The 57183-nt window shown below is 68.4% G+C and carries 54 protein-coding genes (1 of these 54 only partly in view); 9 read left to right on the forward strand and 45 right to left on the reverse strand.

The window, feature by feature from the left end; all coding sequences use genetic code 11:
- Positions 1-450: 450 nt before the first annotated feature.
- Complete coding sequence (tyrS, locus tag E3T25_RS14575) at positions 451-1752, reverse strand: tyrosine--tRNA ligase (RefSeq protein WP_241980909.1); 1302 nt, start codon at positions 1750-1752, stop codon at positions 451-453.
- A gap of 146 nt (positions 1753-1898) precedes the next feature.
- Between tyrS and E3T25_RS14580 the strand changes: the two genes are divergently transcribed.
- Positions 1899-2561, forward strand: coding sequence for a winged helix-turn-helix transcriptional regulator (locus tag E3T25_RS14580; RefSeq protein ID WP_134375090.1), 663 nt, complete (start codon positions 1899-1901; stop codon positions 2559-2561).
- Positions 2558-3253 carry a hypothetical protein gene (locus E3T25_RS14585; RefSeq protein WP_134375092.1) on the forward strand — a complete coding sequence of 232 codons (696 nt, stop codon included), beginning with the start codon at positions 2558-2560 and terminating at the stop codon, positions 3251-3253. Before E3T25_RS14580 ends, E3T25_RS14585 begins: the two co-directional genes overlap by 4 nt.
- A gap of 268 nt (positions 3254-3521) precedes the next feature.
- Here the strand turns inward: E3T25_RS14585 and E3T25_RS14590 are convergent, their stop codons facing one another.
- The 18 genes from E3T25_RS14590 to infC form a co-directional block, all read right to left on the reverse strand.
- Complete coding sequence (locus E3T25_RS14590) at positions 3522-4133, reverse strand: DNA-3-methyladenine glycosylase (RefSeq protein WP_134375094.1); 612 nt, start codon at positions 4131-4133, stop codon at positions 3522-3524.
- Positions 4130-5572, reverse strand: coding sequence for an argininosuccinate lyase (gene argH, locus E3T25_RS14595; protein ID WP_104101261.1), 1443 nt, complete (start codon positions 5570-5572; stop codon positions 4130-4132). Before argH ends, E3T25_RS14590 begins: the two co-directional genes overlap by 4 nt.
- A 7-nt stretch (positions 5573-5579) precedes the next feature.
- On the reverse strand, positions 5580-6779 hold the full coding sequence (locus tag E3T25_RS14600; RefSeq protein ID WP_134375096.1) for an argininosuccinate synthase: 1200 nt from the start codon (positions 6777-6779) through the stop codon (positions 5580-5582).
- A 62-nt stretch (positions 6780-6841) separates the two neighbouring features.
- A complete protein-coding gene (gene argF / locus E3T25_RS14605) occupies positions 6842-7771 on the reverse strand; it encodes an ornithine carbamoyltransferase (RefSeq protein WP_104101257.1) in 930 nt (309 codons plus the stop codon).
- Positions 7772-7809: 38 nt separating this feature from the next.
- The gene (locus E3T25_RS14610; RefSeq protein ID WP_134375098.1) at positions 7810-9003 is read right to left on the reverse strand and encodes an acetylornithine transaminase; all 1194 of its coding nucleotides are present in this window, start codon (positions 9001-9003) and stop codon (positions 7810-7812) included.
- 32 nt (positions 9004-9035) lie between these two features.
- Positions 9036-9971, reverse strand: a complete 936-nt coding sequence (gene argB, locus E3T25_RS14615; protein WP_134342193.1) for an acetylglutamate kinase — start codon at positions 9969-9971, stop codon at positions 9036-9038.
- Positions 9968-11140 carry a bifunctional glutamate N-acetyltransferase/amino-acid acetyltransferase ArgJ gene (gene argJ, locus E3T25_RS14620; protein ID WP_134375100.1) on the reverse strand — a complete coding sequence of 391 codons (1173 nt, stop codon included), beginning with the start codon at positions 11138-11140 and terminating at the stop codon, positions 9968-9970. Before argJ ends, argB begins: the two co-directional genes overlap by 4 nt.
- Positions 11137-12180, reverse strand: a complete 1044-nt coding sequence (gene argC / locus E3T25_RS14625; protein ID WP_134342194.1) for an N-acetyl-gamma-glutamyl-phosphate reductase — start codon at positions 12178-12180, stop codon at positions 11137-11139. The genes argJ and argC overlap by 4 nt, the downstream gene beginning before the upstream one ends.
- Positions 12181-12303: 123 nt before the next feature.
- Entirely contained in the window at positions 12304-14838 is a 2535-nt protein-coding gene (gene pheT, locus E3T25_RS14630) for a phenylalanine--tRNA ligase subunit beta (protein ID WP_134375102.1), read from the reverse strand.
- Positions 14838-15878: a phenylalanine--tRNA ligase subunit alpha gene (gene pheS / locus E3T25_RS14635; RefSeq protein WP_134375104.1), complete on the reverse strand. Its 1041-nt coding sequence runs from the start codon at positions 15876-15878 to the stop codon at positions 14838-14840. Before pheS ends, pheT begins: the two co-directional genes overlap by 1 nt.
- A gap of 20 nt (positions 15879-15898) precedes the next feature.
- A complete protein-coding gene (locus E3T25_RS14640; RefSeq protein WP_104101242.1) occupies positions 15899-16822 on the reverse strand; it encodes an amino acid ABC transporter permease in 924 nt (307 codons plus the stop codon).
- Entirely contained in the window at positions 16819-17466 is a 648-nt protein-coding gene (locus E3T25_RS14645) for an amino acid ABC transporter permease (protein ID WP_104170093.1), read from the reverse strand. The genes E3T25_RS14640 and E3T25_RS14645 overlap by 4 nt, the downstream gene beginning before the upstream one ends.
- Before the next feature lie 135 nt (positions 17467-17601).
- The gene (locus tag E3T25_RS14650; protein ID WP_104101238.1) at positions 17602-18471 is read right to left on the reverse strand and encodes a glutamate ABC transporter substrate-binding protein; all 870 of its coding nucleotides are present in this window, start codon (positions 18469-18471) and stop codon (positions 17602-17604) included.
- A 37-nt stretch (positions 18472-18508) separates the two neighbouring features.
- Positions 18509-19297, reverse strand: a complete 789-nt coding sequence (locus tag E3T25_RS14655; RefSeq protein ID WP_104101236.1) for an amino acid ABC transporter ATP-binding protein — start codon at positions 19295-19297, stop codon at positions 18509-18511.
- 67 nt (positions 19298-19364) lie between these two features.
- Positions 19365-20165 (reverse strand): TrmH family RNA methyltransferase, encoded by an 801-nt coding sequence (locus E3T25_RS14660; RefSeq protein ID WP_104101233.1) that lies wholly within the window; start codon positions 20163-20165, stop codon positions 19365-19367.
- Between the two features lie 152 nt (positions 20166-20317).
- Positions 20318-20704 (reverse strand): 50S ribosomal protein L20, encoded by a 387-nt coding sequence (rplT, locus tag E3T25_RS14665; RefSeq protein ID WP_104101231.1) that lies wholly within the window; start codon positions 20702-20704, stop codon positions 20318-20320.
- A 27-nt stretch (positions 20705-20731) separates the two neighbouring features.
- The gene (rpmI, locus tag E3T25_RS14670; RefSeq protein ID WP_104101228.1) at positions 20732-20926 is read right to left on the reverse strand and encodes a 50S ribosomal protein L35; all 195 of its coding nucleotides are present in this window, start codon (positions 20924-20926) and stop codon (positions 20732-20734) included.
- Positions 20919-21545 (reverse strand): translation initiation factor IF-3, encoded by a 627-nt coding sequence (gene infC / locus E3T25_RS14675; protein WP_104101226.1) that lies wholly within the window; start codon positions 21543-21545, stop codon positions 20919-20921. Before infC ends, rpmI begins: the two co-directional genes overlap by 8 nt.
- A 286-nt stretch (positions 21546-21831) precedes the next feature.
- On the opposite strand from infC, the gene E3T25_RS14680 reads away from it, so the two are divergent.
- Positions 21832-22179 carry a DUF1844 domain-containing protein gene (locus tag E3T25_RS14680; RefSeq protein WP_104101224.1) on the forward strand — a complete coding sequence of 116 codons (348 nt, stop codon included), beginning with the start codon at positions 21832-21834 and terminating at the stop codon, positions 22177-22179.
- 134 nt (positions 22180-22313) lie between these two features.
- Here E3T25_RS14680 and E3T25_RS14685 read toward each other — a convergent pair whose 3' ends face one another.
- The 8 genes from E3T25_RS14685 to E3T25_RS14720 form a co-directional block, all read right to left on the reverse strand.
- A complete protein-coding gene (locus E3T25_RS14685; protein ID WP_104101222.1) occupies positions 22314-23093 on the reverse strand; it encodes a DNA-formamidopyrimidine glycosylase family protein in 780 nt (259 codons plus the stop codon).
- Positions 23086-27849, reverse strand: a complete 4764-nt coding sequence (locus E3T25_RS14690) for an ATP-dependent helicase (RefSeq protein WP_134375106.1) — start codon at positions 27847-27849, stop codon at positions 23086-23088. Before E3T25_RS14690 ends, E3T25_RS14685 begins: the two co-directional genes overlap by 8 nt.
- A gap of 210 nt (positions 27850-28059) precedes the next feature.
- Positions 28060-28860, reverse strand: a complete 801-nt coding sequence (locus E3T25_RS14695) for an SseB family protein (protein ID WP_104101218.1) — start codon at positions 28858-28860, stop codon at positions 28060-28062.
- On the reverse strand, positions 28844-29590 hold the full coding sequence (gene priA / locus E3T25_RS14700) for a bifunctional 1-(5-phosphoribosyl)-5-((5-phosphoribosylamino)methylideneamino)imidazole-4-carboxamide isomerase/phosphoribosylanthranilate isomerase PriA (protein ID WP_134342198.1): 747 nt from the start codon (positions 29588-29590) through the stop codon (positions 28844-28846). Before priA ends, E3T25_RS14695 begins: the two co-directional genes overlap by 17 nt.
- A 57-nt stretch (positions 29591-29647) precedes the next feature.
- Positions 29648-30280: an imidazole glycerol phosphate synthase subunit HisH gene (gene hisH / locus E3T25_RS14705; protein WP_134375108.1), complete on the reverse strand. Its 633-nt coding sequence runs from the start codon at positions 30278-30280 to the stop codon at positions 29648-29650.
- Positions 30277-30900 carry an imidazoleglycerol-phosphate dehydratase HisB gene (gene hisB, locus E3T25_RS14710; protein WP_104101207.1) on the reverse strand — a complete coding sequence of 208 codons (624 nt, stop codon included), beginning with the start codon at positions 30898-30900 and terminating at the stop codon, positions 30277-30279. Before hisB ends, hisH begins: the two co-directional genes overlap by 4 nt.
- A 26-nt stretch (positions 30901-30926) precedes the next feature.
- Positions 30927-32006: a histidinol-phosphate transaminase gene (locus E3T25_RS14715; RefSeq protein WP_104101204.1), complete on the reverse strand. Its 1080-nt coding sequence runs from the start codon at positions 32004-32006 to the stop codon at positions 30927-30929.
- A 49-nt stretch (positions 32007-32055) separates the two neighbouring features.
- A complete protein-coding gene (locus E3T25_RS14720; RefSeq protein WP_104101202.1) occupies positions 32056-32412 on the reverse strand; it encodes a LysM peptidoglycan-binding domain-containing protein in 357 nt (118 codons plus the stop codon).
- 283 nt (positions 32413-32695) lie between these two features.
- Between E3T25_RS14720 and lexA the strand changes: the two genes are divergently transcribed.
- On the forward strand, positions 32696-33400 hold the full coding sequence (lexA, locus tag E3T25_RS14725; protein WP_104101199.1) for a transcriptional repressor LexA: 705 nt from the start codon (positions 32696-32698) through the stop codon (positions 33398-33400).
- A 193-nt stretch (positions 33401-33593) separates the two neighbouring features.
- On the opposite strand, the gene metE is transcribed toward lexA, so the two are convergent.
- From metE to hflX, 3 genes are all read right to left on the reverse strand, one after another.
- Positions 33594-35936, reverse strand: a complete 2343-nt coding sequence (metE, locus tag E3T25_RS14730; protein WP_134375110.1) for a 5-methyltetrahydropteroyltriglutamate--homocysteine S-methyltransferase — start codon at positions 35934-35936, stop codon at positions 33594-33596.
- Entirely contained in the window at positions 35933-36928 is a 996-nt protein-coding gene (locus tag E3T25_RS14735) for a methylenetetrahydrofolate reductase (protein WP_104101195.1), read from the reverse strand. The genes metE and E3T25_RS14735 overlap by 4 nt, the downstream gene beginning before the upstream one ends.
- 293 nt (positions 36929-37221) lie before the next feature.
- Positions 37222-38760, reverse strand: a complete 1539-nt coding sequence (gene hflX, locus E3T25_RS14740; RefSeq protein ID WP_134375112.1) for a GTPase HflX — start codon at positions 38758-38760, stop codon at positions 37222-37224.
- 41 nt (positions 38761-38801) lie between these two features.
- Between hflX and E3T25_RS14745 the strand changes: the two genes are divergently transcribed.
- Positions 38802-39413 (forward strand): class I SAM-dependent methyltransferase, encoded by a 612-nt coding sequence (locus E3T25_RS14745; protein ID WP_104101190.1) that lies wholly within the window; start codon positions 38802-38804, stop codon positions 39411-39413.
- A gap of 33 nt (positions 39414-39446) precedes the next feature.
- Here E3T25_RS14745 and dapF read toward each other — a convergent pair whose 3' ends face one another.
- The 13 genes from dapF to thyX form a co-directional block, all read right to left on the reverse strand.
- Positions 39447-40328, reverse strand: a complete 882-nt coding sequence (dapF, locus tag E3T25_RS14750) for a diaminopimelate epimerase (RefSeq protein ID WP_104101188.1) — start codon at positions 40326-40328, stop codon at positions 39447-39449.
- A gap of 10 nt (positions 40329-40338) precedes the next feature.
- Complete coding sequence (gene miaA, locus E3T25_RS14755) at positions 40339-41328, reverse strand: tRNA (adenosine(37)-N6)-dimethylallyltransferase MiaA (RefSeq protein ID WP_241980910.1); 990 nt, start codon at positions 41326-41328, stop codon at positions 40339-40341.
- A 4-nt stretch (positions 41329-41332) separates the two neighbouring features.
- Positions 41333-43051, reverse strand: coding sequence for a tRNA (N6-isopentenyl adenosine(37)-C2)-methylthiotransferase MiaB (gene miaB / locus E3T25_RS14760; protein WP_134375114.1), 1719 nt, complete (start codon positions 43049-43051; stop codon positions 41333-41335).
- Positions 43052-43112: 61 nt separating this feature from the next.
- The gene (locus E3T25_RS14765; RefSeq protein ID WP_134375116.1) at positions 43113-43856 is read right to left on the reverse strand and encodes a regulatory protein RecX; all 744 of its coding nucleotides are present in this window, start codon (positions 43854-43856) and stop codon (positions 43113-43115) included.
- 3 nt (positions 43857-43859) lie between these two features.
- Entirely contained in the window at positions 43860-44993 is a 1134-nt protein-coding gene (recA, locus tag E3T25_RS14770) for a recombinase RecA (RefSeq protein ID WP_104170109.1), read from the reverse strand.
- Between the two features lie 259 nt (positions 44994-45252).
- Positions 45253-45474 (reverse strand): DUF3046 domain-containing protein, encoded by a 222-nt coding sequence (locus E3T25_RS14775; RefSeq protein ID WP_104101179.1) that lies wholly within the window; start codon positions 45472-45474, stop codon positions 45253-45255.
- A 9-nt stretch (positions 45475-45483) separates the two neighbouring features.
- Positions 45484-45789 carry a helix-turn-helix domain-containing protein gene (locus E3T25_RS14780; RefSeq protein WP_104101176.1) on the reverse strand — a complete coding sequence of 102 codons (306 nt, stop codon included), beginning with the start codon at positions 45787-45789 and terminating at the stop codon, positions 45484-45486.
- Between the two features lie 189 nt (positions 45790-45978).
- Positions 45979-46536, reverse strand: a complete 558-nt coding sequence (locus tag E3T25_RS14785; protein ID WP_370247996.1) for a CinA family protein — start codon at positions 46534-46536, stop codon at positions 45979-45981.
- The gene (gene pgsA / locus E3T25_RS14790; RefSeq protein WP_134342204.1) at positions 46529-47128 is read right to left on the reverse strand and encodes a CDP-diacylglycerol--glycerol-3-phosphate 3-phosphatidyltransferase; all 600 of its coding nucleotides are present in this window, start codon (positions 47126-47128) and stop codon (positions 46529-46531) included. The genes E3T25_RS14785 and pgsA overlap by 8 nt, the downstream gene beginning before the upstream one ends.
- A gap of 3 nt (positions 47129-47131) precedes the next feature.
- Positions 47132-50077, reverse strand: a complete 2946-nt coding sequence (locus E3T25_RS14795) for an FtsK/SpoIIIE family DNA translocase (RefSeq protein WP_134375118.1) — start codon at positions 50075-50077, stop codon at positions 47132-47134.
- 124 nt (positions 50078-50201) lie between these two features.
- Entirely contained in the window at positions 50202-51878 is a 1677-nt protein-coding gene (locus E3T25_RS14800; RefSeq protein WP_194087816.1) for a ribonuclease J, read from the reverse strand.
- Between the two features lie 28 nt (positions 51879-51906).
- Complete coding sequence (dapA, locus tag E3T25_RS14805; RefSeq protein ID WP_104101302.1) at positions 51907-52884, reverse strand: 4-hydroxy-tetrahydrodipicolinate synthase; 978 nt, start codon at positions 52882-52884, stop codon at positions 51907-51909.
- A gap of 51 nt (positions 52885-52935) precedes the next feature.
- Positions 52936-53673, reverse strand: a complete 738-nt coding sequence (thyX, locus tag E3T25_RS14810) for an FAD-dependent thymidylate synthase (protein WP_104101167.1) — start codon at positions 53671-53673, stop codon at positions 52936-52938.
- A 78-nt stretch (positions 53674-53751) separates the two neighbouring features.
- Between thyX and E3T25_RS14815 the strand changes: the two genes are divergently transcribed.
- From E3T25_RS14815 to E3T25_RS14830, 4 genes are all read left to right on the forward strand, one after another.
- Positions 53752-54225: a TlpA family protein disulfide reductase gene (locus E3T25_RS14815; RefSeq protein WP_134342208.1), complete on the forward strand. Its 474-nt coding sequence runs from the start codon at positions 53752-53754 to the stop codon at positions 54223-54225.
- Positions 54206-54730, forward strand: coding sequence for a DUF4395 domain-containing protein (locus E3T25_RS14820; protein WP_134375122.1), 525 nt, complete (start codon positions 54206-54208; stop codon positions 54728-54730). The genes E3T25_RS14815 and E3T25_RS14820 overlap by 20 nt, the downstream gene beginning before the upstream one ends.
- Before the next feature lie 98 nt (positions 54731-54828).
- Positions 54829-55254: an OsmC family peroxiredoxin gene (locus tag E3T25_RS14825; protein WP_134375124.1), complete on the forward strand. Its 426-nt coding sequence runs from the start codon at positions 54829-54831 to the stop codon at positions 55252-55254.
- A 16-nt stretch (positions 55255-55270) separates the two neighbouring features.
- Positions 55271-56161: a TIGR01777 family oxidoreductase gene (locus tag E3T25_RS14830; protein ID WP_104101158.1), complete on the forward strand. Its 891-nt coding sequence runs from the start codon at positions 55271-55273 to the stop codon at positions 56159-56161.
- Between the two features lie 262 nt (positions 56162-56423).
- On the opposite strand, the gene E3T25_RS14835 is transcribed toward E3T25_RS14830, so the two are convergent.
- On the reverse strand, positions 56424-56861 hold the full coding sequence (locus E3T25_RS14835) for a tetratricopeptide repeat protein (protein WP_134375126.1): 438 nt from the start codon (positions 56859-56861) through the stop codon (positions 56424-56426).
- Positions 56858-57183: the 3' end of a 4-hydroxy-tetrahydrodipicolinate reductase gene (gene dapB, locus E3T25_RS14840; RefSeq protein ID WP_134375128.1), read on the reverse strand. The gene runs 457 nt beyond the window's last position; the window shows 326 of its 783 coding nt (coding positions 458-783); its start codon lies off the right edge, out of view; its stop codon occupies positions 56858-56860. The genes E3T25_RS14835 and dapB overlap by 4 nt, the downstream gene beginning before the upstream one ends.

The following is a 57183-nucleotide window of genomic DNA, read 5'->3' on the forward strand; positions in this document are numbered from 1 at the left end:
GCCCTACGGCCGAGGTTTTTGGCATTTGACATTGTGCACGCTGTTGAGTTCTCAAGGATCGGACGCACTCGACTTCAAACCCACCAAGGGGCTGTCGCTTCGAGGCAACTTGTATAACTTAGCTGCCCGGCCACACCCTGTCAAATCACGGAAAGCAGCCGATTCCAAGTGCGCCAAAGCGACTCGAACAACCACCCACCAGACCAAACACTCAGCCGGAGAGAGTTACCATCTTAGGCCTCCCCCACACCCACCTGAAACAGGAACAAGCATGAGACGAAGCGAAAAACTGTGGTTCCACATGAGGCCGGGAAGCTCTGCGGCTTTCCGCACCTGTGGGGTACGTTTGAATACATTACGGCCGACACACCGGACCGTCAAAACCAGCAACCGCCCGGGCGTGTCACGCCCCAACGGGGCGGAANCGACCAGGCGACATCCGTCTCTGAATCAGACGACGAAAACGCCGGCCAGGGTCTTCTTCCCGCGGCGGAGCACGGCCACTCCCCCGGGAAGCACGGCACCCTCGATGGTCTGGTCATCGCTCAGCACCTTCACGTTGTTGAGATAGACCCCACCCTGGCTGATGGCACGGCGGGCTTCGCTCAGACTCATGCTGAGTCCGGTGTCGACCAGCAGCTGCACCACGGGGGCGTGCGGGGCGGTCGTCGTGTTCGGGAGTTCTCGCAGCGCGGCTTCGAGGGTGGCCTCGTCGAGATCGGACAGCTCACCCTGGCCGAAGAGGGCATGCGCGGCCTGGATGGCGGCATCCGTCGCGGCACGGCCGTGAACAAGGCTTGTCACGGACACGGCGAGCGTGCGCTGGGCGAGGCGTTTGAACGGTTCCGTCGCCACGGCACCCCCGAGCTCCTCGATGTCGGACCGGGTGAGGAAGGTGAACACCTTCAGCCGGTTGAGGACATCGGCATCGTCGGTGTTGAGCCAGAACTGGTAGAACGCGTACGGGCTGGTGAGAGTGGGGTCGAGCCAGACCGCGTTGCCCTCGCTCTTGCCGAACTTGGTGCCGTCGCTGTTCGTGATCAGCGGGGTGCCGATGGCGTGGGCGCTCTCCCCCTCCGCCTTGCGGATGAGGTCGATACCGCTGGTGAGGTTGCCCCACTGGTCGCTGCCTCCGGTCTGCAGCACGCAGCCGTACGTGCGGAAGAGCTCGAGGAAGTCCATCCCCTGCAGAACCTGGTAACTGAACTCGGTGTAGCTGATGCCGGCGTCGGAATTCAGCCGGGCGCTCACGGCATCCTTCTTGAGCATGCTGCCGACCCGGAAGTACTTGCCGATGTCGCGCAGGAAGTCGATGGCACTGAGGGGGGCGGTCCAGTCCAGGTTGTTCACCAGGGTGACGGCGTTGTCGCCCTCCGAGCTCAGAAAGCGCGAGACCTGGGCCTGGAGGTAGCCCACCCACTCGCCGACGACATCCCGAGAGTTCAGGGTGCGCTCGGCCGTGGGGCGCGGGTCACCGATCAGTCCGGTGGACCCGCCGACCAGGCCGAGGGGCTTATGTCCGGCCAGCTGCAGCCGGCGCATGAGCAGCAGCTGCACGAGGTTGCCGAGGTGCAGGCTCGGGGCGGTCGGGTCGAAGCCGCAGTAGAACGTGACCGGCGGGCCGGCGAGCAGCTCACGCAGTTCGGTGGTGTCGGTGGACACCTGTACCAGGCCTCGCCAGGAGATCTCCTCCCAGACGTCGTCGAAGGTCGGGTCGTTGGCTTGCAGGGCGAGGATGGCTGGATCTGACACGAGCCAAGGATATCAGCGCCCGACTCGCTGCCCGGGAATTCAGGACCACACCTTGATCGGCAAATATTAAGCCTATAGGCTGAATTAGTGTAGATTCATCGTGGAAGCTTCATATCAGCCCGCCAACTCCGTCGGAGGTCCCGCCCATGTTCGTCATCACGGCCGACCAGGTCGACAGCCGCAACGATCGCGATCGGGCCGGCGAGATGATCGCCGAGCTCGTGGCCGCGTACGGCCCGGCGTTCACGCTGCCGCCCGACCAGACGTCCGGCGATGAGATCCAGCTACTGCTGCCCGACGCCGGCACGGCCCTTGCCGCCGTTCTCGCGCTGCATCGCGCGGGCCATTGGAGCATCGGGCTCGGCATCGGCGAGGTGCGCACCCCTCTTCCAGAAACAACCCGGCAGGCCTCCGGCGGTGCGTTCGTCGCGGCGCGCGCGGCCGTGACGCGGGCAAAGAAGGCCGAGGCCCGGTTCAGTCTCGAGGTTGATCCGGCCGCTGGCCGTACTGCTGGCCGTACTGCTGGCCGCTCTGCTCCGCTGCTCGACGCCGACGGGGTGGAAGCACTCATCACCAATCTGCTGCTCCTTCGCCAGCGTCGCTCGCAGGAGGGCTGGGCGGCCATCGACCTGCTGGCGAGCGGGATGTCCCAGGTGGAGATCGCCGCCGAGCTCGGCATTTCCCCCGCCGCCGTCAGCCAGCGCATCCGAATCGCCCTCTGGAGGGTCGACCAGTCCGCCCAGCCCGCACTCGTTAGGCTGCTGGAGAACCTCGAGCACGCCACGACCGAAACGGACCCTGCCGCATGATCTCCTCGTCCTTCCCGATCGTTGCCTACCTCTACTGGATGTCCCTCCTGGTCGTCACCACCGGCTCGCTGGTCTTCGCCATCCTCGCGTTCCGGCGCCAGAAGCCGCAGTTCGCCGCGGTCTCCGGCGGCGCCCTCGCCGCGGCCCTGATGATCGCCGCCCTCCCCTCGCCCGGAGGCGCGACCGTGTCGGGCGTGCTCCTCGGCATGGTGGCCCTCGGTCTCGCCGTGGTCGGCGGCGGCCCGGCGGCGCTGCTTGCGCTGAGGCTGGCCACGAACAACTCCGTGCCCCAAGGCCAGCACGGCGGGATCCTGGTCGACAACGGCGGCGCTCCCGTGACACCGGAGCCGGGCCGCGCGTCCGGGGTTGATGCCGGCGCACCGGATGCACCGGATGCACCGGATGCCACCGGTGTACCCGATGGTGAGGGGACGGCCGGAACGCACGGCACTTTCGTGCACGAGGTGCTGCGCGGTGGATTGATGATCGGAATCCTGGAGCGCCTCGCCGTGGCCGGCGCGATCCTGGCGGGCTTCCCGGAGGCCATCGCGGTCGTCGTGGCGATCAAGGGCGTCGGCCGCTTCACCGAGCTGGCCACGGCCGAGGCCCGGGAGCGGTTCATCATCGGCACGCTGGCGAGCCTGATCTGGGCGTGCGCGTGCGCCGCCCTGGTGCAGATCGCCCTGACGTAGGCGCCGGTCGGCGGTCGAGCTTGCCGGGATCCGGTGACCCGAACCTGCCGCGCGACCCGGGACATCCGTGCCGATCGCGCTGACGTAACCTCGGAGATTTTCGCGACACGCCGGTCGGCCCCCGAACCGGCGTTTCCCGAAAATCTCCGCTTTTATATGACGCCGGATGCCCCAGCGCGGGTCCCGGTGATGGCGCGAGCCCGGCGACGGCCCGAGCCTGTCGACGGCCCGAGCCTGTCGGCGACGCCGGCCTGTCGACGACGCGCGCCTAGCGAGAGTCGGGCTCAGCGCCCAGCTTCGGATGTCGCCGGTACGGCGACACCGACGCGTCGCCCGGGATCCAGAATCGCCACGGATACTCCGCCCCCCCGCCGGCGCCGCCGACTCCGGTGCGGGGTCCGCTGCGGAAAGCGACCGGTTCGGGAGGCAGGGTCAGCGTGAACGGCGCCTCACCGAGGTCCGCACCGTCGTCTCCCAGCCCGATGCCGAGCGCCAGCGTGAGCCGGGCCGGGCCGCGCGCCAGGTCGCGGTCGCTGCGTGAGGTGGGGCGGCGCATCCGTGCCTCGGCGACACCGTCGACGATCTCGCCGGCGCGCAGCAGCACGGCGGACGCTTCGCCGCCCGGCGAGCAGACGATGTTCGCACAGACGTGCATGCCGTAGCTGAAGTACGCGTAGAGGTGCCCGCTCGGGCCGAACATCGACGCGTTCCGCCGGGTCTGGCCACGGAAGGCGTGCGAGCCGGGGTCGAGCCCTTGCCCGAGGTAGGCCTCCACCTCGGTGATGCGCAGCCGCACCCCGGCGCGGTCGAGCAGCGCGCCCAACAACTGTGGCGCGACCTCAACCGCCGGTCGCGCCAGAATGCCGTCGGCGAGTGTCACATGCCGAGCGCAGCCGCCAGCGCGCGCACCCGGGTGACGAGCGCCGCGCGCTGCTCCGCCACGCGCACCGGGGCGGTCCCGCCCTGGCCGTCGCGGCGGGACACCGAACCGGTGATGGTGAGTACCTCGCGCACGTCCGGCGTGAGGTGCGGCGACAGCGCGAGCAGCGCGGCGTCGTCCACCTCGTGCAGGTCGAGCCCGTTCCGCTCCGCGAACTTCACCAGCGAACCGGTGATTTCGTGCGCGTCCCGGAACGTGACCTGCTGCTTGACGAGCCACTCGGCGACGTCGGTGGCCAGGGAGAATCCCTGGGGGGCGAGCTCGGCCATCCGTTCAGTGTGGAAGGTCAGGGTCGCGATCATTCCGCTGAAGGCCGGCAGGAGCACCTCGAGCGTCTCGATCGAGTCGAAGACTGGCTCCTTGTCTTCCTGCAGGTCGCGGTTGTAGGCGAGCGGCAACCCCTTGAGAGTGGTCAGCAGACCGGTCAGGTTGCCGATCAGGCGCCCCGCCTTGCCGCGGGCCAGCTCGGCGATGTCCGGGTTCTTCTTCTGCGGCATGATCGACGACCCGGTGGAGTAGGAGTCGTCGAGGGTGACGAAACCGAACTCGCGGGTGTTCCAGAGGATGATCTCCTCGGCCAGACGGGACAGGTCGATACCGATCTGGGCGGTGATGTACGCGAACTCGGCGACCAGGTCGCGGCTCGCGGTGCCGTCGATCGAGTTCTCGACCACGGCGCTGAAGCCGAGGTCGGCCGCCACCAGGTTGGCGTCGAGGCCGAGCGTGTTGCCGGCCAGGGCACCAGACCCATAGGGCGAGTAGTCGGCGCGTGTGTTCCAGTCGGTGAACCGCTCGAGGTCGCGCACGAGCGGCCAGCAGTGCGCGAACAGGTGGTGGGCGAGCAGCACCGGCTGGGCGTGCTGCAGATGCGTGCGGCCCGGCATGATGGCCTCGTCGTTCGCTTCGGCCTGCGACGCCAGGGCGTCGATCAGGTCGATGACGTGGGCGGAGATGCCCTTCGCCTTGTCGCGCAGCAGCATCCGCACCAGGGTGGCGACCTGGTCGTTGCGGCTGCGGCCGGCGCGCAGCTTGCCGCCCAGTTCGACGCCGACGATGTCGATCAGGCCGCGTTCCAGGGCCGAATGCACATCCTCGTCGGATTCCGCGGGAAGGAAGCTCTCGTCGACCACGGCCTGCATCAGGGTGTCGAGGCCGGCGATCATGGCGACGAGTTCCGGGGCGGTCAGGTAACCGGCCGCGGCCAGGGCCCGCGCGTGGGCCTGGGAACCACGGATGTCGTAGGGAGCCAGCGGCCAGTCGAACTGGGTCGACTTGCTCAGCTTCGCCAGTTCCGGCGACGGTCCCCCGGCGAAGCGGCCACCCCAGAGGGCGCCCGCCTTGCCCGCGCGGTTCTCGTGCGTGTCCGTGTCGCCAGCCACGTCAGCCCTACTTGCCGGCGAGGTCGCGGCGGGCCGAGATCTTGCTCGGCAGCGACCACAGCTCGATGAAACCCTTGGCCATGGACTGGTCGAAAGTGTCCCCGGTGTCGTAGGTGGCGAGGTTGAAGTCGTAGAGGCTCTGCGTGGACTTGCGGCCGGTGACGACGGCGGTGCCGGCATGCATCTTCAGACGGATGTCGCCGGTCACGTGCTTCTGCGTCTCGTCGATGAACACGTCGAGTGCGCGCTTCAGGCCGGAGAACCAGAGGCCGTCGTAGACGAGTTCGGCCCACTTGGACTCGACCGTGCGCTTGTAGCGGGCCAGGTCACGTTCCACGGTCATGTTCTCGAGCTCTTCGTGCGCGGCGATCAGGGCGATGCCGGCGGGGGCCTCGTAGACCTCGCGGCTCTTGATGCCGACGAGGCGGTCCTCGACGATGTCGATCCGTCCGACGCCCTGGTTGCCGGCGAGCAGGTTCATCATTTCGATGGCCTGCAGCGGGGTGACGGCGACGCCGTCAATCGCGACGGGAACACCCTGGTCGAAGCTGATGACGACCTCGGTGGGCTCGCGAGTCACGGCCGGGTCCTGCGTGTATGTGTAGAGGTCTTCGATCGGGGCATTCCACGGGTCTTCGAGGAAGCCGGTTTCGACCGCACGGCCGTAGACGTTCTGGTCGATCGAGTAGGGGCTCTTCTTCGACTGTGCGATGGGCAGGTCGTGCAGCGCCGCGTATTCGATGGCTTTGTCCCGGGTGAGGGCGAAATCGCGCACCGGGGCGAGCGAGGTGAGGTCGGGCGCGAGGGCGGCGACGGCGGCCTCGAAGCGCACCTGGTCGTTGCCCTTGCCGGTGCAGCCGTGCGCGACGCTGTTCGCTCCGAGCTCCTTGGCCGTGGAGGCGAGGTACTTGGCGATCAGCGGGCGGCTGAGCGCGGAGACGAGCGGGTAACGCTTCTGGTAGAGCGCGTTGGCCTTGAGGGCCGGCACGACGTAGTCGCTGGCGAACTCGTCCTTCGCGTCGACGACGATGGACTCGACGGCGCCGCAGTCCAGGGCGCGCTGGCGGATGACGTCCATATCCTCGCCGCTCTGTCCCACGTCGATGGCGAGGGCCACGACCTCTTTGCCGGTTGCATCCTTCAGCCAGCCGATGCCAACCGAGGTATCGAGTCCGCCCGAATATGCCAGCACAACGCGTTCAGCCATGGTTCTCCCTAAAAATTCGATCTGATCAAGTTTACGGTCATGCTGTGACGCCCGCCGGGGCGTTAGGCGCTGTTCTGGGTGAGCAGCCAGACGAGCAGCGCCTTCTGGGCGTGCAGGCGGTTTTCGGCCTCGTCCCAGATGATGCTCTGCGCGCCGTCGATGACGTCGGCGGTCACCTCGTAACCGCGGTCAGCCGGCAGACAGTGCAGGAAGTGCGCGTCGGGCTTCGCGAGCGCCATCAGGGCGGCGTCCACACGGTAGCGACCGAGGTCGCCCAGGCGGGTGGCCTTCTCCTCTTCCTTGCCCATCGACACCCAGGTGTCGGTGACGACCACGTCGACGCCGGTGACGGCCGCGACCGGGTCGGTGAAGAGCTCCACGGAGCCGCCGGTGCGCAGGGCGATCGCCGCGGCATCCGCGACGACCTCGTCGGTGGGCGTGTACCCGACCGGGGAGGCGATGCGCACGTGCATGCCCGCGGTCGCGCCGGCGAGCAGGTAGGACTGGCCCATGTTGCAGGCGCCGTCGCCGAGGAACGCGAGGGTCTGACCGGCCAGGTCGCCGCGGTGCTCACGGATGGTGAGCAGGTCGGCGAGCAACTGGCAGGGGTGGAAGTCGTCGGACAGCGCATTGACGACGGGCACCGTGGTGCCGAGGGCCATCTCCTCGAGTCCGGCCTGGCCGTAGGTGCGCCAGACGATCGCGGCCACCTGGCGCTCGAGCACGCGGGCCGTGTCGGAGGCGGTTTCCTTGCCACCGAGCTGGCTGTTCGCGGTGCTGATGATCAGCGGGCTGCCGCCGAGGTCGGCGATCCCCACGGCGAAGGAGACCCGGGTGCGGGTCGATGACTTGTCGAAGATGACAGCCACGGTCTGCGGGCCGGCCAGAGGTTTGACCGCGAATCGGTCACGCTTGAGGTCCAGGGCAAGGTCGAGGATCTCGGCCTGTTCGGCCGGTGAGATGTCGTCGTCGCGCAGGAAATGGCGGGTCACGGTGTCACTTTCGCTTCTGGGGAATAGATCGTTCAACTCTAGAGGCTGGCCAGAGCGAGCCCGAATCGGCACTCGAAATCGGCCAGTTCGTCGTCGCCGACGATGAGGGGCGGGGCCAGACGGATGGTGGACTCGTTTGCGGCGTTCACGATCAAGCCGTTGCTCTGGGCCGCGGCCGCCAGGCGGGTGGCGACCGGTTCGGTCAGCCCGACACCGAGTAGGAGCCCGCGGCCGCGCACCTCGCCGATGAGGGGGGAACCGAAATCGGCGAGGATCTCCCGCAGCTGCTCGCCGCGCCGCGCGGCGTTGGCGACCAGGCCGTCGGCCTCGATGGCGCCGAGCACGGCGTTGGCGGCGGCCGTGACGAGCGGGTTGCCGGCATAGGTCGAGCCGTGCTGGCCGCGCTGGAACAGCTCCGACGCCGCCCCGAAGGTGACGAGGGCGCCGATGGGCAGGCCGCCGCCGATCCCCTTCGCCAGCGTGAGCGCATCCGGCTGGATACCGTCGTGCTGGTAGGCGAACCACTCGCCGGTGCGGCCGGCGCCGGTCTGCACCTCGTCGAGGATGAGCAGCACGCCGTTTCGGGTGCACAGCTCGCGGGCGTGGCGCAGGAACCCTGCGGGCAGGTCGACCACCCCGGCCTCGCCCTGCACGGGCTCGAGGAAGAGGGCGGCGACGGTCTCGTCGATCGCGGCGTCCAGCCCCTCGAGCGTGGCGTGGATGTGCTCGACCCCCTCGGGGACCGGCAGGAACGGCTCGCGCATGGCCGGCTTGCCGGAGAGGGCGAGCGCCCCCATCGTGCGGCCGTGGAACGAGTCGTGCAGGGAGAGGATGCGGGTTCGGCTGCCACCGTCGGTGTTCAGTCGGGCCAGCTTGAATGCGGCCTCGTTGGCCTCGGCGCCGGAATTGCAGAAGTAGACCCGGCCGGCCTGTCCCGCACCGGTGAGGTGCTTGAGCCGTTCGGCCAGTTCCAGCTGCGGTGGCGACGCGAAGTAGTTCGAGACGTGGGCAAGCCGGCCGACCTGGTCGGTGACCGCGGCGACGAGAGCCGGATGCGCGTGGCCGAGCGAGTTCACGGCGATTCCGGCGAGGAAGTCGAGGTACTTCGTGCCCTCGTCGTCCCAGACGTAGCACCCCTTCCCGCGCACGAGCATCGCCAGCGGCGGTGCGATCGTGTGCATCATGGCGGCGCTGAAACGCTCGCGCCAGTCGGGGGTGCCGGAATCGGCCATCTGTGCGGTACTCGATTCTGGGTGCGTATTGCTCATGCCGGGACCACTTCGGTTCCGATCCCGCTGCCGGTGAAGACCTCGAGCAGGATCGAGTGTGGTACTCGGCCGTCGATGATGGCCGCCTTCGCGACGCCACCCTCGACCGCGTCGAGGCAGGCCGTCATCTTGGGGATCATTCCCGACTCGAGGCCCGGCAGCAGGGAGCGAAGCGAGTCCACGTCGATGACCGACACCAGCGAGTCGTGGTTGGGCCAGTCGCTGTACAGCCCCGCGACATCGGTCAGGATGACCAGTTTGACGGCGCCGAGCGCGACCGCGAGGGCCGCGGCGGCGGCGTCGGCGTTGATGTTCAGGGACTGGCCCGGGACATCCGTGTCGGGTGCGATCGAGGAGACGACCGGTATGCGGCCGGCGGCGAGCTGGGCGAGCACGGCCTCGGGGTCGACGCCGATCACGTCGCCGACGAGGCCGAGGTCGACCTCGCCGCCGTCGATGACGGTGCCGCGGCGACGGCCCTGGAACAGCCCGGCGTCCTCGCCGGAGAGCCCGGCCGACAGCGGACCGTGCTGGTTGATGCGGCTGACCAGCTCGCGGTTGATCTGGCCGGTGAGCACCATCCGCACGACGTCCATCGCCTCAGGCGTGGTCACCCGGTAGCCACCGCGGAACTCGCTCGCGATGCCGAGGCGGTCGAGCATCGCGGAGATCTGCGGGCCGCCGCCGTGCACGACGACGGGGCGGATGCCGGCATAACGCAGGTACACCATGTCTTCGGCGAACGCTCGCTGCAGTTCCTCGCTGACCATGGCGTTGCCGCCGAACTTGACCACGATGATCTGGTCGTGGAACCGCTTGAGCCAGGGCAGCGACTCAATCAGCGTGGCGGCCTTGACGGCTGCCTCCGCCCGGCTGTTCGTCTCGTCGCCTGGGGTCGTCTCGTCGCCGGGGGTTTCGTGGACCGGGTTCAACTCGAGTACGCGCTGTTCTCTTCGACGTAGGCGTGGGTGAGGTCGTTGGTCCAGATGGTGGCCGTCTCGTCGCCCTCGTGCAGGTCGATCAGCACGGAGACCGAGCGGGGGGTCAGGTCGACGAGCTCACGCGGCTGGTCGGGTTCCCCCGCGGTGCAGACCTGCACGCCATTGATGGCGACGTCGATGCCGTAGGGGTCGAAGGCGGCATCCGTCGTACCGACCGCCGCGAGCACGCGGCCCCAATTCGGGTCGTTGCCGAAGATCGCGGTCTTGAACAGGTTGCTGCGGGAGACCGCGCGGGCGACCGTGACGGCGTCGGCCTCGGTGCCGGCGTGCCGCACCGTAATGGCGACGTCGTGGGCGGACCCCTCGGCGTCGGCCTGCAGCTGCAGGGTGAGGTCCTGGCAGATGGCGATCAGGGCATCCGTGAATTCGGCCAGGTCGGCGGTGACCCCGCTCGCCCCGGAGCCGAGGAGGGTGACAGTGTCGTTGGTGGACATGCAGCCGTCGGAGTCGAGGCGGTCGAACGTGACCCGGGTGGCCTGGCGGAGGGCCACGTCCAGCTGCTCGGAGTCGAGCACGGCGTCGGTGGTCAGCACCACGAGCATGGTGGCCAGGCCAGGCGCGAGCATGCCGGCGCCCTTGGCCATGCCGCCGATGGTCCAGCCGGTGTCGGAAACGAGCATGGTCTGCTTGGGTGTGGTGTCGGTGGTCATGATCGCCCGCGCCGCGGCCAGGCCGGCGGCGTCGGAGGTGGCCTTCTCACCCTGCAGCGCGAGGGTCGCGTCCCACACGCCGGCGGTGATCTTGCCGAGGTCGAGCTGTTCGCCGATCAGGCCGGTGGAACAGACCAGCACCTCGCCGGCGGAGATCTCCAAGCGGTCGGCGATGGCCTCGGCGGTGGCGTGCGTGGTCTGGAAGCCGATGCTGCCGGTGTAGCAGTTCGCGCCGCCCGAGTTGAGCACGATGGCCTTGACTCGGCCGCCCTTCATGACCTGCTCGCTCCAAAGCACCGGGTTCGCCTTGCACCGGTTACTGGTGAAAACGCTGGCCGCGCTGGTGAGCGGGCCGAGGTTCTGCACGACGGCGAGGTCGAGCCCGCCGGACTGTTTCAGGCCGGCGGTAACTCCGGCGGCGGCGAACCCGGCGGGGGCGGTGACACTCATGGGGCAACTCCATTCGTGCTCAGGCCCGTGGTCTCGGGCAGTCCCAACGCCAGGTTGGCGGACTGGATGGCGGCACCGGCGGTGCCCTTGGTGAGATTGTCGACGGCGGTGATCGTCACGACGCGGCCCACGGCCTCGTCGACGGCGAGGCCGATCAGCGCGGTGTTGGCGCCGAGCACATCGCCCGTGCGCGGGAATCGGCCCTCCGGCAGCACATGCACGAACGGTTCGTCGGCGTAGGTCGCCTCCCAGGCGGCGCGCACCGCGGCGCCGGATGTGCCGGGCACGAGACGGGCCGTCGCGGTGCAGAGGATTCCCCGCGACATCGGCACGATCACCGGGGTGAATGAGATGGTCGGGTTCGAGGCCCCTGCCCAGCGCAGGCTCTGCTGGATTTCGGGGATGTGGCGGTGCACGCCGCCGACCGCGTAGGGGTTCGCGGAGCCGAGGATCTCGCTTGCGAGGTTCGGCAGCGTCAGACTCTTGCCGGCGCCGGAGGGTCCGACCGCGAGCACCGCGGCCAAGTCTTCGGGCTCGATCACCCCGGCACGGATGCCCGGCGCCAGCGCCAACGCCACCGTGCTCGCGTTGCAGCCGGGGGCGGCGACGCGGCGGGAGCCGGCCAACCGGGAGCGCTGCGTGCCGCCGACCACCGGGAGCTCGGGCACGCCGTAGGTCCAGGCGCCGAAGTAGTCGCCCCCGTAGAACGCCGCCCAGTCGCTCTCACTTTCGAGCCGATGGTCGGCACCGCAGTCCACGACGAGCGTGTCGGCGGAAAGGTGCGCGGTGAGGGCACCGGATGCTCCGTGGGGCAGGGCGAGGAACACCACATCGTGCCCGGCGAGGGTTTCGGGCGTCGTGTCGACCAGGGTGAGGTGCGCGAGCGAGCGCAGGTGCGGCTGCGCGTCGATCAGACGCTGCCCGGCAGTGCTGTGCGCCGTGACCGTGCGCACCTCGAAGTCGGGGTGCCCGGCCAACAGACGCAACAATTCACCGCCCGCGTAGCCACTCGCACCTGCCACCGCCACCGAAAAAGACATGTTCCCAACCTAGCGCGCCGCCCCGCGCGCCGAGAATCGCCGTTCGCGCCGATAATCGCCGCCCGGGCGGTGACTCTCGGCGCGCGGAGCGGGCGCCAGCCCGCGCCACTCGCGCTACTCGCGCTACTCGCGGAGAGTGGCCCCGAAGCGGGCGGCGGCCACCGCGACGCCGGCGAGTTTGGCGTCGCTGGCCTCCTTGGCAGTTAGGGTGCGCTCCGGCGCCCGGAACCGCAGCGCGAACGTCAGTGACTTGCGTCCGGACGGCACGCCCGTGCCGCGGTAATCGTCGACGAGTTCGGCGTGGTCGAGCAGCGGCCCGCAGCCCTCGAGCAGCGTGCGGAGCACGTCGCCGGCCGGCACGCCGGCGTCGACCACGAGGGACAGGTCCTGTGTGGCGGCCGGCATCGTGGCGATCGGTGTGGCGCGCAGCTCGGCGCCGGCCTCCGCGAACACGGCGGTCAGGTCGATCTCGGCAACCGCGACGACCGCGGGCAGGTCCGCGTCGCGGGCGATGCTGGGCAGCAGTTCGCCGGCGTAGCCGACCGAGGTCGTGCCGGCATCCGTCGTCACGAACAGCTCGGCGGTGCGGCCGGGATGCAGGGCCTGGTGCGAACCCTGGCGAACCGTGATCGGAACGCCGGCGGCCAGCGCGACCTGCTGCACCGCGGCGAGGGCGTGCTGCCAGCTTGCGGCCACGGCGGGCTGCCCCGGCTGGTGCCGCACGACGGAGCCGGTCAGCACGACCGCCACCGACAGAGGCTGCGGCGGGATTCCCGCGTTGAGCTCGGCCTCCAGCTGCGCGCTCGGGCGCACCGCGCCGGGCGGCACGACGGAGCCGCCGTAACGGATGCCCGCCACCGGCCGGAACACCAAGCCCAGTTCGAAGACGGCCAGGTCGGTGAGGCCGCGCGAACGGTTGCGGTGTGCGATCTGCAGCAGCCCGGGCAGGATCGACGTGCGCAGGAACGGCGCCTCTCCGTCGAGCGGGTTGGCAACCCGGATCTGCGGAACAGCAGGGCCGATGGGCAGCCCGAACAGGTTGTTCGACTTCTCCGCCACGAACGGGTACGCGAGCACCTCGGTGTGGCCGGTGGCCGCCAGGGTCTGCGCCACCTGGCGGCGCAGGGTCTGCGCGTGGGTGAGGCTGCGCCCGGGCGGGGCGACGGGCAGCACCGAGGGGATGCGGTTGTAACCGACGATGCGGGCGACTTCCTCGGCCAGGGTCCACTTGTCCGTCAGGTCGGGGCGCCAGCTCGGGGCGGTGACGTTCAGCCCGATCTCGGTCTCCTCGATCGAGGCGCCGATCTCGGCCAGCGAGGTGCGCACCTCCTCGCGGGTGTAGTCGAGTCCGATCAGGCCGGAGATGAAGCCGGTCGGCAGGAAGATCGGCTCGGCGTCGGGCGTGGCGTCGTGCAGGGAGCCGAGGCCGTCGGCTTCTCCCCCGGAGAGCTCGACCAGCAACTGAACGACGCGGGCGGCGGCGACCGCGGCCACGGCCGGGTCCACCCCGCGCTCGAACCTGCGGGATGCCTCGCTGGGAAGCTTGTGCCGACGGGCCGTGCGCGCGATCGATACCGGGTCGAAGTTCGCGGCCTCGATCAGCACATTCGTGGTCGCGGAACCGATCTCGGTGCTCTGACCGCCCATTACGCCGGCCAGACCGATCGGTCCGGACTCGTCGGTGATCAGCAAGTCTTCGGCGTTGAGAATGCGGGTGACGTCGTCGAGGGTGACGAGCTTCTCGCCCGGTTCTGCGCGACGCACGGTGATACCGCCGGCCAGCTTGTCAAGGTCGTAGCCGTGGATCGGCTGGCCGAGCTCGATCATCACGTAGTTGGTGACGTCGACGATCAGCGAGATCGAACGGATGCCGGCCAGCTTCAGGCGGGCGATCAACCAGGCCGGAGACGGCCGGGTGGGGTCCACGCCGCGCACCGCGCGGGTGACGAACACGCTCGCGCCGACGCGACCGCGGATAGGGGCCTGATCGGCGATGGTCACCGGGAAGGCGACCGTGGACGCGTCCGCGGTGACGGAGAGCGCCGGGTCGCGGAAGGCAGCCCCGGTGGCGTGCGCGTACTCGCGAGCGACGCCACGGATCGAGAAGGCGTAGCCCCGGTCGGGCGTGACGTTGATCTCGACGGCGGTGTCGTCCAGGCCCAGCAGGCTGATCGCATCCGTGCCGATCTCGGGGTCGAGGCCGAGGCTGCCGAGCACCAGGATGCCGTCGTGCTCGTCGCCGAGGCCGAGTTCGCGGGCCGAGGCGATCATGCCGTCGGACACGTGGCCATAGGTCTTGCGGGGCGCGATCGGGAACGGACCGGGCAGCACGGCGCCGGGCAGGGTCACGACGACCTTGTCGCCGACGACGAAGTTGTGGGCGCCGCAGACAATGCCGTGCACGGCCGGGCCGCCGTCGGCCGCGAGCTCGCCGTCAGCGGCGACGCGCACCTGGCACCAGTTGATGGTCTTACCGTTGGTCTGCTCCTCGCCGACGAACTCGAGCACCTGGCCGACCACGATCGGCCCGGTCAGCTCGAAGCGGTGGATCTCCTCCTCTTCAAGGCCCACGCTCACCAGGGCGGCGTGCACGTCCTCGGGCGTGATGCCCGGGGCCAGGTCGACGAACTCAGCCAGCCAGCTCAGTGGTACGCGCATCAGACGGTCATCCCATACTGCTGGCTGAACCGGACGTCGCCTTCGACCATGTCGTGCATATCCTTCACATCATTTCGGAACATCAATGCCCGTTCGACGCCGACGCCGAACGCGAATCCGGAGTAGACCTCCGGGTCGATCCCGGCGGAACGCAACACATTGGCGTTGACCATGCCGCAGCCGCCCCACTCGATCCAGCGGGCGCCGTCCTTGAAGGTCGGGTGCCACAGGTCGAGTTCGGCGCTCGGCTCGGTGAACGGGAAGTAGTTGGGGCGCAGGCGCACCTTCGCCTCGGGGCCGAACATGGCCTGCACGAAATGGTCGAGAGTGCCGCGCAGGTGCGCCATGGTCAGGCCCTTGTCGACGGCGATGCCCTCGATCTGGTGGAACACGGGCGTGTGCGTGGCGTCAAGTTCGTCGGTGCGGAACACCCGGCCGGGCGCGACGACGTAAACGGGAAGTTCGCGCGACAACAGGGCACGCAGCTGTACCGGCGAGGTGTGGGTGCGCAGTACCAGGTGTGCCTCGGGTGGGTCGATGAAGAACGTATCCTGCATGGCACGGGCCGGGTGGTCCTCGTCGAAATTGAGGGCGTCGAAGTTGAACCACTCGCTCTCGAGCTCGGGGCCCTCGGCGACCTCCCAGCCCATGCCGACGAAGACATCCGCGACGCGCTCCTGCAACAGGGTGAGCGGATGCCGCGCGCCGGGCTTCCAGGTGGAGGCCGCCGCCGTCACGTCGACCGTTTCGGCCGCGAGCTGAGCGGTTGCCTCAGCCTCGGTGATCGCGGCCTCGCGGGCGGCGAACGCCTGGGCGACGGCACCTCGGGCCTGGCCGAGGAGCTTGCCGGCGGCGGCCTTCTGGTTGCCCGGCACGCTGCGCATCAGCGCGTTGAGTCGGGCCAGCGGGGAGGCCTCGCCTGTGTGCTCGGTGCGCACGGTTTTCAGGGCCGCGGAGTCGTTCGCGGCGTCAATGGCGGCGAGTGCGGCGTCGACGGCCGCGCTCACGACTGGTTCAGAGATCTCAGTGGGGTCAGACACAAGGCACAAGTTTAGTGCCGCTAAAGCCCCCGGGCGCCCATCTGGTTGCCGAGCGCAGCGGGGTAGACCACCTCGGGATCGAGGGGCTTCTCAGGCGGCGCCTTCGTGTCCGTGGTGACGCCGCCGGACTTGGAACCGGTGCGGCGGGCGATGACGCGGGCCAGCCAGGAGAGCAGTAGGTTCATCGTCAGGTAGATCGCGAGCACGACGAGGAAGAAGGAGAAGGAGTACCGGCTGCCGAAAAAGTTCGTCAGGTTGTACAGCCCGCTGCGGAGGAGCTCCTCGTAGCCGACCACGAACGCCAGGGACGTGTCCTTGAGGAGCACGACGAGCTGCGCGATGATGATCGGCAGCATCTGCCGGAACGCCTGCGGGAACTCGATCCGGAACCGGGTTGCCACGGGCGTGAGCCCGATGGCCAGCCCAGCCTCGCGCTGGCCGCGAGGCAGGCTTTTGATGCCGGCCCTCAGCGCCTCGCCGATGATCGCGCCGTTATAGACGGAGAGGGCGGCGACACCGGCCCAGAAGGAGCCGGTGGAGAAGACGAGGAGGATGAAAAGCATCATCAGCAGTACGGGCATGCCGCGCACGAATTCGAGCACGACCGTGGTCGGGATCCGAATCCATTTAGTATCGGAGACGCGCCCGAAGGAGAACAGCACACCGAGCACCAGGGCGAACGCGGCGGCGACGCCGGCCATTCGGAGGGTGTTCAGTGCTCCGCGGCCGAGCGTGCGCCAGACCTCGCGGTCGGCGAAGACGTCCCACCGGGAGACGTCCCAGAGGCCCGGCTGAACGGCGCCGTTGGCGCTGGTCTTGGGCGCACCCAGCGCCAGGATCAGCCAGACCAGGCCGGCGGCGATGACGAGGCCGGCCACCACGGAGAACAGCCGGGAACGGAAGATGGCCTTGGGGCCCGGAGCATCGTAAAGCACGGAAGTCATCGGAGAACCGCCACCTTCTTCTCGACCCGACCGGCGATCAGGCCGAGCGAGATGGTGACCAGGAGGTAGAAGACTGCCACGGCGAGCAAGATCGCGAGCACCTCATCGCCGCGATCGTTGGTGATCTTGCGGGCGGCGCCGAAGAGTTCGAAGACGAAGAAGGCGCCGGCGACCGAGGTGTTCTTCGTCAGGGCGATGAACACATTGATGAGCGGCGGGATGACCATGCGCACCGCCTGGGGCATGACGACGAACGAGAGGGTCTGCGTGAAGGTCAGACCCACGCTGCGGGCGGCCTCGGCCTGACCCACGTGCACACCGTTGACGCCCGAGCGCAGGGCTTCGGCGACGAACGGCGAGGTGTAGACGGTGAGTCCGATCGTGGCGAGCACGAAGTAGCCTGGGCTGAACTGGAGGTAGGGCAGGATGTAGGCGCAGAAGAACAGCACCAGCGTGAGCGGGGTGTTGCGCACGATCTCGGTGTAGACGGTGGCGAATCCGCGCAGGGATGCGACGGGCGAGATGCGCATGGCAGCGATGATGATGCCGAACACGAGCGCTCCCGTGCCGGCCAGAAGCAGAAGGCCCAATGTATTTCTGAAGCCCTCCAGAAACAGGGGCAGGTTTTCGATGACTGCGTCCACAACTCACCTCCTCTTCTGTAGTGACTATCTGGATGTCGTGCGGGTGGGTCGTGCGGGTTCCAGGAAAAAGGTGCTGGTCGAGGCGGCCGCCTGTGCGGCGCGGCCGCCCCGATCAGCAGGTGCTGCTTTCGGCGACTAGTACCGGTCGACTGCCGGCGGGGTCGGGGTCTCGAGCACGGTACCGGCGGTCGCTTCCCAGGCTTCGGCCCACGTGCCATCCTCGTACGCCTCATCGAGCACATCGTTGATGAAGGTGCGGAACTCGGTGTCGTCCTTCTTCAGGCCGATGCCGTAGGGCTCCTTGGTGAAGGGGTTGTCGACAACCTCGAACTCACCGGCGTTCTGGTCGGCGAGGCCGGCCAGGATAACGTTGTCCGTGGTCACGGCGACAACCTCGCCGCTGCGGAGCGGGCCCAAGCAGTTGGAGTAGGTGTCGGTCGCGATCACGTTGTCGGAGTACGCGGCGATGTTCTTCTCCGACGTCGAGCCGCTCACGGTGCAGACGGGCTTGCCGGCGAGGTCCTCCGGGCCGGTGATCTTGTCGGGGTTGCCGGCGAGCACAAGCAGGTCCTGGCCGGCCTGGTAGTACGGTCCGGCGAAGTCGACGACCTCCTTGCGGGTGTCGTTGATCGTGTAGGTCGCGACGACAAGGTCAACCTGGCCGTTCTGGAGGAAGGGCTCGCGGTTGGCCGAGACGGTCTCGGTCCACTTGATCTTGTCGGCGGAGATGCCGAGTTTCGCGGCGATGAGCTTGCCGATCTCGACGTCGAAGCCGACCGGGTTGTTGTCCGGGCCCTTGAGGCCGAACAGCGGCTGGTCGAACTTGGTGCCGATGGTGATCGCCCCGGCCTCGTTCAACGCGGCCATGGAGGTGCCGGCTTCGAACTCAACCGTTTCCTCGACCGGTGCAGCCTCGGGCGTCTGGGCGGAATCGGTACATCCGCTCAACGTGAGAACGCTCGCGAGGGCAATGGCCGAAATCATTAGACCTTTAGTGAGTCTCATGGGTATCTCCTGATTGCTGTGTCGTCCTGCACACCGGTTAGTGGGCAAGTATTTTGGAGAGGAAGTCCTTCGCTCTCGAGCTCTGGGGGTTGGTGAAGAACTGCTCGGGCGTGGTCTCCTCGACGATCTCGCCCTCGGCCATGAAGATGACCCGGTCGGCGGCGCGGCGGGCGAAGCCCATCTCATGCGTGACGACGATCATGGTCATGCCGTCGTTAGCCAGGTTGATCATGACCTCGAGCACCTCGTTGATCATCTCGGGGTCGAGCGCACTGGTCGGCTCGTCGAGCAGGATGACCTTCGGGTCCATGGCGAGAGCCCGTGCGATCGCGACCCGCTGCTGCTGTCCACCGGAGAGCTGGGCGGGCATCTTCTTGGCCTGGTTGGCCACGCCGACACGCTCGAGGAGGACCATGGCCTTTTTCTCGGCCTCGGCCTTCGACAGGCCGCGCACCTTGATCGGCCCGAGGGTGACGTTCTCGAGGACGGTCTTGTGGGCAAAGAGGTTGAACGCCTGGAACACCATTCCGACGTCCGCGCGCAGCTTGGCCAGCGCCTTGCCCTCGGCCGGCAGCTTGACGCCGTCGATCGTGATGACGCCCGCGTCGATGGTCTCGAGCCGGTTGATGGCCCGGCAGAGGGTGGACTTGCCGGAGCCACTCGGCCCGATCACCACCACGACCTCGCCGCGGTTGACCACGGCGTTGATCTTCTTCAGCACGTGAAGGTCACCGTAGTGCTTGTCCACGTCGCTGATCACGACGAGAGGCTCACCGCGCAACACCGTGATGTTGGACGTCGCCGGCGCAGATTCTGTAGGCTCCATGTCCCAAACCTAGGCTAGAACAGGGTTTCTCAGAACCACCAAGCCGGTGGTTACCGAGCTGTGATAATCAGCTGCGCTGAGCAAATGCGCTTTCATACAGGCAAACACTGGCGGCCGTCGCCAAGTTCATCGATTCGGCGTGACCGTAGATGGGAACAGAAATGGACCGGTCGACCACGGCGAGATCTTCGTCGGTCAGTCCGCGGGCTTCGTTGCCGAACAGCCACGCCGTCGGAGCGACCAGAAGCCCCTCGGTGCGGGCAGCGAGCAAATCAGTGCCCTTGACGTCGGCGGCGAAGATCTGCAGGCCGGCGGACCGGGCCCGTTCGCGCACGTCGGAGAGCGTCGCGCTGACGGCGACGGGGAGGTGGAAGATCGAGCCGGTCGAGGAGCGCACGACCTTCGGGTTGTACAGGTCCACGCTGCGGCCGGTGAGGATCACGGCGTCGGCGCCGGCGGCATCCGCGGCACGGATGATGGTGCCGGCGTTTCCGGGGTCGCGCACCTCTTCGAGGATGGCGATGAGCTTGGGCTCGTTGGCGAAGATGTCCTTGACCGAGGTGGGAAACTGACGGCACACCGCGATGAAACCCTGCGGCGTGACCGTGTCGGCCATCGTTTCGAGCACCTGCTCGGTGACGAATTCGAGCTCGGCGCCCACCTCTTGGGCGACCTGGGCGATCTCGGGGTGCCGCTCGAGGGCGGTGGGGGTCACGAAGAGCTCCACAACAAGGTCGGGCCGGAAGTTGAGGGCCTCGGAGACCGACTGGGGGCCTTCCAGGAGGAACAGCCCCGCCTCGGAGCGAGCGGCTCGATTCGCCAGTTTCGCGACAGCCCGCACGCGCGGAGAACGGGGATTATCTAACATGCCTCCAGCTTACTTGCCGGGGCGGGGCGGCTGTGTTCCCGCTCGGGGCACACGCGGCGACCCGGCGAACCGGCCCCGGGCACGCAAAACGGGAGCGGACGCGGGGCCCGCTCCCGTGGAGAGTGCGTGATAGTGCTGGTGCCGGCTGACAGCTACGCGGCGACCCGGGGTGCCGACGTGTCGGCGGGCAGTGCTGCCTTGGCGCTCTCGACGATGGCCGCGAACGTGGCGGGCTCGTTGACGGCCAGCTCGGCCAGGATGCGACGGTCGACCTGAATGCCGGCCAGGGCGAGACCCTGGATCAGACGGTTGTAGGTCAGGCCGTTCGCGCGGGACGCAGCGTTGATCCGCTGGATCCACAGGCGACGGAAGTCACCCTTGCGTGCACGACGGTCACGGTAGCTATAGGTAAAGGAGTGAGTGAGCTGCTCCTTGGCCTTGGTGACCAGGCGCGAGCGCTGACCGCGGTAACCCTTGGCGCGCTCGAGAATAACGCGACGGCTCTTATGGGCGTTTACGGCCCTCTTGACTCTTGCCATTTTCTTAGTTCCTTACGGGGTACGGGTCTAGCGACCGAGAAGCTTCTTGATGACCTTGGTGTCGGCCTTGGCCAGCACCTGGTCGTGGTTCAGGCGGGACTTGCGCTGGGTGCTCTTGACCTCGAGGTTGTGGCGCAGGCCGGCCTGCTGCTTCATGATCTTGCCGGAACCGGTGACCTTGAAGCGTTTCTTCGTCCCGGAGTGGGTCTTCATCTTAGGCATCTTTTTCCTCCAGTTTCGCTGCCTTATCAGCAACTTTGTCAGCCTTGTCGGCAACCTTTTCTGCCCGATCGGCAGCCTTGTGTGCGTTGATCTCGGCCTTGGCTTCCGCTTTGTTCTTCAGCGGGCCAACGACCATGACCATGTTTCGACCGTCAATGGTCGGGCTCGATTCCACGGAACCAAACTCGGCGACATCCTCGGCAAATTTTTGGAGCAGACGTACGCCCTGGTCGGGACGGGACTGTTCGCGGCCACGGAACAGAATCATGGCCTTGACCTTGTCACCGGCCTTCAGGAAGCCCTCGGCGCGCTTGCGCTTGGTCTCGTAGTCGTGCTTATCAATCTTGAGACGGAAACGAACCTCTTTCAGGATCGTGTTCGCCTGGTTGCGCCGGGCCTCCTTGGCCTTCTGCGCAGCCTCGTACTTGAACTTGCCGTAGTCCATGATCTTGGCAACGGGCGGCTTCGAGGTCGGTGCAACCTCGACGAGGTCAAGATCGGCCTCCTGTGCAAGGCGCAGCGCAACATCGATGGCCACGACCCCAACCTGCTCGCCGTTAGGACCAACGAGACGGACTTCGGGGACGCGGATACGGTCATTTGTACGGGGATCGCTGATGCGTCTCTCCTCTTCTCATGCATCGAGGCTGCAGCCAGGAGACGGATGTCGCCCGGAGACGAAGAGAGGAAAAACGCGTCTGGATTGTCGGAGAAAACTGCCCGAATACCACAGACGACACCCTGTCTACCCACGCGGAGCGGATTCCTGTTGGAGTCCAGCGCCGCGAAGGCGGAGTGCAACTACCCGGTAACCTATATGAAGCGGTATGCGCGGGTGGGAGATTATCCACTTTCGTACCGAGACTTGCATCTCGGAGCCCGGTCGAGTCTAACAGAGGAATGCAGTGACCAACAGCAACGAGCAGGATGCAGCCCAGGCAACACGCGATATCGCCGACGTGCCGGCCGTGGAGATCATCACGACGGCATCCGTTCACCTGATGAGCGCCGCCGCGGTCAAGGTCGGCCTGGCCGACGACCCGGAGAACCAGACCGACCTCGACGAGGCGCGCAAGCTGATCACGGCCCTCGCCGGCCTGATCACCGCCGCGGCCCCCGACATCGCCGACATGCACGCGCGCAGCCTGCGCGACGGTCTGCGATCGCTGCAGCTGGCCTTCCGGGAGGCCTCGGCCATCCCCGACGCGATCGGCCAGGGTCCGGGAGAAAAGTTCACCGGGCCGGTCAACTAGGGACGAACAGCCGGCTCGGATGGGTCGCGGTGCGGCTCCCTGAAGTGACCTAGCACCGTGGAAAACCAGTCGACTCCGGCGGGGGTTTCTGTGGTCGAATTGGTTCGGGCCAGAGCCGCTACGGGGCCACGACCTCAGGTCTGGCAGCGCGGGCACCAGTAGGTGACCCGCAATTCGAGCTCGGTGCGGCCGAGCCGGCCCTGCTCGACCGCGGTACCGCAGCGCCTGCAGGGCTGGCCGGCGCGGCCGTAGACCCAGCTCTGCATGCCGCGCCGGGCATTGCCGGTCGTGATCCGCTCCGTGCGGTCACGGTTCGCCAGGATCAGGCGGCGGGCGAGGGCGACGAGGCCCAGGACATCCGTCACCTCGGCCACCGGCCGGGACGGCAGCAGGCCGCGAAGAAAACCCAGCTCGTTCACGTAAACGTTGCCGAGCCCGGCGAGGTTGCCCTGGTCGGCGAGCGCCACCGCGATGGGTTGCGCGGGACGTGATTCGAGGCGACGCACGGCTTCGGCCGCATCCCAGTCGGGGCCGAGGAGGTCAGGTCCGAGGTAGTCGAGGAGCGCGGCCTCCTGATTGAGCGGCACCACCTCGAGCAGCCCGAGTTCGAAGCCCACAGCCACCCACTCCACCGTCTCGAGAACGATGCGCGCCTGGAACGCGGGGCGGCGCCAGGCGCTCCCATGACGGTAGAGGTGCCACGACCCCTCCATTTTCAGGTGAGAGTGGATGCTGGCCTCCCCTACGCGCATCAGCAGGTGCTTCCCGCGACTGAGAACCTCGTGCACGGTCTGCCCGGTCAGGTCGACGGTGGCGAACGCCGGCACCCGCACGTCGCAGCGGGTGAGCCGAGCTCCGTGCAGGGCCTGGTCGAGGTTCCACGCGGTGCGGTAGACGGTGTCACCCTCAGGCATGCAGCTTCACTCCCCGCGGGGTTACGCCGAATCCGGCCGCGAGCAGGGCGGTGCCCACCGCTGTTCCGATCACGAACACGCCGTTGACGGTCTCCACGCCGAGCTTCGGAACCCGCCCAGCGGTGACCGTGCCGGCAAGGGTCGCCGCGGCGAGGGTCAGGACCGCAGTCGGTCCGCCATTTTCGACGGCGGGTTCACGGTTCCCATCGGCACGGTTCCCATCGGCACGGTTCCCGTCGGCACCGTTCCCGTCGGCACCATTCCCGGCCGCTTTGTTCCCGGTCGCTCCGTTTCCGGCCGCTCCGTCGAACGCGAGAACGGTCTTGCCGCCGCGTTCGACGTAGAGCACCAGGGCCCCGTCGACGAGCACGACCAGCGCGCCGGCCTTCCGTCCGGGGCGGTGCCCGGTGCCCTCGGGCAGCGGAGGCCAGGGCAGCACCGAGCCGTAGGGGTTCGCCGGGTCGGTGGCGGCGAGGGTGATCGCCACCGGTTCCGGATGCTGTGCCTCGGCGACGTAGGAGCGCAGCCGGTCGATCGTGCCGACCGTGGCGAACTGGGCGGCCCCGAGACCCTCGATGAAGTAGCCGCGCCGGCACCGCCCCATCTCCTCGAAGCCGCTGAGGGTGCGGTAGACGAGGGCGAAGCCGCCCGTCACGCCCTCCCCCATCACCGCGCCCCGGGTGACGACGCCGTAGCGTTCGAGCAGGGTCTCGCCAAGGGCGTGCGCCCGACGGGTGGGCGAGTCATCGGCGACCGGAACGATCGACCAGCGCCCGGATACGGTCGGTGGCCCGGTGCGGGACGGGAGGGTGCCACGCGCGGGGATGCGGCCGCCGTGCAGCCGGGCTCGCGGGGCGGCCCGGCGGGTGCTGTGCGCCGCGCGCCCGCCGGAGAGCAGGGCGCGTACGGGGGCGAAGGTATCGTTGCCCACCAGTCCCGCCCAGACCAGGTCCCAGAGGGCGGCGGCGAGGCCGGCGTCGTCCTGGCTGCCGACGGCATCCGCGAGTTGACGGAAGAAGAAGGCCCCGCCGCCGGCCAGGGTGGTCAGAATCTCCTGCTGGAGCGCAGTGGTCTCCAGCGGGGTGGGCAGCGGCAGGGTGAGCGGCGCCGTGTCGCGCAGGTGCATGCTGATCCAGCCGTCGTTGCCGGCCAGCGTGCCGGCGCCGGCCCAGAGCACCTCGCCCGTGTTGGTGAGCTCGTCGAGCATGCCCGGCCGGTAGTCTGCGACGCGGGAGGGCAGCACAAGCGTCTCCCAGGCGGATGCCGGGATGCGCGCCCCCTCCAACTGTTCGATCACGGATGCGACCCCGTCGATCCCGCGCAGGCGCCCGCCCACATGCTGCCAGGCCGGCAGGAACCGGCCCATTGTGACCTGGTCGACCGGCTCGACCTCGTGCCGGAGCGCGGCCAGGGAGCGGCGGCGGAGGCGCCTCAGCACCTCGGCGTCGCACCACTCGCTGCCGGTGCCGTGCGGCCGGAACTCGCCCTCAAGGAGACGGCGGGCCCCGGCCAGCCGCCGGAGGGCGACGAGCGCCACGGCCGGACCGAGCCCGAAGCGCGCGGCCACGTCGGTGAGAGTGAACGGGCCGTGGGTGCGGGCGTACCGGCTGACCAGGTCGCCGAGCGGGTCCGGCACCGGCTCGGTGAACACGGCCGGGACCCCCTGCGGCAGGGGGACGCCGAGGGCGTCGCGAAGCCGGGCGGCGTCTTCGATGGCCGCCCACCACTGCTGCCCGGCGAAACCGACCGGGATGATGCGCCGGGCGTCGAAAAGCACCTGCAGGCCCTCGGCGGCGCCCGGTGACACGGCGGGGTCGAGGCGGGCGGCCACCTCCGCCGTGGTGAGCGGTCCGAGGCCGCGGAGCAGGTCGGCGATGCCCTCGACTCCGCGCGCCTTCCGGTCGGCCGGCAGCCGCTGCAGTTCCAGGTCGGTCTGCTCGATCACGGCCGGGTCGAGCAGCTCGCGCAGCTCCACCCGACCGAGCAACTCGGCCAGCAGGCTGGAATCGAGCGAGAGGGCGGTGGCGCGCCGCTCGGCGAGCGGGGAATCTCCCTCGTACATGAACGCGGCCACGTAGCCGAAGAGGAGGGTGCTCGCGAACGGGCTCGCGGCATCCGTCTGGGTCTCGACCAGGCGCAGGGCGCGACTGTCGATGCGGCGGGTGAGGGCCAAGAGGGCGGGCAGGTCGTAGACGTCCTGCAGGCACTCGCGCACGGTTTCGAGGATGATCGGGAAGGTCGGGAAGGTGCGGGCCACGTCGAGCAGCTGCGCGGCCTTCTGGCGCTGCTGCCAGAGCGGTGACCGCCGGCCCGGGTTGTAGCGCGGGAGCAGCAGTGCCCGCGCGGCGCACTCGCGGAACCGGGCGGCGAACAGGGCCGACCCGCCGACTTCGTCGGTGACCATCTGTTCGAGCTCGGTCGGGTCGAAGACGAAGAGGGAGCTTCCGGGTGGGTCGGACTCGGTGTCGGGGATGCGCACGACGATGCCGTCGTCACTGGCCACGCAGGCCCCGTCGAGACCGTAGCGCTCCCGCACCCGGGCGCCCACGGCGAGGGCCCAGGGCGCGTGCACCTGCAGGCCGAACGGGGAGTGCAGCACCACCCGCCAGTCGCCGAGCTCGTCTCGGAACCGCTCGACGAGGAGGGTGCGGTCGGTCGGGACCTGACCGGTCGCGGCGCGCTGCTCGGCGAGGAAGGTCAGGAGGTTGTCAACGGCCCGCTCGTCGAGGCCGCTGGCCCGGCAGCGTACCCGGGCCTCCGCGTCGGGGAGCGCCGAGACCTCGCGCAGGAACGCGCCGATCGCCTCACCGAGCTCGGCCGGCCGGCCGAGGCCGTCGCCCTTCCAGAACGGCAGCCGCCCCGGTTCACCGAAGGCGGGCAGCACGAGCACCCGGTCGTGGGTGATCTCCTGGATACGCCAGCTCGTCGTGCCGAGGGCGAAAACGTCGCCGACCCGGGACTCGTAGACCATCTCCTCGTCGAGCTCCCCCACCCGGCGGCCGGTGGCCTGGTCGCCGCCGACCATGAAGACGCCGAATAGGCCGCGGTCGGGGATCGTGCCGCCGCTGGTCACCGCGAGCCGTTGCGCGCCCGGGCGCCCGGTGAGGATGCCCGTCTCCCGGTCCCAGACGATGCGGGGGCGCAGCTCGGCGAACTGGTCGGAGGGATACCGACCAGCAAGCAGGTCGAGGGTGGCCTCGTAGGCCGACCGCGGGAGGGCGTGGAAGGGGGCGCTGCGGCGCACGGTGTCGAACCACTCCTCCGCGTGGATGGGTTCGAGGGCGGTTGCCGCCACGGTCTGCTGGGCGAGGATGTCGAGTGGGTTGGACGGCACCTGCAGGGATTCGATCAGGCCGGCGGCCATGCGCTCGGCGGCGACGGCCGCGTGGATGAGATCGGCCCGGTGCTTGGGGAAGATCACGCCCCGGGAGACCTCGCCCACCTGGTGCCCGGCCCGGCCGATTCGCTGCAGCCCGCTGGCCACGGACGGCGGCGACTCCACCTGCACGACCAGGTCGACGGCGCCCATGTCGATGCCGAGTTCGAGGCTGGACGTCGCCACCACGCAGCGCAGCCGCCCGGCTTTCAGGTCGTCTTCGATCAGTGCGCGCTGCTCCTTGCTGACGGACCCGTGGTGGGCGCGGGCAAGCAGCGGCTCGGCCCCGGCGCTCTGGCCGCTGGCGCCCATGAGCGCGGCCGGCGGGCCGGGTGCCGCAGTGCCGACGGGCGCGAGGGCAGGCATCCGCTCGGTCATCACGGCCGGCATCGCGGCGGGCACGAGCTCGTCCTCGAGGCGTTGGGCATAGATCTCGTTGAAGCGCGCGGTCAGCCGTTCGGCCAGACGGCGGGAGTTGGCGAACACGATCGAGGAGGTGTGCGCCAGCACCTCGTCGACGATTGCCTCTTCCACATGCGGCCAGATGGACCCGGTCTGTGGGGCGGCGGCGGCCGTCGAACCCTCCCGCACCGGTGCCGGGCCGACCTGGCTCATGTCGTCGACGGGAACGACCACGCTGAGGTCGAATCGTTTGGTCGACACCGGTGCGACGATCTCCACCGGTGCGGACCCTCCGAGGAACCGGGCGACCTCGGCGGCCGGTCGCACGGTAGCCGACAGTCCGATGCGCTGGGCCGGGCGGGTGAGCAGGTCGTCGAGCCGTTCCAGTGAGACGGCCAGGTGCGCGCCGCGCTTGCTCGCCGCGACCGCGTGCACCTCGTCGATGATGACCGTGTCCACGGCGCGCAACGATTCCCGCGCCGCCGAGGTGAGCATGAGGAACAGCGATTCTGGCGTGGTGATCAGGATGTCCGGCGGCGTTTTGACCAAGCTTCGGCGTTCCGTGGCCGGGGTATCCCCCGACCGCACGCCGACGGTCACCCGGGGCGGGGCGAACCCGAGACGCTCGGCAGCCTGGACGATGCCCACCAGCGGGGCCCGCAGATTGCGTTCCACGTCGACGCCGAGCGCCTTGAGCGGCGAGATGTAGAGCACGCGGGTTCCCGGCGCGGTGACCCGGTCAGGACGCGCCGAGGCTTCCGAGACATCTGCGGCCTCTGCAGTATCCGCGGCCAGGCGGTCGATGGCCCAGAGGAACGCGGCGAGGGTCTTACCTGACCCGGTGGGGGCCACCACCAGCGCGTGCGAGCCCCGAGAGATGGCGTCCCACGCCCCGAGCTGGGCCTCGGTGGGTGCGGCGAAGGCCTGCGCGAACCAGGCGCGGGTGGCCGGGGTGAATCGGTGCAGAACCTCGTTCATACGACTATCCTCGCCGATCCGCCTGAGCCGGGCCACTCGAACCAATTCGACGGAGATTCTGAGCTAAAACGGGCTTTCCCGGATATCCAGGACCGATTTTGCCACAATCTCCGTCGAATTCGTTCGTGGCGGAGGCGGGGGCGCGGGCGGAACGCGGAGCGCGGGGCCCGGAACCCGGAGCCCGGAACCGCCGACGATGGAAGAGGCCGCCTAGGCGGAGGGCAGCAGCTGCACGGTGAGGGAGTCCACCTGGGTGGCGATGACGTCGCTCGATGACCAGCGAGCCGCGAGCCGGGCGAGGGTCGCGTCGAGCTCGATGCGGGTCAGGCCGTCCACGAGCTCGAGACGCACAATTAGTTCCGGTCCGGCGAGGCGGGCGGCCGGGTCGCCGGGGGCCAGCTCAACCCCGAGCACACTCAGTTCGGTGGACACGGAGTCGGCAAAGGCATCCGCGACGTCGCGACTGGCATAGCTGGGGGTCCAGGGCAGGGACTGGGCGATGGCCCACAGGGCCGGGCGCCGCACCACGAACTCGGTGGGCGCGGTCGGATCGAGCACGACCAGATCGGTGTTCTCCTGAGCCGCGGCCAGCGCGACGCGCACGCCGTCGGCCGGGACCGGCCGGGCCTGCGTGTTCCACGCCGTCATCGCCGCGACCGAGGAGAACACGGGAAGCACCGTGCGGCCGTCGGGCCCGGCCACGGTGATGATCGACAGTTCCTGGGTCTTGTCGACGCGGAGGCCGGCCTCGGTGGTGCCCGATTGGCCGAGTTCGGTCACCAGGGGAACGAGCAGCCGTGAGCCACGGATGGCGTCGACCACCGTCTCTTCGCCGGCCTCCCGAGCCTGGAAGCGGCGCACGGCCGCCAGCAGCGGCTCGGGCGCGAGCCCGTCGTCGTCGCTGTGCATGTTGGGCTCAAACTGTCGTCCCTCCCACGGTTGCCCGGCGGAGTCGCCCCCTCCGGGTCCGCCGGGAAGGCCGGTGGAGCCGAGGTTACGCGCCCGCGACATCCAGCGCCTCGCTCAGGGTGAACGCCCCCGCGTAGAGGGCTTTTCCGACGATCGCGCCCTCGAGTCCGAGCGGTACAAGTTCGCGCAATGCGCGGAGGTCGTCGAGGCTGGAGATGCCGCCGGAGGCGACGACCGGTCGGTCAGTGCGCTCCATCATCTGGCGGAGCAGGTCGATGTTGGGGCCTTGCAGCGTGCCGTCCTTGGTCACATCGGTGACGACGTAGCGCGAGCAGCCAGCCTCCTCGAGACGGGCGAGCACCTCCCAGAGGTCCCCTCCCTCCCTGGTCCAGCCGCGGGCGGCGAGGGTGGTTCCGCGCACGTCGAGCCCGACGGCGACGGCGTCCCCGTGCCGGGCGATGACCTGCGCCGCCCACTCCGGGTTCTCCAGTGCCGCGGTGCCCAGGTTGATCCGGCTGACGCCCGCGTTCAGGGCTGCGTCCAGCGACGCGTCGTCGCGGATCCCGCCGGAGAGCTCGATCTTCACGCCCGTGACCTCGCGGATCACAGTGCGGATGACATCCGTGTTGTTGCCGCGACCGAAGGCCGCGTCGAGGTCGACGAGGTGGATCCACTCGGCGCCCTGGCGGGCCCAGTCAAGTGCCGCGTCGACGGGGTCGCCGTAGTTGGTCTCGGTGCCGGCTTCGCCCTGGGTCAAGCGAACGGCCTTGCCGTCGGCCACATCCACGGCGGGCAGCAGAACGAGACGGAGGGAAGGGGTATGCACAGTCATGGGTGTCCTCGGTTGGGAATGGTCGCGGCGACCGGGTCAGTCAGGGAAAAGTCAAGGTCAGTTCTTGACTGTGCCGAGCCAGTTATGGAGCAGACGGATGCCTGCCTCACCGGATTTCTCCGGGTGGAACTGGGTGGCGGTAAGCGGTCCGTTCTCGATGGCGGCCAGGAAAGGTTGTCCGTGCTCGGACCAGGTGAGAATCGGTTTCGGGAACGGCGGCATGACGTCGAGGCACCATTCCTGGGCGGCGTAGGAGTGTACGAAGTAGAAGCGCTCCTGCTCGAGGCCATGGAACAGCGTCGAGCCCTCCCCCGGCGTGACCGTGTCCCAGCCCATGTGCGGCAGCACCGGCGCCGTCAGCTGCGTCACGGTGCCGGGCCATTCGCCCAGCCCCTCCGTGTCCACGCCGCGTTCGACGCCGTGCTCGAACATGATCTGCATGCCCACGCAGATGCCCAGCACCGGGCGTCCGCCCGCGATCCGGCGGTCGATGATCTCGTCGCCGTGCACCGCCTTCAGAGCCTGCATGACGGCGCTGAACGCGCCCACGCCGGGCACGACGAGCCCGTCGGCCTCAAGCGCCTGACGGCGGTCGCCGGTCAGCGTCACCTCGGCCCCGGCGAGTTCGAGTGCCTTGACGGCGGAGTGCACGTTTCCGGTGCCGTAGTCGAAGACAACGACGCTGGTCACAGCGCACCCTTGGTCGAGGGGACGCCGGACACCAGCGGGTCGAGCGCCTTCGCCTGGCGGAACGCGCGGGCGAACGCCTTGAATTCGGCTTCGGCGATGTGGTGCGGGTCGCGGCCGCCCTGCACGGTGACGTGCACCGTGAGGCCGCCGTTGAAGGCGATAGCCTCAAACACGTGGCGCACCATGGAGCCGGTGAAGTGGCCGCCGATCAGGTGGAACTCGAAACCGGCCGGCTCGCCCTGGTGCACGAGGTAGGGGCGCCCGGAAATGTCGACGACGGCCTGTACGAGGGCCTCGTCGAGCGGCACGACGGCGTCACCGTAGCGGGAGATGCCGGATTTGTCCCCGAGAGCCTGCTTGATCGCCTGGCCGAGCAAGATGCCGACGTCCTCGACCGTGTGGTGCACATCGATCTCGATATCGCCGCGGGCGCGCACGGTGAGGTCGGTCAACGAGTGTTTCGCGAAGGCCGTGAGCAGGTGATCGAAGAACGGGACCGACGTCTGGATGTCCGACTCACCGGTGCCGTCGAGATTGAGCGACAGGTCGATGCTCGACTCGCTGGTCTCGCGCTGCAGGTGGGCGAAACGGGGCGAGGTGGTCGCGAAAGAGAAGCTCATACGACTAGTTTATTGGCCCGCGCCGTTCACGGCCGCCCAAGCGCCTCGAGGGCGTCGAGGAACGCCGTGGTCTCGGCCTCGGTGCCGGCGCTGACCCGCAGGTGGCCCGGGATGCCGACGTCGCGCACAAGGATGCCTTCCGCCAGCAGCGCCTCGAAGGTGGCCCGAGGGTCCTCAACGCCGCCGAACAGCACGAAGTTGCTCGCACTGCGCAGCGGAGTGTAGCCAAGCCGGGCCAGTTCGCTCACGATGCGGTCCCGCTGCCCGCGGATGTCGTCGACCATGGCAAGCATCGCGGGCGTGTGGACGAGCGCGGCGACCGCGGCAGCCTGGGTGAGCGCGGACAGGTGGTAGGGCAGACGAACCAGGCGGAGGGCATCCGTCACGGCGGGATCGGCGGCCAGATAGCCGACGCGCACACCGGCGAAGGCGAACGCCTTGCTCATGGTGCGGGACACCAGCAGGCGCTCCCGGCCGGGAAGCAGGCTCAGGGCGGTTGGCGCGTCATCCGTCCCGAACTCGGCGTACGCCTCGTCGACGACAACGATGCCGTCGCTCGCATCGTAGACGGCCGCGATCGTTTCCAGGGACAGGGGCGTGCCGGTGGGGTTGTTCGGCGAGCAGAGGAAGACGAGGTCAGGGGCAACCCGGTCGACCCACTCGAGCGCCGTGGCCGGGGAGAGTTCGAACTTTGCGTCACGACCGCCCGCGATCCAGCGGGTGCCGGTGCCGGAGGCCAGCAGAGGGTACATGGAGTAGGTCGGCGCGAAGCCGAGCACGGACCGACCCGGGCCGCCGAAGGCCTGCAGCACCTGCTGAAGAACCTCGTTGGAACCGTTGGCGGCCCAGATGTTCTTTCGGGTGAGGCCGTGACCGAGATAACGGGCGAGGGAATCCCGCAGCTCGGTGAACTCCCGATCGGGGTATCGGTTCACGGTCGTGACCGCCACGGCCAACGCCGCCACGATGTCCTGCGCCACCTCAGCCGGGATGCCGTGGGTGTTCTCGTTCACGTTGAGAGCCACCGGCACGTGCAACTGCGGCGCCCCATAGGGAGTGAGTCCGCGCAGATTATCGCGAAGGGGCAGATCGTTGAGACTGGTCACTCCCCCAATATTACCGGGGTGAAACCGGCGGGGGCTCGCCGCGGGTAGTTCACAGGTCGTTCGGAAGCGCCAGCCGCTGACCGGGCTGCACGCTGTCGGACGGCAGCTGATTGAGGCTCACAATCTCGGCGATCACCTCGCGCGGATCGGACGTGGGCGCGATTGTCTCGGCAAGTTGCCAGAGCGACTGCCCCGACTTGATGGTGACGTAGTCGAAGGCCGAGGCCACGTGAGCGACGGTCGAGTTCTCGGCGGCGGCGATGCCTCCGTTGAGGGCGACGGCCAGGGCCACGGCCACGAGCGGAAAGGCAGCCAGGGACGTGAAAACGACGCGACCGCGCCGGGTGAGTCGGAGCCGGGTGCGTCCGGTCGCGATGGGGGCGCCTCGTTCAAGTGCAGTGCTCATGTGATACCTCCTGTGAGAAGACGCATCCGACTCTCGGCCGGGAAAGCCGAATGCGAACTTATGTTCCGAATGTATATTCGATTATTCGAACAATCAAGCTTTATTCGGTAGTTTCTGAAATATTTATTCCGACCCACTCGAATACATGTTTGTTTAATGAGCGCAACTCGGATACAGTTTCGATTGTTGATTGACACTCAATCAGGCACCCCCGACATTCGCGTGAATCGGCGGCATTCGCTGCTTGCTGCCAGCGCATCAATCAAAACGAGGAGCGACGAACGTGGCACAGAACACCAGCGGTCCCCGCGACAAGGGCGGCACCAGACGGCGCAAGAGCCTCAGCGAGAAGCAGCTCGCCATCCTCGACGTCATCCAGCGCTCGGTCAGCCAACGCGGCTATCCGCCGAGCATGCGCGAGATCGGCGACGCCGTCGGCCTGTCGTCACTGTCGAGCGTCACCCACCAGCTCAACCAGCTGGAACTGAGCGGTTACCTCCGCCGAGACCCGAACCGTCCCCGAGCACTGGAGGTGCTCATCGAGATTCCGCAGTCGCCCGAAGACACGACGGCCGGAGCCTCGGAAAGTTTCCACACCGGAGTGCAGGTCGGCGACGCCGCCATGGTTCCGCTCGTCGGTCGCATCGCCGCCGGCATCCCGATCACCGCCGAACAGCAGATCGACGAGATTTTCCCGCTACCCCGCCAGCTGGTGGGCAAGGGCGATCTGTTCATGCTCAAGGTGTCGGGCGAATCGATGATCGACGCCGCCATAATGGACGGCGACTGGGTCGTCGTGCGGCAGCAGAAGACCGCCGAAAACGGTGAAATCGTTGCAGCCATGCTCGACAACGAGGCAACCGTCAAGGTCTTCCGCCAGCGCGACGGGCACACCTGGCTACTGCCCCGCAACACCAACTTCGAACCCATCGTCGGCGATCACGCCGAGATTCTGGGGAAGGTTGTGGCAGTGCTGCGGTCGGTTTAGGGCATCAGCACTCAAGCACATCAGCATTTCAGGCGGACTCTTGGTCTCGACGGTTTCGACCAGCGTCGTGGAGACGCGCGAGTGTTGAGTCACCATGGTTATTCCGGTCGGGTCTTGTGAGCCGGGTCTTGTGGGCCGGGCACGAACACTGTTCTTGGTGTCGTGCCCGGCTTTTGTGTGGGTGGAGGCGGGGTCAGGCGGAGACGGAGGAGGTCAGGCGGGCGCGGAGGATGCGGGTGGCGGCGAGCATGTTGTGCAGGGACTGGACGGTTTCGGTGTAGCCGCGGGTTTTGAGGCCGCAGTCGGGGTTCACCCAGAGCCGGGTGGCCGGGATGGCCGCCGCGGCGCGCTCGAGCAGGTCGGTGAGTTCGGACACGCTCGGCACACGCGGCGAGTGGATGTCCCACACTCCCGGGCCGATACCGTGGTCGAAGCCCTGGGACCGGATATCGCCCACCACCTCCATGCGAGAGCGTGCCGCCTCGATGCTGGTCACATCGGCGTCCAGGTTGCGGATCGCGTCGATGACCACCCCGAACTCCGAGTAGCAGAGGTGGGTGTGGATCTGGGTGGCCGCGGCCGCACCGGCCGTCGCCAGGCGGAAGGACCCCACCGACCAGTCGAGGTATTCCGCCTGGTCCTTCTGCTTCAACGGCAGCAGCTCCCGCAGCGCGGGCTCGTCGACCTGGACGATCTGAATGCCGGCCGACTCCAGGTCGGCGATCTCGTCCCGGAGGGCCAGGGCCACCTGCCTGGCCGTCTCGCCCAGCGGCTGGTCGTCGCGCACGAACGACCACGCGAGGATCGTGACCGGACCGGTGAGCATCCCCTTGACGGGCTTGGGCGTCAGCCCCTGCGTGAACGCCGACCACTCGACCGTGATGGGCCGCGGCCGGGACACGTCACCCCAGAGGATCGACGGGCGCACGCACCGGCTGCCATAGGACTGCACCCAGCCGTTCTCGGTGACCGCGAAGCCGTCCAGGTTCTCGGCGAAGTACTGCACCATGTCGTTGCGTTCCGGCTCCCCGTGCACGATCACGTCGAGGCCGATGTCTTCCTGCAGCGAGACGACCCGACGGATTTCGGCGCGCATCAGGTCCCGGTAGTCCGCGGTGCTCAGCACCCCCCGTACCAGCTGCGCCCTGGCCCGACGGATGTCCCCGGTCTGCGGGAAGGATCCGATCGTGGTCGTCGGCAGGAACGGCAGCCCGAGGGCCATCTCCTGGGCTGCCACTCGGGCTGCGTAGGCGCCCCGGGTGAAGTCGCCCGGAGCGAGCGCGTCGGCGCGCACCCGAACGGCGCCATCGTGGACTCCGGGAGCCACCCCCCGCGCGTCGAGGGCCGCGGAGGCCGCAGAGAGGTCGATCTCGATGGCACGGCGACCCAGACTGAGGCCGCGGGCGAGTGTGGCAACCTGCGCGACCTTCTGATCCGCAAAGGCCAGCCAGGTCTTCAGGTCGTCGTCCAGCGCCGATTCGTCGTCGACGTCGTGGGGAACGTGCAGCAGCGAGGTAGAGGTGGAAACCGAGATCCGCGGCGAGAGGCGGACCAGGCCGGCCGCCGTGTCGAAGGCGGCGGCCAGGTCGCCGCGCCAGATATTGTGGCCGTCAATGACGCCGGCCACGAGAGTGGTCGTGTCCAGTCCGGGGGTCTCCGCCGGCACGCTTCCCCGCACGAGGTCAAGCCCGATGGCTTCCACCGGGGTGATGGCAAGAACGGGTAGGGCGTCGTCGAGGCTGCCGTACGGCGCGGCGACAAACAGGGCGGGACGCTCGGCGAGGGCGCCGAGGGTGTTGTAGGCGAAGCGGAGGCCGGCGAGGGCATCCGTTCTCGGGATGTCGATGCTCTCGCTGACCAGGGCAGGCTCGTCGAGCTGCACCCATTCGGCTCCAGCGGCGCGCAGCCGCTGCAGGAGGGCGGCGTAGACCGGCACAAGGTCGTCGAGGCGGTCAAGCGGACTGAATCCGGCCGGGGCCTCGTCGCTGGGCTTGCTCAGCAGCAGGAAGGTGACCGGGCCGACGATGACGGGCCGGGTCAGGAATCCGGCCGCCTTCGCCTCCTCGAACTCGCGCACCAGGCGGGTGCCGGCGAGGGTGAACTCGGTCTCGGGGCCGATCTCCGGCACCAGGTAGTGGTAGTTGGTGTCGAACCATTTGGTCATCTCCAGCGGCGGATTCTCCCCTTCGCCGCGGGCGAGGGTGAAGTAGCCGGCTAGGTCGAGGTGGCCGTCCGCGCCCCGCAGATGCGCGAACCGGGCGGGGACGGCGCCCACCGTACTCAGGGCATCCAACATCTGGTCGTAGTAGGAGAAGGATTCCGGGATGGACGAGTCGTCCCGGCCGAGTCCCAGCTGCACGAGGCGCTTCCTGGTGCTCTGGCGCAGGGCGGCCGCGGTCGCTTCGAGCTCGTCGGCGCTGACCGATCCGGCCCAGAACGCTTCGACGGCCTTCTTCAGTTGGCGGCGCGGCCCGATGCGCGGGTAGCCCAGGATGGTGCCGGCGGGAAAGGCGGGAAAGGCGGAAGTGTGGGTCATGAGTTCTCCTTGACGGGGTGAGGGGCAGGCAGTGCGGAAGCAGGCAGGGTGGGGGTGAGCAGACCGCAGCCGTCGAGCACGGCGAGCACGGTCTCGTGCTGGTTGAAGGCGTAGAGGTGCAGCCCGGGGGCACCGCCGGCGATGAGTTGCCGGGCCAGTTCGGTGGCCTGACGGATGCCGATCTCACGCTGGCCTTCCTTCGTCGGCTCCACCTCGAGCGCGATCGCCAGCTCGGACGGCAGTTCCTCGCCGGACAACTCGAGGATGCGGCGCAGGCGGGCCGGGCTCGTGACCGGCATGATCCCGGGCAGGATCGGGAATTCGACCCCGGCGGCACGGGCTCGCAGGATGAAGCTGAGGTAGTGGTCGGCGTGAAAGAAGAGTTGCGTGATCGCCAGGTTGGCGCCGGCGGCCTGCTTGGCCAGGAGCGCGTCGATGTCCTGGGTGGCCGACCGGGAGCGCGGGTGGCCGTTCGGGAAGGCGGCCACGGCGATGCGTACCTTCTCCCGTTCCCGCTTGATCGTGCGGGCGGCAGGGAGTCCCGGGATCACGGCCTCGCGGTACGGCACCCGCTCGGCCTGCACCCGGTGGATCAGCTGCACCAGTTCCGCGGCGCTGCCCAGGTCGCCGAGGAAGGCCTCACCCTCCCGAATGCCTTCCGGCGGGTCGCCACGCAGGGCCAGGAAGCTCCGCACCCCGGCGTCCAGAAACTCCCGGATCAGCTGGCTCGATTCCGCGTTGGACGAGCCCACGCAGGTGAGGTGGGCCAGCGGGTCCACGGTGGTGGTGCGCAGGATGTGGGTGAGCACGTCCAGGGAGGAGCGCCGGGAGGAGCCGTTCGCACCGTAGGTGACCGAGATGAATTCCGGGCCGGCCGCGGCCAGCCGCTCGATAGTGGCGTGCAGCACGGAGGTGGCAGCATCCGATGTGGGCGGATACAACTCGAATGAGAACGGGATTTTCCGGCATGCAGGATCCGAGGTGTGGGGCATTGCTCCTCATTCGACAGTTGCCAGTGTCAGTCACCGGGGGCCGGGCGACCGCGGACCGCCCGGCAAGCCAGGCGGGCGTTCGCGGTCGGGTGCCGGGCTCGGCTGTCGCTCCATGCCGCCGGTCAGGAGACCGGCGGCAACGATTGAGAAGACTCTAACAAGCACGCCCGGTGCCCGGCAGGTCTGTGACCGAATATGTCATCAGCTGGCGCCGGAGCGGCTCAGGCAGGCCGGAGGAGTGCGGACATCGGCAGGCGAAGGCCTGCCGAGGTACGCGGAGCGAAGCCGGCGGGTCAGCCGGTGACGGCCGGCGGCACGGCGAACGGCTCGAACAGCGCCCGAATCTCATCAGTCACCAGAGCCGTAACCCGGGTGCCGGTCTCGGCGTACTCGGTGGACAGCACCGTGCCCTGATCGTGCAGCACCGCGATCAGGTCGCCCCGCTCGTAGGGGATGAGCAACTCGAGCCTGATCGACGGCCGCGGCAGCAGGTCCGAGATGGTCGCGAGCAGTTCCTCGATGCCCTCGCCGGTGCGGGCCGAGACGAAAATGCCCTTCGGCCAGAGTCCGCGCAGCACGAGCCCGTCATCATCGCTGATCAGATCGCTCTTGTTGAAGACGACGACCTCCGGGATCTCCCGGGCGCCGACCTCGGCGATGACCTCGCGCACTGTGGCAAGCTGGCTCGCCGGGTCAGGATGCGAGCCGTCGACGACGTGCACGATGACGTTGGCGTCGGCGACCTCCTCGAGGGTGGACCGGAACGCCTCCACCAGCTGATGGGGCAGGTTCCGCACGAACCCGACGGTGTCCGTCAGCGTGTAGAGCAGCCCGTCGGCCGTCGTCGACTTGCGCACCGTGGCGTCCAGGGTGGCGAACAGGGAGTTATCGACGAGCACGCCGGCCCGGGTAATGCGGTTGAGCAGGCTCGACTTGCCGGCGTTGGTGTAGCCGACGATGGCGACGGATGGCACGGCGTTGCGCTTGCGGTTGGCCCGCTTGGCCTCGCGAGCGGGTTTCATCTCGAGGATCTGCTTGCGGAGGCGGGACATCCGGGTGTGGATGCGCCGGCGGTCCAGCTCGATCTTGGTCTCGCCGGGGCCGCGCGAACCCATGCCTGCACCGGCGCCGCCCACCTGGCCTCCGGCCTGGCGGGACATCGAGTCGCCCCAGCCGCGCAGGCGGGGAAGCAGGTATTCGAGCTGGGCGAGTTCGACCTGGGCCTTTCCCTCGCGGCTCTTGGCGTGCTGACTGAAGATGTCGAGGATCACGGCGGTGCGGTCGATGACCTTCACCTTGACGACGTCCTCGAGGGCGCGCCGCTGGCTGGGCGCCAGCTCGGTGTCGGCGATGACGGTGTCGGCGCCCATCGCCTTGACGATGCCGGCCACCTCTTCGGCCTTGCCCTTGCCGAGATAGGTGCTGGCGTCGGGCTTCGCTCGGCGCTGCATGAGGCCGTCGAGAACGGTGGCGCCGGCGGTCTCGGCCAGCGCGGCGAGTTCGCGCATGGAGTTCTCGGCGTCCGCGACGGTCCCGTGCGTGTACAGGCCGATCAGAACGACGTTCTCCAGCCGGAGCTGGCGGTATTCGACCTCGGTGACGTCCTCGAGTTCGGTGGAGAGGCTGGGCACGCGGCGCAGCGCGTTGCGGTCCTCGCGGTCCTGCTGCACGCCGTCGTGACCCTCGTCGTCGTGCGACGGGCCGGATTCGGCCTGCAGAGCCTGCGCGGAGCCGCTGCGGAACAGCGAATAGCCGGCAGCCTTGCTATCAGCGCTGGCGAGAACGCGGGCGACCACGTCGTCGGTGTCGTCGGGCAAATGTGACTCAGTCATTCCTTCAACAATACTTCCTCGATGCACGGTAAGTTCCCTCTATGCCTTCCGACCACTACTTCACCCCGGCACCCGACAGCACCCTGAAACTCCGCCAGGTGACCGTTCGATTGGGAGGCCAAGAGCGCGAGCTGACCACAGCCAATTCGGTCTTCAGCCCGGAGCACATCGACACCGGCACCCAGGTGCTCTTGAACAGCGCGCCGACCCCGCCGCCCGGCGGCGATTTCCTCGACCTGGGCTGCGGCTGGGGTCCGATCAGCCTGCACTTGGCCCTCGCCTCACCCCGCGCCACGATCTGGGCCGTCGACGTCAACGAGCGGGCGCTCGACCTGGTGCGGCTGAACGCGGAGGAGCTCGGCCTCACCAACATCACCGCAGTGCGGCCCGATCAGATGCCCGCCCATGTGGCGTTCCGCACCATCTGGTCGAATCCCCCGATCCGGGTCGGCAAAACCGAACTGCACACCATGCTGCGTACCTGGCTGCCGCGCCTGGAGCCGGGTTCGGATGCCTGGCTCGTCGTGCAGCGCAACCTCGGCTCCGACTCCCTGCAGCGCTGGCTCGACGGCGACCTGCCCGCCGAATTCAGCACCTCACGGCACTCCATCAGCAAGGGCTTCCGGGTCCTGCGGGTGAAACGCCAGGACTAGACCGCGTCGCGGCCCATCGCCCCGAGCTAGTTCTCAGCCGAGGCGGAAGACCCCGTCGAACACGAGTTCCGCCGGACCCGACAGTGAGACGTGCTCGCCGTCCTCGGTCGGAAACATGCGCACGCCGAGCGTGCCGCCGGTGACCTCGACCTGCCACTGGTTCGGGGCACCCGCGCCTGCCCAGTGCCGGGTGGCGAGGGCCGCCGCGGCCGCCCCCGTACCGCAGGAGAGTGTTTCGCCGCTGCCGCGCTCGTGCACGCGCATCCGGATGCGGCCGACACCGTTCACGACGAGCGGATCGCCCGGAAGCACGAACTCGATGTTCGCCCCGGCCGCCGGGTCAGGGTCGAGCTGCGGCACGAAGGTGAGGTCGACGCCTGCGAGCTCGTCGTCGTCGGCCAGTGCCACGACCACGTGCGGGTTGCCCACGTTGATGCCGAGACCGGGGCGGGCCACGGGCAGGTCCTTCGCCCGAACGAGCGGTTCGATACCGTCGAGGCGCCACCGGCCGAGGTCGACCTGGTAGCCGGTTGCGCCGCGCTGCACGTCGCGCACTCCCCCGCGGGTGCCGATGCAGAGCGTGTCGCCGCGGTCGAGCGAGGTCAGGCCCTGCTCCACCAGGAAGCGGGTGTAGACGCGGATGCCGTTGCCGCACATCTCGGACACCGTGCCGTCGGCGTTCCAGTAGTCCATGAACCATTCGGCCGCGTCGTCCTCGGCGAGGGCGATCGCACCGGCGGCCAGGCTCGTGGAGCGCACCGCGCGGATGATGCCGTCGGCACCGATGCCGAATCGGCGGTCGCAGATGGCCCGGATCTGGCTCGGGGTAAGGTCGATCTGCCCGTCGGGATCAGAGAAAAGCACGAAGTCGTTCCCGGTGCCGTGGCCCTTGGTGAAGTTCAGATCAATACCCATGCCGTCCAGTTTAGGAGGCCGGGTCGGCCGCCCAGTGATCGGCCGGCTGCTCCGGGTCGGCCAGGCGGGTCAGCGCCCGGTCAACCCGATCCGGCGCGTCGAAGTCGATCCAATGGGTGTGCGGGGAACGCTTGAACCAGCTCACCTGCCGTCTCGCGTACCGGCGGGTGAACTGCTGCGTCACCTGGATAGCCTCCGCCCGGCTGAGGCTGCCCGTCAGCTGCCCAAGGGCCTGGGCGTAGCCGATGGCCCGGCTGGCCGTGACACCGGTTTCGAGTCCGCTCGGGATCAGCCCGCGCACCTCCTCGACGAGCCCGCGGGCCCACATACCCTCCACCCGGGCGTCGAGGCGGGGGGTGAGCTCCGCGCGCTGGGCGCGGAGGCCCACTGTGACCGCGGGCATCCAGTAGACCGGCTCGTCGGGCAGGGCGGCGGTGTGCGGCCCCCCGGTCAGCTCCACGACCTCGAGGGCGCGCACGAGGCGCCGACCGTTGCCGGCGCCGATGCGGGCGGCGGCGACCGGGTCCACGGCCTTCAACCGGGTGTACAGGGCACCAGGCCCCTGCTCGATCAGGTCGGCTTCGAGTCGGGCGCGCAGCACGGCATCCGTGCCGGGGAACTGGAAGTCGTAGACCACGGCGGACACGTAGAGCCCGGAGCCGCCGACCAGGATGGGCACGCTGCCGCGCGCCACGATGTCGGCGATCGCGGCGCGGGCCTCCGTCTGGTAGCGGGCGACGGTGGCCTCGTCGGTGACCGACAGCACGTCGAGCAGGTGGTGCGGGACGCCGCGGCGCTCCAGCACGGTGAGCTTGGCGGTGCCGATGTCCATGCCGCGGTACAGCTGCATGGCGTCGGCGTTGACGATCTCCGCCCCCCGACCGGCCTCGGCCAGGCGTTCGGCGAGGTCGAGCGAGAGGTCGGACTTGCCGGTGCCGGTGGGTCCGACGACAACGATCAGCGTCGGGTGGGCGTCGGTCACCGGGTTCGTGCCGGGCACCTGCCTAGCGCTCCCCGTCGGTGACGTCGTAGATCGGCGTGGTGCTGGAACTGGCCACCGCGGGCGAGCCCACGGCCCGGTCGGGTAGGCGCAGGGTCGGCAGACCGAGGGAGACCGAGCCAGACCCGCCTGCTGCTCCGCCGTGACTGGGCACGCCGCAGGACTCGGCTTCGAGGCGGTCCCAGGCGTCGCCGGCGATGGTGCGCCGGATGCGCAGCGGAGCCCCGTCGACAGAGTCGGCGATCAGGTGGAAGGGGGCCGCCTGGGTGACCGTGACGGTCACGAGGTCGCCCGGACGGGGCAGTTCCGAGCCTTCCGGCACGTCGAAGTGCACGAGCCGGCTGTCAATGGCGCGACCGCTGAGTCGACGGGTGTCGGCGTCCTTGCGGCCCTCGCCGTTGGCGACGAGCAGTTCGACCTCGCGACCGACCACAGCCTGGTTCTCCTCCCAGGAAATCCGCTCCTGCAGGGCGGCGAGGCGCTCGTAACGATCCTGCACGATCTCCTTGGGGACCTGGTCGGGCAGCGTCGCGGCGGGGGTCCCGGGCCGGATGGAGTACTGGAAGGTGAAGGCGGTGGCGAACCGGGCCAGCTCCACGACCCGCAGGGTCTCCTGGAAGTCCTCCTCGGTCTCGCCGGGGAAGCCGACGATGACGTCCGTGCTGATGGCCGCGTGCGGCATCTGCGCGCGCACGCGGTCGAGGATGCCGAGGAACCGCGCCGACCGGTAGGAGCGGCGCATGGCCTTGAGGATACGGTCCGAGCCGGACTGCAACGGCATGTGCAACTGCGGCATGACCGACGGCGTCTCGGCCATGGCGTCGATCACGTCGTCGGTAAAGGCAGCCGGGTGCGGGCTGGTGAAACGGATGCGTTCCAGCCCCTCGATCTTGCCGGCCGCGCGCAGCAGCTTGCCGAAGGCGAGACGGTCGCCGAACTCAACCCCGTAGGAGTTGACGTTTTGGCCGAGCAGGGTGACCTCGATCGCCCCGTCGTCGACGAGGGCCTGGATTTCGGCGAGGATCTCGCCGGGACGGCGGTCCTTCTCCTTACCGCGCAGCGCGGGCACGATGCAGAACGTGCAGGTGTTGTTGCAGCCGACGGAGATGGAGACCCAGCCGCTGTAGCTCGAATCGCGCTTCGTGGGCAGGGTCGAGGGGAAGGTCTCGAGGGAGTCGAGGATTTCGAGCTGGGCCTCGCCGTTGTGCCGTGCACGCTCGAGCATGCTCGGCAGCGACCCCATGTTGTGCGTCCCGAAGACGACGTCGACCCAGGGTGCCTTCTTGAGGATGACGTCCTTGTCTTTCTGGGCCAGGCAGCCGCCGACGGCGATCTGCATGCCGTCGTGGCGGCGCTTGACCGAGGCCAGCTGCCCCAGGTTGCCGTAGAGCTTGTTGTCGGCGTTCTCGCGGACGGCACAGGTGTTGAGCACAACGATGTCGGCTTCCTCCCCGCCGGCCGTCACGTAGCCGGCCGCTTCGAGCGACCCGCTGAGCCGTTCGGAGTCATGCACGTTCATCTGACAGCCGAAGGTGCGCACCTCGTAGGTGCGGGCCCGGCCCTCAGCATCGTGCGCCGCCTGGCTTGGAGCAATCAGAGTCGGCGCGCTCAAGGCCGCGGTACGCAGGGCCGAGGTGCGCAGGGCCGCGGTACGCAGGGCCGACTGCTGCGGGTCCAGCGTCTCGGCGCTGGAGAATGGGGGCGTAGCGGTGCTGCTGGTCATAGTGGGTACCAGCTTACGCGTGGCACCTCCGAAACCGGGCCGGGTTGCCCCGACCCGCTCCCTACTGGAACCGCACCCGCGATGGCGAACCACCGCGGGAGGCAAGGGCGGCCTTCACCGCCACGCGCACGATGGACGAGGAATAGCCCTTGCGCATCAGGAACGCGTTGAGTCGACGGTCGATGGTCTGGTCGTCGAGCCGCCCGAGCTGCCCCACCCGCTTGACGGCTATTTCGATGGCCCGTTCCGTCTCGTCGTCGGGCATTTCGTCGAGCTTTTCCAGGATGAGGTCCTGATCGAGCCCACGGCGGCGCATCTCCGCCTGCACACCGGAGCGCCCCAGGCCTTTGCGCTCGTGGTGGCTGTGCACGATCTGATCGGCGAGGCGGCCCTCGTCGATGTAGGACAACTCGATGAAGCGCTCGATGATCTCTTCGATCTCGTGCTCAGCGACCTCCGTACCGCCAAGAACTGCGCGGGCCTCGGCCGCCGACAGGGACCGGCCGCGCAACCGCTGGCGCAGCACCCCCTCGGCGTGCTCGCGATCGGCGGCGGCCCGGGACGCCACACCCTCGGGGGTGTCGTCCCCGTCGTCGGCACCGCCACCGGCACCGCTGTCGACTGCGGGGCCGCTCGACGCCGCCGGACCACCGTCGCCGAGATACGTGACCGGCGCCAGTTGTTCGTCGGCGATCGGCGCCGCCTCGAGCTCGGCCGGCCGGGTCGCGGCGGTGCCGCGGGCCGCGCTCTTGCGACGTGCCGCACTCAGCGACGCGACCTCGTCGGCCGGCTCGAAGTGGACCATGCGCTACGCCCCCTTGCGGGCGGCGAGCTTGGCCTGGAGGGACTCCGCCTTGGCGGCTGCGGCCTCCTTGGCTGCGGCTGCGGCGACCAGGGCGGCTGCGGCGTCGATTGCGGCCTGCGCCTTCTTGGCGGCCGCACCCTCGGGGCTGATCCCGAGCTTGAAGAGGATCTTGTTCTCGATCTCGTTGGCCATCTCCGCTTCACGCAGCAGAAAGTTGCGCGAGTTCTCCTTGCCCTGGCCCAGCTGGTCGCCGTCGTAGGTGTACCAGGCGCCGGACTTCTTGACGATGCCGTGCTCGACACCGAAGTCGATCAGGCTGCCTTCCCGGGAGATGCCGATGCCGTAGATGATGTCGAATTCCGCCTGCTTGAAGGGCGGTGCCATCTTGTTCTTGACGACCTTGACCCGCGTGCGGTTACCGACGGCCTCGGTGCCGTCTTTCAGGGTCTCGATACGGCGGATGTCGAGGCGCACCGACGCGTAGAACTTGAGCGCCTTGCCACCGGCGGTGGTCTCGGGGCTGCCGAAGAAGACCCCGATCTTCTCGCGCAACTGGTTGATGAAGATCATGGTGGTATTGGTCTGACTGAGGCCACCGGTGAGCTTGCGCAGGGCCTGGGACATCAGACGGGCCTGCAGGCCCACGTGCGAGTCACCCATCTCACCCTCGATCTCGGCGCGGGGAACCAGCGCGGCGACGGAGTCGATCACGATCAGGTCAATGGACCCGCTTCGCACGAGCATGTCGGCAATTTCCAGCGCCTGCTCACCCGTATCGGGCTGGGAGACGAGGAGCGCGTCGATGTCGACTCCGAGCTTGCGGGCGTACTCAGGGTCCAGAGCGTGCTCGGCGTCGATGAAGGCGGCGATGCCGCCGTTCTTCTGCGCGTTCGCGATGGCGTGCAGGGTGAGCGTGGTCTTTCCCGACGATTCCGGACCGTAGATCTCCACGATGCGACCTCGGGGCAGGCCACCTATGCCGAGGGCCACGTCCAGAGCGATCGACCCCGTGGAGATCGTCTCGACGGGGGCGCGCTCGTCGCTGCCCAAACGCATGATCGAACCCTTGCCGAACTGGCGGTCGATTGCTGCAAGAGCGGTGTCGAGGGCTTTTTCGCGATCTGCTGATGATGCCATGAGTGATCTCCTTCGGTCGTGCATTCCGGCGCCTATAGGCTGTCGCGTTTGGCTACCGGGACGACCCCGACACCCGCTTTCAACAAGGCATGTGCTCTCTGTCGCTGACACAAACCGACTGTACGCGGCACGTCCGACAGAGCCGGGAACGGGGAGCGGCAGTGGATAAGCCGTCTTCGACTCCTGCTGTGGAGGAGTATATCAAAATGCGAACACGCATTCGAGAATTCCACGGAATCCAGGGCGTGTCGAGCGAAAACTAGCTGCGGGCGGCGGGGAGTCCCGCGCCGTACCAACGGGCCTTCGGGACATCCGTCTCGGCGCAGAGGGCAAGCCAGACGTCGCGCGCCGAAGCACCGCCGGCCAGAGCCTGGTCGGCGGTGCATCCAAACGGGGTCAGGATGAGATCTCGAGTGAGGACGCGGCCGTAGCCTTCGCCGAACTCGTCGCTCAATGCCTGACGGAACTCACTGAGCCGCATGGGATGGAACTAGCGCACCATCATGTCGTCGTAGTTGGCCACGAGCTCGTCGGGCACAGTGTCGGGGAATCTGTCGATTCCCTCGATGATGGCCAGTCGGTCGCCGACTTCCCGCATGATGACCGAGATCGGGGTCTCCAACGCTTCTGCAACGGAAGCCAGAATCTCGGAAGACGCTTCTTTCTGGCCACGCTCCACCTCGCTCAGATACCCGAGGGCCACACTGGCCCTGCTGGCTACCTGACGGAGTGTGCGCCCTTTCTGCAGGCGGAAGTCCCTGAGCACATCGCCGATTTCCTGTCGAACAAGAATCATCGGAACCTCCTTCTCGTACTGATTATGTGTTGCTTATCGAGTACCGTTTTATACTTCTGGCGCCCACTCAACCGGGTGGTTGCGTGTGTTGGATCGCAAGAGTACTACAACCTTGAACACCCTGACACTACCGATATCGACTGGGCTTTTCTTGTGAATATGCTCGTTGTAACCACGGAATTCGGGGAACTATTCCACCGCGTCACGGGCTAACAGCTGCCACACAGCTTCGACGGCCGCGGCCACGGAGGCCGCTCGAACGAGGGCACGGTCTCCGTGCAGCCGGAGCGGGATGACCGATATTTCTCCTTCACGAGCCAGCCCGAGGAACACCGTTCCCGGCTCGTGGCCACCCTGGCCGTCGGGCCCTGCCACACCCGTCGTGGCGATGCCGATGTCGGCGGGCCGGCCGTCGACGGCGAGGCGCGTACGCACGCCCTCCGCCATCTGCAGGGCAACCTGCGGGTGCACCGGGCCGTGCTCCTCGAGCAGAGCCGCGTCGACGCCGAGGAGGGTGTGCTTGAGCGCACTCTGGTACGCCACCACTCCCCCGTTGACGACGACGGATGCGCCGGGGATGCGGATGAGTTCGGCTGTCAGCGCCCCGCCGGTAAGGGACTCGGCCACGGCGATAGTGAGGCCGCGGCGGGTGAGCTCGGCGACGAGGCGCGCGGTGGCATCCGTCGCCCCGGGTATGTCAGCAGGTGACAGGGCCTCGTCGAATGCCGGAGGAATCGGATCAGCCACGGTCGTGCTGGAGCCGGTTCTCGCGCCGCGCGGCCACGAGGTAGTCGAACCCGGTGACGACGGTAACGATGAGGGCGAGGGCCATGGCCGTCCAGTTGACCCAGTAAATCCAGTCGCCCAGCAGCAGCCAGAGGGGCACGAGGGCGAGGGAGATCGCCACGGACTGCAACACGGTCTTGAGCTTGCCACCCCGTGACGCCGGGATGACCCGGTCCTTCAGCATGACGAACCGGAACACCGTGATGCCGACTTCACGCACGAGGATGACGATGGTCACCCACCACCACAGTTCGCCGAGGATGGAGAGGCAGACCAGGGCTCCGCCGGTGAGCACCTTGTCGGCGATCGGATCGAGGATCTTGCCGAGGTCGGTGACCAGGTTGTGCCGACGGGCGATGGCCCCGTCGATCCCGTCGGTGGCGATGGCCACGATGAACAGGGCGGCCGCCCACCAGCGCAGCGCGCCGTCCTGGCCGGCGTCGGCGAGGAGCATATAGATGAACACCGGCGCGAGCAGGATGCGCACGATCGTGATCAGATTCGGGAGATTCCAGTTGCTGGGCCGGACGACCGGCGTGGATGGTGTGGCCATGGGTCAGTCCCTGTCGGTCAGTTGCCAGGCGTCTTCATCGGGAGATGCGTCTTCTTCAAGGTACCCCTCCGACATTTTGGCGACCGGGTCGTCGGCGTAGCGCGGATCGGGCGGGCCGGGCGTGTGCTGGGCCGCGGACTGGTGAGCTGCGGCGGCCTGAGCGGTGGCCGTGGCGGCGTGGTGTTCGGCGTCGGAGCCGCGCAGCAGGGCCAGCACGCCGGGCAGCTGCTCCACGGAGACGAGCACGTCGCGCGCTTTCGATCCCTCGGAGGGACCGACGATTTCGCGGGACTCGAGCAGGTCCATCAGGCGGCCCGCCTTGGCGAAGCCGACCCGGAGCTTGCGCTGCAGCATCGACGTGGACCCGAACTGGGTCGACACGACCAGTTCCGCCGCTGCGAGGAGCACCTCGAGGTCATCTCCGATGTCGGAGTCGATTTCTTTGCGGGGGGCGACCATGGAGACATCCGGCCGGTAGTCGGGGCGGGCCTGCAGAGTGACGTGCTTGACGACGCGTTCGATCTCGGCCTCGTTCACCCAGGCCCCCTGCACGCGGATCGCCTTGGAGGCTCCCATCGGCAGGAACAGGGCGTCGCCCTGCCCGATCAGCTTGTCGGCGCCCGGCTGGTCGAGGATGACCCGGGAATCGGTGACGCTGGTCACGGCGAAGGCGAGGCGGGAGGGCACGTTGGCCTTGATCAGGCCCGTGACGACGTCGACGCTGGGGCGCTGGGTGGCGAGCACGAGATGGATGCCCGACGCGCGGGCCAGCTGGGTGATGCGCACGATCGAGTCTTCGACGTCGCGCGGTGCGACCATCATCAGGTCGGCGAGCTCGTCGACGACGACCAGGAGGTAGGGGTACGGCTTGAGGCTGCGCAGGCTGCCGGCGGGCAGCACGATCTCGTTGTTGACGACGGCCTTGTTGAAGTCGTCGATGTGGCGGAATCCGAAGCTGGCCAGGTCGTCGTAACGCATGTCCATCTCCTTCACCACCCACTGCAGCGCCTCGGCGGCCTTTTTCGGACTGGTGATGATGGGCGTGATCAGGTGTGGAACCCCCGCGTAGGCAGCCAGCTCGACCCGCTTCGGGTCGATCAGCACCATGCGCACGTCGCTCGGCTTGGCCCGCATGAGCAGGCTCGTGATCATGGAGTTGACGAAGCTGGACTTGCCGGAACCGGTGGAACCGGCGACCAGGAGGTGAGGCATCTTGGCGAGGTTGGCGAGCACGAAGCCGCCGCCGACGTCTTTCCCGACGCCGATGGTCATCGGGTGGGTGCTGTTCGAGGCCGCCGGGGAGCGGAGCACGTCACCGAGGGTGACGATTTCGCGGTCGGTGTTGGGGATCTCGATGCCGATCGCGCTCTTGCCCGGGATCGGCGACAGGATGCGCACCTCGTTTGAGGCGACGGCGTAGGAGAGGTTTTTGCTCAGCGCGGTGACGCGCTCCACCTTGACTCCGGGGCCGAGCTGGATCTCGTACTGGGTGACGGTGGGGCCGCGGGAGAAACCGGTCACCTTCGCGTCGACCTGGAACTGGCGGAGCACCTCGGTGATGGACTTGACGATCTCGTCGTTGGCCGCCGACCGGGCCTTGGCCGGCGGGCCCTTGGTGAGGGTCGTGTCCGAGGGCAGCAGGTAGGGTGCGGCGGGCTGGTCTGATGCCGGCGGAACCGGGGCCGGCACCAGGGACAGGGGCGTGTCGGCGGAACCGGCGGCCCCACCGGCCGCGGCCGGGTCGAGTGCGTCGAATCCTGCTCCGGTCAAACCGGGAAGAACCTCGGTCAGGCCCGTCTGGTCGTCGGCCTGGAGCCCGGTCGACGAGCCCTGCGGCAGGTCGATCGCGCCCGTGAAACGTTTGAGGACGTCTTCGGCTCGGAGCAGGTCTTCGAGCACCTCGGTGCCGTAATGGTCCTGGTTGGGACCGGGGGTCGTCGGCGTCGTCTCCAGCGCGGTGTCGAAGCTGCCTCGTTTGTCGCCGCCGAGCAGGGTGCGCAGCGGGTCGGCGCCGTGCGGGCCTGCGGCGTTCGGATCGTCGGCGGGGGTACCGGCGCCGTTCGGGCCGAGCGGCCCGCCGAAGTCAGGGTCCTCCTCGCGCTTGCTCGTGTTGCGCCGCCACCAGGGCAGCGCTCCGGCATCTCCGTCGTCATCGTCGACCCCGTCCAGTTCGACCTGAACGGCCTTCTCATGCTTCGCTTCCCGGGCGGCGGCGCGCTCCTCGGGATCGGGGAGCTGGGCCCCGAACAGCCAGGCATAGAGCTCCCGGCTGCGTTCACCAATGCGGTTGGGCGGGGTCTTGGTGATGATGAAGAGGCTCAGGGCAAGAAGCAGGATGACGACGATGGTGGCACCGATCGCCGTGGTCAGGTAGATCAGGGGGGCAGCGATCATCCAGCCGATGACACCGCCGGCCAGTGCGAGGGTCTCCATGCCGTCGCTGGGGGCAGGCTGGCCACCGAAGATGTGGCAGAGACCCGACACCGAAACGAGTAGCACGGATAGTCCGATGCCGATGCGGCCGTTGTCGTGCACCGAACTGGGTTTGCGGAACAGCCAGACGGAGAAGAGCAGCATGATCACGGGCAGGGCGAACGCGACGCGGCCGAACAATCCGCCGAAGGTCCAGGCGTCGAGGGTCTGGGCGACCGCGTTGTTGATCAGGAACCACTCGATCACGGCGCCGGCGACCGAGAGCAGCACGAGGAAGAAGGGCAGGCCGTCGCGGCGCTCTTCTTTGGAGAGCTTCTCCGGGCCGAGCGCGCGGGCAGCCCCGCCGGTCACGTGGGCCAGGGCCATCCACGACCGCACGAACAGGCTCGGCCTGACCTCGACCGCGGTGAACTTGACCGTCTTCTGAGCGGCGGTGCGGGCTGCGGGCTTGCGCGCCGGGGTGCCGCGCGCAGGCGTGCTGCGGGCGCGACCGTTCGACTTAGTGCTCGTAGCCATGCAACCACGGTACTTCGATCCCCCGACATTGGGGCTTAGGCACGCCAAAACGCCTGCGGGCGGCGATCAGCGACCGCGACATCAGGGCTGGGCGGACGCGCGGCATCCGTCGCCCTCGGCGGGATCAGGCCTCGATCACCAGAGGGACGATCATCGGGCGGCGACGGAAGGCGGTATTCACCCAGCGGCCGACCGTGCGGCGCACGATCTGCTGCAGCGCGAACGGGTCGCGCACCCCGTGCTCGGCGGCTTCCGCCAGGGCCGCCTCGATTTTCGGGCGCACGGCGTCGAACACCGAGGCGTCTTCGGCGAAGCCCTTCGCGTGGATCTCGGGCCCGACGATCACCTTGCCGGTGGCGGCGTCGACCACGATGATAATCGAGATGAATCCCTCCTCGGCGAGGGTTCGGCGGTCCTTGAGGTCGGCCTCGGTGATCTCGCCGACGGTGGAGCCGTCGACGTAGACGTAGCCGAGGTCCAGCTGGCCGACCTTGGTGGCCACACCGTCCCGCAGGTCGATAACCGTGCCGTCCTCGGCAAGGAGCACGTTCGCCTCCGGCACGCCGGTCTGCACCGCGAGCTTGGCATTGGCGACCAGGTGCCGGTATTCGCCGTGCACGGGCAGCACATTCTTCGGCTTCAGGATGTTGTAACAGTAGGTCAGTTCCCCGGCGGCGGCGTGCCCGGAGACGTGCACCTTCGCATTACCCTTGTGCACCACTGTGGCGCCCAGCTTGGTCAGGCCGTCGATGATCCGGTAGACCGCGTTCTCGTTGCCGGGAATCAGGCTGGACGCCAGGATGACGGTGTCGCCGTGGCCGACTTCGATCTGATGGTCCTGGTTGACCATCCGGCTGAGCACGGCCATCGGCTCCCCCTGCGAGCCCGTGGACATGTAGACGATCTTGTCGCCCTGGATGTTGCCGACCTTCCTGAAGTCCACCAGCACACCCTCCGGCACCCGCAGGTGGCCGAGGTCGGCGGCGATGGTCATGTTGCGCACCATCGAGCGGCCCAGGAGCGCGACGCGGCGACCGTTCGCGTGGGCCGCATCGAGCACCTGCTGCACCCGGTGCACGTGGCTGGAGAAGCTGGCCACGATCACCCGTCGGGGAGCCCGGGCGATGACGTCGTCGAGGACGGGGCCGATGGAGCGTTCCGTGGGTGTGAAGCCCGGGACATCCGCGTTGGTGGAATCGACCAGGAACAGGTCGACGCCCTCAGTGCCGAGGCGCGCGAATTCGCGCAGGTCGGTGAGGCGGTTGTCGAGCGGCAGCTGGTCCATCTTGAAGTCGCCGGTGTGCAGCACGGTGCCGCCGGCGGTCTTGATGGCCACAGCCAGGGCGTCGGGGATGGAATGGTTGACGGCGACGAACTCGAGGTTGAACGGGCCGAGCCGTTCCGTCTGGCCCTCCTTGACCTGCAGCGTGTACGGCGTGATCTTGTGTTCCTTGAGCTTTGCCTCGATAAAGGCGAGGGTCAGGCCCGAACCGATCAGCGGAATGTCCGCACGCAGCTTCAGAAGGTAGGGGACGGCGCCGATGTGGTCCTCGTGGCCGTGCGTGAGCACGACCGCGAGGATGTCGTCGAGGCGGTCCCGGATGGGGCTGAAGTCGGGGAGGATCAGGTCCACGCCCGGCTGGTGCTCCTCGGGGAACAGCACCCCGCAGTCGACGATCAGCAGCTGGCCGTCGATCTCGAACGTGGTCATGTTGCGGCCGATTTCGCCGAGGCCACCGATCGGCGTGATGCGGAGGGTTCCCGCTGTGAGCGGGGCCGGGTCGTACACATCGATGGGCACAGGCCCTCCTCGGGGTTCGGTGGAGCGGTTAGCGTGTCGTTCCGGCGACCTTCGGCAGGGCGCCGCCGGCCGCGGCATTGCGGTCCGGGCGGAAGTTGGAGAAGTTGACCCCGGGGATGTTCTTGACCAGGTCTATTTCGTCTTCGATCTGGGCGGCTTCCCACTCCTCCGGGCCGACGAGGGGCAGGCGCACGCGCGGGCTGTTGATTCGGCCGAGGCCGTGCAGGATGTACTTGACCGCGACCGTACCCGGAACGTGCGTCATGCAGGCCCGCACCAGCGGTTCGAGCTGCTGATGCGCGGCGGTGGCCGCCTTCAGGTCGCCCGCATTCACGGCGTCGACCATCTGGCGATACGGGGTGGCGGCGATGTTCGCCGTGACCCCGATCAGGCCGGTCGCCCCGATCGAGAGGTGCGGCAGAACGTTGGGGTCGTCGCCGGAGAAGTACATCAGGTCGGTCTGGTTGAGCACGCGGCTGACCTGGGCCAGGTCACCCTTGGCGTCTTTGACGGCGAGGATGTTCGGGTGCTTCGCGGCCCGCAGGATCGTCTTGTATTCGATCGGGATACCGGTGCGTCCGGGGATGTCGTAGAGGATCACGGGCAGATCCGTGGCATCCGCGATCATGCGGAAGTGGGTGAGAACGCCGGCCTGGGTGGGCTTGTTGTAGTACGGGGTGACGATCATGTTGCCGTCGGCGCCCGCCTTCTCGCTCTGCTTGGCAAGCTGCATGGCGTGGGCGGTCTCGTTGGACCCGCCGCCGGTGATGATCTTCGCGCGTCCGCCCGAGATATCCTTGCCGACCTCGACCAGGCGAATCTTCTCCGCGTCGGTGAGGGTAGACGTCTCACCGGTGGTGCCGGTGACGACGATGCCGTCCGCTCCGGCGTTGATGACGTCGTCGATGTGCTGGGCAACGCCCGCCCAGTCGACTTCGCCGTCGGCGGTGAAGGGAGTCACCAGGGCAACGAGGACCTGGCCGAAGGGATTCTGAGACATAGACACGAGGGACAGGCTACCGGTCAGTGTGCGGCCGCGCACCGCCGCGGCGTCACGTTACGGGGCGACGCGACCGTTCTTGTTGAAGGCGGCGTAGGTGAGCGGCATCAAGGTCGCGAACTGGTCTTCCATCTTCTCGGCGCACATCTCGATCTCGCGCTGCGGGAACGACGGGAAGTGGGTTCCCTCGCGCTTGGTACGCAGACTGAGAAAGTTCATCAGCGACCGGGCGTTCATGGTCACGTACATCGAGGAGAAGATGTTGAGCGGCAACACGATGCGGGCAACCTCGCGGGCCACGCCGGCTTCGAGCATCCGTTGATACGACGCGTAGGCGTGCGCGGAGGCCTCGCGGGTCAGCTGGTCGACCAGCGCGGCCTGCTCGGCCGTGCCGGGCAGGAAGTCGTAGGCGCCGGGCTTGCCGACCTGCACGAGGTTGCGGGTCGGGGCCGGAACGTAGAAGACCGGATTCAGCTCGCGGTAGCGGCCCGATTCCTCGTTATAGGAGGCGATGCGGTGCCGCATGAACTCGCGGAATACGAAGATCGGCGCCTGCACGTAAAAGGTCATCGAGTTGTGCTCGAACGGCGAGCCGTGGCGGTCGCGCATGAGGTAGTTGATCAGCCCGGCGTCACCCGTGCTCGGGGCGTCGCCGTCCGATTCCTCGAGCAGGGCCTTGGTCAGGGTCTGCTCCCCCTGAGTCGACACCCGTGCGGCGAACAGCACATCGGAGTCGTGGGCGCTTGCGCGCACCAGTTCGACGGTTACATCGGAGCGGAACTCAATTTCAGACACGGCTAAACGATACCTGCTGCACGCGTAACCTGTCGTCACACGGACCCGCCCGGCCCGAGATCCTTGTAACGTCGCAGCATGAGTTCGACCTCCGCCCTGATTCTCGTGCTGGTTCTTGTCTCGGGCACCACCGTGCTGGGCCTCTTCTGGCGGTCCCGCCAGGGGCGCCCCATCGTGGTCACCCCGGCGGCTCCGGAGGCGCTCGGCGTGCCGGACGCGCTCACGCCGGCGGATGTCAGCAGCCGGGTTCCGTTCGGCGCGAACGCCACGCTCGTGCAGTTCTCCACCAGTCACTGCGCCCGCTGCCCCGGCACCCAGGTGCTCCTCGCCGGCCTGGCCCGGTCCCGTCCCGGCGTCGCGCACCTGGACGTCGACCTGACCCACCGCCGCGACCTCGCGAACCGGTTCGGGATCCTGCAGACCCCGACCACACTCATCCTCGACGGAACCGGTCAGGTGCGCGCCCGGATCGGCGGCGTTCCGAACCGGGCCGGCGTCCTCCGGCAACTCGACGACCTCACCGGGAGCAGCCATGCCCAGTTCGCCCGCTGAGCCCCGGCCGCAGCCCTCCGCGCGCCGGGCCCGCCCGGATCGCCCGGACCTCGACCCGCGCGGACCACGCTTCGGCGCCGCGATCACGGCCGTTCTGCTCCTGGTGGTGGTGTTCCTGTCGCTGACCGGGGCATCCGTCGCCGCCTTCGTCCTCCTCACGATCCTGGCAGCCCTCTTTGCCTGGGGTGCGTTCGCCGGCGCCGGGCGGCACCCTTACGGCGTGCTGTTCAAGACCGTCGTGCGGCCGCGGCTCGGCCCGCCCACCGCACTGGAGAAAGCGGCCCCGCCGACGTTTGCGCAGGGGGTAGGGCTGCTGGTCACCGTGACCGGCGTGGTGCTCGGTCTGGCCGGGCTGACGCCCGCTGTGGGCGTCGCTGCCGCCGTCGCGTTCGTCGCGGCGTTCCTGAACGCCGTGTTCGATTACTGCCTCGGCTGCCAGCTGTACCTGCTCCTGGTGCGTGCCGGCATCCTCGGACGCGGGCCGACGCCGCTGGCCGGGAGCTGACGGCCGCCGCAGCCCCGTCCCTGATCATTGGCTGAGAGTGAACCCTATGTGGGCCGAGGCGACAGTTAGGCTGAAGCTTCACCTCAGGAGGCAACATCATGGCACTCACCAGCGAAGCAACAACTGTCTGGACCGGCGATCTGAAGTCCGGCAGCGGTACCGTCACCCTCGACTCCTCCAAGACCGCCGAGTTCCCGGTCACCTGGCAGGCCCGGTCCGTCGGCACCCCGAACACCACCAACCCGGAAGAGCTTCTCGGAGCCGCCCACGCGGCCTGCTTCTCGATGGCGCTGGCCAACGGCCTCAGCGCCGGCGGACACACTCCCGACAGCATCCAGACCACCGCGGCCGTGACCTTCGAAGCCGGCGTCGGCGTGGTGGGTAGCCACCTCCTGGTCAGCGCCAAGATCCCCGGCCTGACCGAAGAGGAGTTCGCGGTCTACGCCGAGGACGCCAAGGCCAACTGCCCGATTTCGAAGGCGCTCGCGGGCATCCCGATCACCATCGAAGCCGAGCTGGCGTAGGCGCGGCCCGCACACAATGCGAGTTCTCGTCTCCGGTGCGTCCGGACTGATCGGCACCGAGCTGAGCGCACAGCTGCGCGCGGCCGGCCACACCGTGGCCCGCCTGGTGCGCCGCGATCCGCGCGGGGCCGATGAATTCCGCTGGGACCCGGCCGCGCTGAGCATGGACCAGGGCGCCCTCGACGGCGCCGACGCCGTGATCAACCTGTCGGGGGCATCCATCGCCCGTCTGCCGTGGACGAAGGCCTATCGCCGGGAGATCCGTGACTCGAGGGTGCAGGCCACACGCACGCTGACGGATGCCATGGGCCGGCAGGCGACACCGCCAGCCGTGCTGCTCAATGCGTCGGCCGTGGGCATCTACGGCGACCGTCCGAGCGAGGTGCTCACCGAGAACTCCCCGGCCGGCAATGATTTTCTGGCGAAAGTCACCAGAGACTGGGAGGCCGAGGCCGCACGTGCGCCGGAGTCGACCCGTGTCGTCACCCTCCGCACCGGGCTGGTCATCGCCCGCGGCGGCGCCCTGAAGCCGCTTCTGCCGATCGTCAAGCTTGGCCTGGGCGGCCCGCTCGGCCGCGGCACCCAGCACTGGCCGTGGATCAGCCTGCACGACGAGGCCGCGGCCGTCGTGCACCTGCTCACCTCGACGCTGTCGGGTCCGGTCAACTTGGTCGGCCCGACACCGGCCACCGCGAACGACGTCATCCGGGCCGTTTCAGCCGGGCTGCACCGCCCGTTCCTGGTGCCGGTGCCGGAATTCGTGCTGACGCTCGTACTGCAGGATGCCGCTCGCGCACTGCTGCTCGCCGACCAGCAGATCGTGCCGGAGAGGCTGCACACAGACGGTTTCGTCTTCACCCACAAAACCGCGGCCGAGGCCGTGGCCTGGATGCTCAGCCGCCCGTAGTTCTGACGGTTCGCGGCCTCGGACGGCCAAGGCGCCACCCTGCCCGGGGTTCGGGCGCGGTCGGGGATGCGGGCGCGGTCGCAGCGGGCCGAGGGCATCCGTCGCGACGTAAACTCGGAGAAAATCGGGACACGCCGCATTTTTCGGCTGCTCCGGCGGCGTGTCGCGAAAAACTTTGCATTTAGCGCGCGGTGATGGATGCCGGTGAGCTGGTTCGAGGGCCGGGTCACCGGATTTCGGCGGGCTCACGCACCGGTGGAGGCTAGGCGCGCTCGAGGGAGATCGCGGTACGGATGGCGCTGCGGGCGCGACGGCGGTCCCCCGATGAGTTGTAGGCCAGGCCGAGCCTGAACCAGGCGCGCCAGTCGTCGGGGGCGGCATCGACGGCCGCCCGGTAGATCGGGAATTCGGCGTCGGCCTCGTCCCGCATGGGGCGTCCGCTCGGCCGGATCGGCAGTTCTTCGACGGGGAGCTCGCCCTCGGCCTCCAGCCGGCGCACGAGCCGCTCGGAGTTGCGCCCGAACCGGAGTTCGGCGACCAGCGCCCAGACTCCGACCAACGGGAGCACGAGAAGCGCCACCCCGATCACGATGCCGATGATTTCGCCGCTCTGCAGGAACAGCACCGCTCGCCAGCCGACGAGAACCAGGTAGAAGACCAGCAGCAGGGCCATCAGGCCGGCGGCAAGCCGGCCCTTCATACGGCGTCCTCACCCGGGTGGGCAGTTGTGGCCGTCGTCGGCGCACCCAGTCCGAGATCGATGATCTGGTCGAGCCCGACGGTGACGCCGACGGCCGTGCGGGTGGCCGCCAGGGCCAGCAGGATGCCACGTTCGTAGGATGCGGCCGACAGGGTGTTGTGGCTGATCGTGAGGGTCTCCCCCGCACCGCCGAAGAACACGTCCTGGCGGGCGAGCATGCCGTCGAGGCGCAGGCTGTGCACGGGAATGCTCGACACCTGCTGGCCACGGGCGCGCTGGTCGGTGTGCGGCGCCGACACCGGCCCGATTTCGGCCCTGGCCC

Origin of the sequence: Cryobacterium sandaracinum, from assembly GCF_004403415.1 — a bacterium.
In the GTDB taxonomy this organism is placed as follows: domain Bacteria; phylum Actinomycetota; class Actinomycetes; order Actinomycetales; family Microbacteriaceae; genus Cryobacterium; species Cryobacterium sandaracinum.

What these genes read in the sequence shown, in the direction of transcription:
- E3T25_RS14825 (WP_134375124.1), top strand. Translation starts at nt 54,829, where the DNA reads ATGGCACTCACCAGCGAAGCAACAACTGTCTGGACCGGCGATCTGAAG.
- E3T25_RS14795 (WP_134375118.1), bottom strand. Translation starts at nt 50,077, where the DNA reads ATGGCTACGAGCACTAAGTCGAACGGTCGCGCCCGCAGCACGCCTGCG.
- E3T25_RS14780 (WP_104101176.1), bottom strand. Translation starts at nt 45,789, where the DNA reads ATGATTCTTGTTCGACAGGAAATCGGCGATGTGCTCAGGGACTTCCGC.
- E3T25_RS14655 (WP_104101236.1), bottom strand. Translation starts at nt 19,297, where the DNA reads ATGGAGCCTACAGAATCTGCGCCGGCGACGTCCAACATCACGGTGTTG.
- E3T25_RS14775 (WP_104101179.1), bottom strand. Translation starts at nt 45,474, where the DNA reads ATGCGGCTCAGTGAGTTCCGTCAGGCATTGAGCGACGAGTTCGGCGAA.
- E3T25_RS14735 (WP_104101195.1), bottom strand. Translation starts at nt 36,928, where the DNA reads ATGCCCCACACCTCGGATCCTGCATGCCGGAAAATCCCGTTCTCATTC.
- metE (WP_134375110.1), bottom strand. Translation starts at nt 35,936, where the DNA reads ATGACCCACACTTCCGCCTTTCCCGCCTTTCCCGCCGGCACCATCCTG.
- priA (WP_134342198.1), bottom strand. Translation starts at nt 29,590, where the DNA reads ATGACTGTGCATACCCCTTCCCTCCGTCTCGTTCTGCTGCCCGCCGTG.
- recA (WP_104170109.1), bottom strand. Translation starts at nt 44,993, where the DNA reads ATGGCATCATCAGCAGATCGCGAAAAAGCCCTCGACACCGCTCTTGCA.
- E3T25_RS14695 (WP_104101218.1), bottom strand. Translation starts at nt 28,860, where the DNA reads ATGTCGCGGGCGCGTAACCTCGGCTCCACCGGCCTTCCCGGCGGACCC.
- argC (WP_134342194.1), bottom strand. Translation starts at nt 12,180, where the DNA reads ATGTCTTTTTCGGTGGCGGTGGCAGGTGCGAGTGGCTACGCGGGCGGT.
- pheT (WP_134375102.1), bottom strand. Translation starts at nt 14,838, where the DNA reads ATGCGCGTACCACTGAGCTGGCTGGCTGAGTTCGTCGACCTGGCCCCG.
- E3T25_RS14820 (WP_134375122.1), top strand. Translation starts at nt 54,206, where the DNA reads ATGCCCAGTTCGCCCGCTGAGCCCCGGCCGCAGCCCTCCGCGCGCCGG.
- rpmI (WP_104101228.1), bottom strand. Translation starts at nt 20,926, where the DNA reads ATGCCTAAGATGAAGACCCACTCCGGGACGAAGAAACGCTTCAAGGTC.
- E3T25_RS14835 (WP_134375126.1), bottom strand. Translation starts at nt 56,861, where the DNA reads ATGAAGGGCCGGCTTGCCGCCGGCCTGATGGCCCTGCTGCTGGTCTTC.
- E3T25_RS14585 (WP_134375092.1), top strand. Translation starts at nt 2,558, where the DNA reads ATGATCTCCTCGTCCTTCCCGATCGTTGCCTACCTCTACTGGATGTCC.
- E3T25_RS14830 (WP_104101158.1), top strand. Translation starts at nt 55,271, where the DNA reads ATGCGAGTTCTCGTCTCCGGTGCGTCCGGACTGATCGGCACCGAGCTG.
- E3T25_RS14685 (WP_104101222.1), bottom strand. Translation starts at nt 23,093, where the DNA reads ATGCCTGAGGGTGACACCGTCTACCGCACCGCGTGGAACCTCGACCAG.
- E3T25_RS14600 (WP_134375096.1), bottom strand. Translation starts at nt 6,779, where the DNA reads ATGGCTGAACGCGTTGTGCTGGCATATTCGGGCGGACTCGATACCTCG.
- hisB (WP_104101207.1), bottom strand. Translation starts at nt 30,900, where the DNA reads ATGAGCTTCTCTTTCGCGACCACCTCGCCCCGTTTCGCCCACCTGCAG.
- hflX (WP_134375112.1), bottom strand. Translation starts at nt 38,760, where the DNA reads ATGACTGAGTCACATTTGCCCGACGACACCGACGACGTGGTCGCCCGC.
- miaB (WP_134375114.1), bottom strand. Translation starts at nt 43,051, where the DNA reads ATGACCAGCAGCACCGCTACGCCCCCATTCTCCAGCGCCGAGACGCTG.
- pgsA (WP_134342204.1), bottom strand. Translation starts at nt 47,128, where the DNA reads ATGGCCACACCATCCACGCCGGTCGTCCGGCCCAGCAACTGGAATCTC.
- E3T25_RS14815 (WP_134342208.1), top strand. Translation starts at nt 53,752, where the DNA reads ATGAGTTCGACCTCCGCCCTGATTCTCGTGCTGGTTCTTGTCTCGGGC.
- argJ (WP_134375100.1), bottom strand. Translation starts at nt 11,140, where the DNA reads ATGAGTGTCACCGCCCCCGCCGGGTTCGCCGCCGCCGGAGTTACCGCC.
- E3T25_RS14690 (WP_134375106.1), bottom strand. Translation starts at nt 27,849, where the DNA reads ATGAACGAGGTTCTGCACCGATTCACCCCGGCCACCCGCGCCTGGTTC.
- E3T25_RS14610 (WP_134375098.1), bottom strand. Translation starts at nt 9,003, where the DNA reads ATGGCCGATTCCGGCACCCCCGACTGGCGCGAGCGTTTCAGCGCCGCC.
- E3T25_RS14745 (WP_104101190.1), top strand. Translation starts at nt 38,802, where the DNA reads ATGCCTTCCGACCACTACTTCACCCCGGCACCCGACAGCACCCTGAAA.
- E3T25_RS14650 (WP_104101238.1), bottom strand. Translation starts at nt 18,471, where the DNA reads ATGAGACTCACTAAAGGTCTAATGATTTCGGCCATTGCCCTCGCGAGC.
- E3T25_RS14660 (WP_104101233.1), bottom strand. Translation starts at nt 20,165, where the DNA reads ATGTTAGATAATCCCCGTTCTCCGCGCGTGCGGGCTGTCGCGAAACTG.
- E3T25_RS14765 (WP_134375116.1), bottom strand. Translation starts at nt 43,856, where the DNA reads ATGGTCCACTTCGAGCCGGCCGACGAGGTCGCGTCGCTGAGTGCGGCA.
- E3T25_RS14640 (WP_104101242.1), bottom strand. Translation starts at nt 16,822, where the DNA reads ATGACTTCCGTGCTTTACGATGCTCCGGGCCCCAAGGCCATCTTCCGT.
- E3T25_RS14720 (WP_104101202.1), bottom strand. Translation starts at nt 32,412, where the DNA reads ATGAGCACTGCACTTGAACGAGGCGCCCCCATCGCGACCGGACGCACC.
- E3T25_RS14580 (WP_134375090.1), top strand. Translation starts at nt 1,899, where the DNA reads ATGTTCGTCATCACGGCCGACCAGGTCGACAGCCGCAACGATCGCGAT.
- dapF (WP_104101188.1), bottom strand. Translation starts at nt 40,328, where the DNA reads ATGGGTATTGATCTGAACTTCACCAAGGGCCACGGCACCGGGAACGAC.
- rplT (WP_104101231.1), bottom strand. Translation starts at nt 20,704, where the DNA reads ATGGCAAGAGTCAAGAGGGCCGTAAACGCCCATAAGAGCCGTCGCGTT.